Origin of the sequence: Spirosoma utsteinense, assembly GCF_014282275.1 — a bacterium.
Lineage (GTDB): Bacteria > Bacteroidota > Bacteroidia > Cytophagales > Spirosomataceae > Spirosoma > Spirosoma utsteinense.
The window spans coordinates 1-57,671 of the sequence record NZ_VFIA01000008.1; the positions used below are offsets into that span (position 1 = coordinate 1).

Annotated in this window: 51 protein-coding genes; 33 read left to right on the forward strand and 18 right to left on the reverse strand. The window is 51.7% G+C overall.

Translation table 11 applies throughout. From position 1 onward, the window contains the following. The first annotated feature begins 277 nt into the window (after nt 1-277). Nucleotides 278-1,456 carry an acetyl-CoA C-acyltransferase gene (locus FH603_RS07885; RefSeq protein ID WP_186736926.1) on the forward strand — a complete coding sequence of 393 codons (1,179 nt, stop codon included), beginning with the start codon at nt 278-280 and terminating at the stop codon, nt 1,454-1,456. Nucleotides 1,457-1,547: 91 nt separating this feature from the next. Here the strand turns inward: FH603_RS07885 and FH603_RS07890 are convergent, their stop codons facing one another. Beyond that, nucleotides 1,548-3,497 carry a LysM peptidoglycan-binding domain-containing protein gene (locus FH603_RS07890; protein ID WP_186736927.1) on the reverse strand — a complete coding sequence of 650 codons (1,950 nt, stop codon included), beginning with the start codon at nt 3,495-3,497 and terminating at the stop codon, nt 1,548-1,550. A 299-nt stretch (nt 3,498-3,796) separates the two neighbouring features. Here FH603_RS07890 and FH603_RS07895 point away from each other — a divergent pair, with 299 nt between their 5' ends. Further along, complete coding sequence (locus FH603_RS07895) at nt 3,797-5,608, forward strand: acyl-CoA dehydrogenase family protein (protein ID WP_186736928.1); 1,812 nt, start codon at nt 3,797-3,799, stop codon at nt 5,606-5,608. 72 nt (nt 5,609-5,680) lie between these two features. On the opposite strand, the gene FH603_RS07900 is transcribed toward FH603_RS07895, so the two are convergent. Beyond that, nucleotides 5,681-5,953 carry an acylphosphatase gene (locus tag FH603_RS07900; RefSeq protein ID WP_186736929.1) on the reverse strand — a complete coding sequence of 91 codons (273 nt, stop codon included), beginning with the start codon at nt 5,951-5,953 and terminating at the stop codon, nt 5,681-5,683. A 122-nt stretch (nt 5,954-6,075) separates the two neighbouring features. Between FH603_RS07900 and FH603_RS07905 the strand changes: the two genes are divergently transcribed. Both FH603_RS07905 and FH603_RS07910 read left to right on the forward strand, forming a co-directional pair. After that, nucleotides 6,076-6,570, forward strand: a complete 495-nt coding sequence (locus FH603_RS07905) for a GyrI-like domain-containing protein (protein WP_186736930.1) — start codon at nt 6,076-6,078, stop codon at nt 6,568-6,570. Between the two features lie 98 nt (nt 6,571-6,668). Then, a complete protein-coding gene (locus FH603_RS07910; protein ID WP_186736931.1) occupies nt 6,669-7,796 on the forward strand; it encodes a Gfo/Idh/MocA family protein in 1,128 nt (375 codons plus the stop codon). Between the two features lie 147 nt (nt 7,797-7,943). Here FH603_RS07910 and FH603_RS07915 read toward each other — a convergent pair whose 3' ends face one another. The 4 genes from FH603_RS07915 to FH603_RS07930 form a co-directional block, all read right to left on the reverse strand. Further along, a complete protein-coding gene (locus tag FH603_RS07915) occupies nt 7,944-8,666 on the reverse strand; it encodes an ABC transporter ATP-binding protein (RefSeq protein ID WP_186736932.1) in 723 nt (240 codons plus the stop codon). 11 nt (nt 8,667-8,677) lie between these two features. Beyond that, nucleotides 8,678-9,202: a hypothetical protein gene (locus FH603_RS07920; RefSeq protein ID WP_186736933.1), complete on the reverse strand. Its 525-nt coding sequence runs from the start codon at nt 9,200-9,202 to the stop codon at nt 8,678-8,680. A gap of 33 nt (nt 9,203-9,235) precedes the next feature. Continuing rightward, nucleotides 9,236-12,256 carry a tetratricopeptide repeat protein gene (locus FH603_RS07925; RefSeq protein ID WP_186736934.1) on the reverse strand — a complete coding sequence of 1,007 codons (3,021 nt, stop codon included), beginning with the start codon at nt 12,254-12,256 and terminating at the stop codon, nt 9,236-9,238. 106 nt (nt 12,257-12,362) lie between these two features. Beyond that, a complete protein-coding gene (locus FH603_RS07930; protein WP_186736935.1) occupies nt 12,363-13,751 on the reverse strand; it encodes an outer membrane protein assembly factor BamB family protein in 1,389 nt (462 codons plus the stop codon). Nucleotides 13,752-14,100: 349 nt separating this feature from the next. Between FH603_RS07930 and ggt the strand changes: the two genes are divergently transcribed. After that, a complete protein-coding gene (gene ggt, locus FH603_RS07935; protein ID WP_186736936.1) occupies nt 14,101-15,798 on the forward strand; it encodes a gamma-glutamyltransferase in 1,698 nt (565 codons plus the stop codon). 103 nt (nt 15,799-15,901) lie between these two features. Here ggt and malQ read toward each other — a convergent pair whose 3' ends face one another. Continuing rightward, nucleotides 15,902-17,476 carry a 4-alpha-glucanotransferase gene (gene malQ / locus FH603_RS07940; protein WP_186736937.1) on the reverse strand — a complete coding sequence of 525 codons (1,575 nt, stop codon included), beginning with the start codon at nt 17,474-17,476 and terminating at the stop codon, nt 15,902-15,904. A gap of 282 nt (nt 17,477-17,758) precedes the next feature. On the opposite strand from malQ, the gene atpD reads away from it, so the two are divergent. The 4 genes from atpD (at nt 17,759) to udk (ending at nt 21,211) form a co-directional block, all read left to right on the forward strand. After that, on the forward strand, nt 17,759-19,285 hold the full coding sequence (atpD, locus tag FH603_RS07945; protein ID WP_186736938.1) for a F0F1 ATP synthase subunit beta: 1,527 nt from the start codon (nt 17,759-17,761) through the stop codon (nt 19,283-19,285). A gap of 100 nt (nt 19,286-19,385) precedes the next feature. Next, entirely contained in the window at nt 19,386-20,114 is a 729-nt protein-coding gene (locus FH603_RS07950; RefSeq protein ID WP_186736939.1) for a hypothetical protein, read from the forward strand. Between the two features lie 76 nt (nt 20,115-20,190). Next, nucleotides 20,191-20,436, forward strand: coding sequence for an ATP synthase F1 subunit epsilon (gene atpC, locus FH603_RS07955; RefSeq protein WP_186736940.1), 246 nt, complete (start codon nt 20,191-20,193; stop codon nt 20,434-20,436). A 154-nt stretch (nt 20,437-20,590) separates the two neighbouring features. Next, on the forward strand, nt 20,591-21,211 hold the full coding sequence (gene udk, locus FH603_RS07960) for a uridine kinase (RefSeq protein WP_186736941.1): 621 nt from the start codon (nt 20,591-20,593) through the stop codon (nt 21,209-21,211). Between the two features lie 103 nt (nt 21,212-21,314). On the opposite strand, the gene FH603_RS07965 is transcribed toward udk, so the two are convergent. Then, a complete protein-coding gene (locus FH603_RS07965) occupies nt 21,315-22,412 on the reverse strand; it encodes a ferredoxin--NADP reductase (RefSeq protein ID WP_186736942.1) in 1,098 nt (365 codons plus the stop codon). A 172-nt stretch (nt 22,413-22,584) separates the two neighbouring features. On the opposite strand from FH603_RS07965, the gene nadA reads away from it, so the two are divergent. The 4 genes from nadA to nadB are packed head-to-tail and all read left to right on the forward strand — an operon-like array spanning nt 22,585 to nt 25,766. Beyond that, entirely contained in the window at nt 22,585-23,574 is a 990-nt protein-coding gene (gene nadA / locus FH603_RS07970) for a quinolinate synthase NadA (protein WP_186736943.1), read from the forward strand. 11 nt (nt 23,575-23,585) lie between these two features. Further along, on the forward strand, nt 23,586-23,816 hold the full coding sequence (locus FH603_RS07975) for a DUF433 domain-containing protein (RefSeq protein ID WP_186736944.1): 231 nt from the start codon (nt 23,586-23,588) through the stop codon (nt 23,814-23,816). Beyond that, entirely contained in the window at nt 23,800-24,171 is a 372-nt protein-coding gene (locus FH603_RS29225) for a DUF5615 family PIN-like protein (protein ID WP_186736945.1), read from the forward strand. The genes FH603_RS07975 and FH603_RS29225 overlap by 17 nt, the downstream gene beginning before the upstream one ends. Nucleotides 24,172-24,179: 8 nt before the next feature. Further along, complete coding sequence (gene nadB / locus FH603_RS07985; protein WP_186736946.1) at nt 24,180-25,766, forward strand: L-aspartate oxidase; 1,587 nt, start codon at nt 24,180-24,182, stop codon at nt 25,764-25,766. Between the two features lie 19 nt (nt 25,767-25,785). On the opposite strand, the gene kdsA is transcribed toward nadB, so the two are convergent. Then, nucleotides 25,786-26,601: a 3-deoxy-8-phosphooctulonate synthase gene (kdsA, locus tag FH603_RS07990; RefSeq protein ID WP_186736947.1), complete on the reverse strand. Its 816-nt coding sequence runs from the start codon at nt 26,599-26,601 to the stop codon at nt 25,786-25,788. 231 nt (nt 26,602-26,832) lie between these two features. Here kdsA and FH603_RS07995 point away from each other — a divergent pair, with 231 nt between their 5' ends. The 5 genes from FH603_RS07995 to FH603_RS08015 all read left to right on the forward strand — a co-directional run bounded on the left by FH603_RS07995 (nt 26,833) and on the right by FH603_RS08015 (nt 31,716). Then, the gene (locus FH603_RS07995) at nt 26,833-27,072 is read left to right on the forward strand and encodes an acyl carrier protein (RefSeq protein WP_080237456.1); all 240 of its coding nucleotides are present in this window, start codon (nt 26,833-26,835) and stop codon (nt 27,070-27,072) included. 144 nt (nt 27,073-27,216) lie between these two features. After that, nucleotides 27,217-28,467, forward strand: coding sequence for a beta-ketoacyl-ACP synthase II (gene fabF / locus FH603_RS08000; RefSeq protein ID WP_186736948.1), 1,251 nt, complete (start codon nt 27,217-27,219; stop codon nt 28,465-28,467). 3 nt (nt 28,468-28,470) lie between these two features. Further along, entirely contained in the window at nt 28,471-29,232 is a 762-nt protein-coding gene (gene rnc, locus FH603_RS08005; protein ID WP_186736949.1) for a ribonuclease III, read from the forward strand. Between the two features lie 239 nt (nt 29,233-29,471). Beyond that, nucleotides 29,472-29,933, forward strand: a complete 462-nt coding sequence (locus FH603_RS08010) for an Hsp20/alpha crystallin family protein (RefSeq protein ID WP_186736950.1) — start codon at nt 29,472-29,474, stop codon at nt 29,931-29,933. Between the two features lie 238 nt (nt 29,934-30,171). Beyond that, the gene (locus FH603_RS08015) at nt 30,172-31,716 is read left to right on the forward strand and encodes a Do family serine endopeptidase (RefSeq protein WP_186736951.1); all 1,545 of its coding nucleotides are present in this window, start codon (nt 30,172-30,174) and stop codon (nt 31,714-31,716) included. 85 nt (nt 31,717-31,801) lie between these two features. On the opposite strand, the gene gmd is transcribed toward FH603_RS08015, so the two are convergent. Both gmd and FH603_RS08025 read right to left on the reverse strand, forming a co-directional pair. Then, complete coding sequence (gene gmd, locus FH603_RS08020; protein ID WP_186736952.1) at nt 31,802-32,914, reverse strand: GDP-mannose 4,6-dehydratase; 1,113 nt, start codon at nt 32,912-32,914, stop codon at nt 31,802-31,804. 81 nt (nt 32,915-32,995) lie between these two features. Continuing rightward, nucleotides 32,996-33,592, reverse strand: a complete 597-nt coding sequence (locus FH603_RS08025; RefSeq protein WP_186736953.1) for an SPOR domain-containing protein — start codon at nt 33,590-33,592, stop codon at nt 32,996-32,998. 121 nt (nt 33,593-33,713) lie between these two features. Here FH603_RS08025 and murB point away from each other — a divergent pair, with 121 nt between their 5' ends. Next, a complete protein-coding gene (gene murB / locus FH603_RS08030) occupies nt 33,714-34,739 on the forward strand; it encodes a UDP-N-acetylmuramate dehydrogenase (RefSeq protein ID WP_186736954.1) in 1,026 nt (341 codons plus the stop codon). A 110-nt stretch (nt 34,740-34,849) separates the two neighbouring features. On the opposite strand, the gene FH603_RS08035 is transcribed toward murB, so the two are convergent. Next, nucleotides 34,850-35,764, reverse strand: coding sequence for an ROK family protein (locus tag FH603_RS08035; RefSeq protein WP_186736955.1), 915 nt, complete (start codon nt 35,762-35,764; stop codon nt 34,850-34,852). Between the two features lie 177 nt (nt 35,765-35,941). Further along, a complete protein-coding gene (locus FH603_RS08040) occupies nt 35,942-36,616 on the reverse strand; it encodes an SDR family oxidoreductase (protein WP_186736956.1) in 675 nt (224 codons plus the stop codon). Between the two features lie 165 nt (nt 36,617-36,781). Between FH603_RS08040 and FH603_RS08045 the strand changes: the two genes are divergently transcribed. After that, a complete protein-coding gene (locus FH603_RS08045; protein ID WP_186736957.1) occupies nt 36,782-37,513 on the forward strand; it encodes an MlaE family ABC transporter permease in 732 nt (243 codons plus the stop codon). Between the two features lie 90 nt (nt 37,514-37,603). After that, nucleotides 37,604-38,350 carry an ABC transporter ATP-binding protein gene (locus tag FH603_RS08050; protein WP_186736958.1) on the forward strand — a complete coding sequence of 249 codons (747 nt, stop codon included), beginning with the start codon at nt 37,604-37,606 and terminating at the stop codon, nt 38,348-38,350. Between the two features lie 132 nt (nt 38,351-38,482). Here the strand turns inward: FH603_RS08050 and FH603_RS08055 are convergent, their stop codons facing one another. Then, nucleotides 38,483-40,879, reverse strand: a complete 2,397-nt coding sequence (locus tag FH603_RS08055) for a TonB-dependent receptor (RefSeq protein ID WP_186736959.1) — start codon at nt 40,877-40,879, stop codon at nt 38,483-38,485. A 235-nt stretch (nt 40,880-41,114) separates the two neighbouring features. Between FH603_RS08055 and FH603_RS08060 the strand changes: the two genes are divergently transcribed. From FH603_RS08060 to FH603_RS08105, 10 genes are all read left to right on the forward strand, one after another. Continuing rightward, the gene (locus FH603_RS08060; RefSeq protein ID WP_186736960.1) at nt 41,115-41,357 is read left to right on the forward strand and encodes a DUF4926 domain-containing protein; all 243 of its coding nucleotides are present in this window, start codon (nt 41,115-41,117) and stop codon (nt 41,355-41,357) included. A gap of 67 nt (nt 41,358-41,424) precedes the next feature. Further along, on the forward strand, nt 41,425-42,120 hold the full coding sequence (locus tag FH603_RS08065; RefSeq protein ID WP_186736961.1) for a tetratricopeptide repeat protein: 696 nt from the start codon (nt 41,425-41,427) through the stop codon (nt 42,118-42,120). A 96-nt stretch (nt 42,121-42,216) separates the two neighbouring features. After that, nucleotides 42,217-42,717 carry a 6,7-dimethyl-8-ribityllumazine synthase gene (gene ribH / locus FH603_RS08070; protein ID WP_186736962.1) on the forward strand — a complete coding sequence of 167 codons (501 nt, stop codon included), beginning with the start codon at nt 42,217-42,219 and terminating at the stop codon, nt 42,715-42,717. An 88-nt stretch (nt 42,718-42,805) separates the two neighbouring features. Further along, complete coding sequence (locus FH603_RS08075; RefSeq protein ID WP_186736963.1) at nt 42,806-44,146, forward strand: aspartate kinase; 1,341 nt, start codon at nt 42,806-42,808, stop codon at nt 44,144-44,146. 55 nt (nt 44,147-44,201) lie between these two features. Then, nucleotides 44,202-44,513, forward strand: a complete 312-nt coding sequence (locus FH603_RS08080; RefSeq protein ID WP_186736964.1) for a nucleotidyltransferase domain-containing protein — start codon at nt 44,202-44,204, stop codon at nt 44,511-44,513. Beyond that, nucleotides 44,510-44,899: a HEPN domain-containing protein gene (locus FH603_RS08085; protein WP_186736965.1), complete on the forward strand. Its 390-nt coding sequence runs from the start codon at nt 44,510-44,512 to the stop codon at nt 44,897-44,899. Before FH603_RS08080 ends, FH603_RS08085 begins: the two co-directional genes overlap by 4 nt. A gap of 5 nt (nt 44,900-44,904) precedes the next feature. Further along, nucleotides 44,905-46,191 carry a serine--tRNA ligase gene (gene serS / locus FH603_RS08090; protein ID WP_186736966.1) on the forward strand — a complete coding sequence of 429 codons (1,287 nt, stop codon included), beginning with the start codon at nt 44,905-44,907 and terminating at the stop codon, nt 46,189-46,191. A 230-nt stretch (nt 46,192-46,421) separates the two neighbouring features. Continuing rightward, nucleotides 46,422-49,958, forward strand: a complete 3,537-nt coding sequence (locus FH603_RS08095; RefSeq protein WP_186736967.1) for a DEAD/DEAH box helicase — start codon at nt 46,422-46,424, stop codon at nt 49,956-49,958. An 18-nt stretch (nt 49,959-49,976) separates the two neighbouring features. Beyond that, nucleotides 49,977-50,309: a DUF433 domain-containing protein gene (locus FH603_RS08100; protein WP_186736968.1), complete on the forward strand. Its 333-nt coding sequence runs from the start codon at nt 49,977-49,979 to the stop codon at nt 50,307-50,309. After that, nucleotides 50,309-50,650: a DUF5615 family PIN-like protein gene (locus FH603_RS08105; protein WP_186736969.1), complete on the forward strand. Its 342-nt coding sequence runs from the start codon at nt 50,309-50,311 to the stop codon at nt 50,648-50,650. Before FH603_RS08100 ends, FH603_RS08105 begins: the two co-directional genes overlap by 1 nt. Nucleotides 50,651-50,710: 60 nt before the next feature. Here FH603_RS08105 and FH603_RS08110 read toward each other — a convergent pair whose 3' ends face one another. The 4 genes from FH603_RS08110 to FH603_RS08125 form a co-directional block, all read right to left on the reverse strand. Beyond that, nucleotides 50,711-51,880 (reverse strand): alpha/beta hydrolase family protein, encoded by a 1,170-nt coding sequence (locus FH603_RS08110; protein ID WP_186736970.1) that lies wholly within the window; start codon nt 51,878-51,880, stop codon nt 50,711-50,713. 53 nt (nt 51,881-51,933) lie between these two features. Next, entirely contained in the window at nt 51,934-52,863 is a 930-nt protein-coding gene (locus FH603_RS08115; RefSeq protein ID WP_186736971.1) for a CPBP family intramembrane glutamic endopeptidase, read from the reverse strand. 124 nt (nt 52,864-52,987) lie between these two features. Then, a complete protein-coding gene (locus FH603_RS08120) occupies nt 52,988-53,248 on the reverse strand; it encodes a hypothetical protein (protein ID WP_244967995.1) in 261 nt (86 codons plus the stop codon). A 91-nt stretch (nt 53,249-53,339) separates the two neighbouring features. Continuing rightward, a complete protein-coding gene (locus tag FH603_RS08125) occupies nt 53,340-54,617 on the reverse strand; it encodes a DUF349 domain-containing protein (protein WP_186736973.1) in 1,278 nt (425 codons plus the stop codon). Nucleotides 54,618-54,690: 73 nt separating this feature from the next. Between FH603_RS08125 and ettA the strand changes: the two genes are divergently transcribed. After that, a complete protein-coding gene (gene ettA, locus FH603_RS08130) occupies nt 54,691-56,358 on the forward strand; it encodes an energy-dependent translational throttle protein EttA (protein WP_186736974.1) in 1,668 nt (555 codons plus the stop codon). A 158-nt stretch (nt 56,359-56,516) separates the two neighbouring features. Next, nucleotides 56,517-57,560 carry an NAD(P)-dependent alcohol dehydrogenase gene (locus tag FH603_RS08135; RefSeq protein WP_186736975.1) on the forward strand — a complete coding sequence of 348 codons (1,044 nt, stop codon included), beginning with the start codon at nt 56,517-56,519 and terminating at the stop codon, nt 57,558-57,560. Nucleotides 57,561-57,671: the final 111 nt, after the last annotated feature.

A 57,671-nucleotide genomic window follows, 5' to 3' on the forward strand; every position in this document is an offset into this window, starting at 1 on the left:
TTGATCAAGTGTTGTCTGATCGGCTTCTGACAAGACGAATGGAGTAGCGATTTGGCCCATACTACAAAGCTACTCTATTTTACTTCAACTATTAATTTGGAAGAGCACTAGAGTACCTATAAAATTTTGATCAGGATGGTTCGCTCAGCTACAGAAGCAGAGACGATTAAAAACAGTATGCACGCATAATAATTTGCAGCCTTTGTTGTAATTTTTCCCGCAAAAAATAAGTTATTGCAGTGTAATTCTGATTAATCATCGATTCAATAGTCTAGTTATGGACGCATACATTGTAGCCGGATACCGTACCGCCGTTGGCAAAGCCCCACGCGGAGGTCTCCGTTTGACCCGCCCTGACGACATGGCGGCCGACGTTATTAAACATTTGTTGAGTCAGGTACCTAGTCTTGACCCGGCTCGGGTTGAAGATCTGATCGTTGGTAATGCCGTACCCGAAGCAGAGCAGGGTATGCAGATTGCCCGTTACATTGCGCTACTGTCGCTACCCAACAGTGTACCGGGTTTTACCATTAACCGCTACTGCGGCTCTGGTCTGGAAGCCATTGCTATTGCCTCAGCCAAGATTCACGCTGGTATGGCCGACTGCATCATTGCGGGCGGGACAGAGTCGATGTCACTGGTGCCGGTAATGGGCTGGAAAACGGCGTTGAACTACGAGATTGCCAAAACGCACCCTGATTATTACATCGGTATGGGGCTAACGGCCGAGCAGGTAGCTCAACAGTTTAACATTAGCCGTGACGCGCAGGATGAATTTGCTTATGAATCACATCAGAAAGCGCTGGCGGCTCAGGTAGCCGGTAAATTCGCCGATGAGATCGTCCCAATCAAGGTCAGCGAAACTTACTTCGACGCCGAAAGTGGCAAAAAGAAAACCCGCGAGTGGACAGTAGCACAGGACGAAGGGCCCCGTAAGGATACCAGCGCTGAAGGATTGGCCAGACTGAAACCGGTCTTTACGGCGGGGGGCTCCGTCACGGCCGGGAATTCATCACAAACATCGGATGGCGCGGCTTTCGTCGTCGTTATGTCAGAGCGGTTAGTCAATGAACTTAACCTGAAACCCGTTGCCCGGATGATGTCCTATGCATCGGCTGGCGTCGAGCCCAAAATCATGGGTATCGGTCCCGTAGCGGCTATTCCTATTGCGCTGAAAAAGGCAGGGATGAAGCAGGACGACATTGAGCAGATTGAACTTAATGAAGCCTTTGCCGCTCAGTCGCTGGCCGTCATTCAGGAACTGGGCCTCGACCGGAGCCGGATCAATCCCAATGGTGGTGCTATTGCGTTGGGCCACGCACTCGGCTCTACCGGGGCCCGGCTATCGGTGCAACTGTTGAACGAAATGCGCCGTCAGAACCAAAAATACGGTATGGTGTCGGCCTGCGTGGGTGGCGGGCAAGGTGTTGCCGGTATCTTCGAACGACTGAATTAACCGGCAGTTTACATAGAAACACAACAGCGGTGGGTGATCGACTCCTTTAAAGAAGTCGATCACCCACCGCTGTTGTGTGCAATCAATATTTTTATTGCGGTTTTCGGATTACCAGTTTCTGCCCAACTTCAATGGTATAATTCTTAAGGCTGTTCCAGCGCATTAGATCGGGTACGCTCACTTTGTTGATCAACGCCACGCGGTATACGGTTTGCCCCCGCCGGACAATATGGTAATAGACCCGCCCCGCAGGCTCTGCACCGCGAACAGTCGATGGTCCCGCTTTGGTCACTGGAGCAGGTGTTGATGTTGGGGCCACCCTGGTAACTACGCGGGGTTTAGGCGCCAGAGCAGGTCGCCTTTTAACCGGACCTACAATCAGCTTCTGGCCTATTTCCAGTGGAATTCGCTCTGCCAGATCATTCCAGGTATATAGCTGCTTAAGCGTAATCTTGTACAATTGCGAGATGCTGTAATAGGTTTGTCCACGCTTGACAATATGTAGCTTTTGGGCTTCTTTAACTTCATTAGGCCGGTTCTTAGCTATTTCGGGCGCGTTTACCAGCGGCCTGACAATTGGCTCTGATTGCGCTGTCCGGGTCGGTTTGGTACTAACCGAATCGACTTTCTGACGGGCCAGTGAATCGGTTAGCCGCGATTGGGCGGCCAGTTCAACGGTGGGCGTATTAGCCATTGGCCGGGCAATGAGTGTATCGTCGATCATTGGCTTCAGCTCTTCAATTGGCAACTGCCGGTATTCTACCGGTTGCTTACGGGGCCGTTTGCTTCGAAGCCATAAGATCCGGCCTGTTTGTACGCGCTGGATGAGCTGGATGCGGTTGTACTTCAGAAGTGATTTCAGCCGAACCCCATACAGGTTGGAGACTTCACGCAATGTCTGGTTCTTTTGGACAACATGAAAAGGAATTTTAGCCCGTTTGGCTTTACGTTCGAGGTAATAAATCTGCCCTGGCAGCACCACATCCCGATCCGACAGTTCGTTGTATTCCAGCAATGTGCTGATATCGATTTTGCCGTAGTGCGCCAGCGTTATAACATTATCGCAGGGCTGTGCCTGTACACCCAGCCGGTCGTTGATGGTATAAAACACGGCGTCCTGAAATGTACTGACAGTCGATCTCGGTAGCTTCGTCAGCGTAGGAAAGCCTATATCTACGGGCCCTACTACGCTGGGTGTCAGTCGTAATTCGTCTCGGCCTTTTACAGTCGGAAACTCGTCGTTAGTTACCCGAATCAGCACGGGATATGCTTTTTCATCGGGAATTAATGTTGCCCGTAACCAGTCGTTAAACGGTTTGAAGCGCTCTTCATCAATTTGCAGTTGCCGCGAGATCGTGCGTAGTGAGGCACCCCCACTGTTACGGTATTCATAGAGCAGGTAAGTCTGGGCAGGGCGCAGCAAGGGCTCCTCACGCTCGAAAGCCAGTTTGCGGGCCATGATCGTCCAGATAAGCGCCGGACTTTGGGCATCGAGCAGCAGATAGTTTGCTTTTACGTTATTGGCAAGGCGGTCGGCCAGCGTATCGCCTTGCACGTAGCGCAACAGGGTCAGGAAATAATTGTCGGAGGTAGCTTGTAAGCGGTTCAAGTCGGCAGCCACCGTTTGCGTAGCCAGAATGGGATGATATCGCTCATCAACAGCACTGTTCACCAGCATTTTCAGCGCCAGTGCCCGGTCGGGGGTAAGGCCCCAGTACCCAACCGACCCATCACTGGAAAACGGCAATACAGCATACCGGTAATCCACGGGTAGACGCTCGGCCTTTAGTAACGGTTCCAGTAACGGGGTTAATTGACGCAGCGACTCTATATCCTGATAAAGCCTGGCGCGGTTGGCATACAAGCGTCCAACTTCGCGCTGCAATTGTTCTCTACCCTGCTCATTTAAATGAACGGTTACGCCACCGAAATCAATGTCGAACGGTATTTCAGGTAAGGCTTGTGCATTGAGTCGGCCAGGAGCTGCCAGTAAACTAATACCCGCAACAATAACCCAAATTAATACCTTCTTAACGTTCATGAGCGGTGGCGTTACTAAATAAGCGAAGGCGAAATAAGAGCCTTATCGGTAGGTAGCCGCACAAGCATGAAAAAATGAAAGTAAACCTACCAGCCAAATATACAATTCTTGCCTACAGAGTAAGTAATTATACACCCTAAATTTATCGACACTCCCTGATCAGTTAGGTATTGGGCAACGACTTGCACCTTATTGGACTATTTTGGCAAAATTTTTGTTATTAGTATGCTTGCATACTATTTATCAACGTCCTTACTTTGTAGAACGATAGTATGCGTGCATAACAAACTCCTTACGACATGATTGCTACAGAGCCCAAAGCTTCCATCAAGGGGGGCGAATTTCTGATTAAAGAAACCAACGCTGCACAAGTATTCATTCCTGAAGAATTTACCGAAGAGCAGCAGATGATTGCGGCTACCTGCCGCGAGTTTCTGGAGCGCGAAATATGGCCGCGTCTGGATGAGATCGACGCAGCCAAGTCGCCCGAGTTGATGTCGTCACTAATGGACAAAGCAGGCGAACTGGGTTTGCTGGGAACCTCTGTACCTGAAGAGTACGGCGGCTTCGGTACTAATTTCAATACATCCATGCTTGTAGCCGAAGCAACCGGGGGCGGTCACTCCTTCTCGGTAGCCCTTTCGGCCCATACGGGTATTGGTACGTTGCCTATTGTTTATTATGGCAACAATGAACAGAAAGCCAACTATCTCCCTAAGCTGGCGTCGGGCGAGTGGAAAGCCGCTTATTGCCTTACCGAACCAGATTCAGGTTCCGATGCCAACTCAGGGAAGACTAAAGCCGTTTTATCGGATGATGGTAGCCATTATGTGCTGAACGGGCAAAAGATGTGGATTACCAACGGCGGTTTTGCCGATCTGTACATCGTTTTCGCCAAAGTGGACGAAAACGGACAAACGGATAAAAACCTGTCGGCCTTCATTGTCGAGCGTTCGTACGAAGGCATCACCATGAACGAACCGGAGCACAAGATGGGAATCAAAGGTTCAGATACGCGGCAGATATTCTTCAATGACACGAAAGTGCCCGTCGAAAACATGCTCTCCGATCGGGGAAACGGTTTTAAAATTGCCGTAAACATCCTCAATATTGGCCGGATCAAGTTGGGCGCAGCTACTATTGGCGGCTCAAAAGAAGTGATCAATCATGCTATCCGGTACGCCAACGAACGCAAACAGTTTAAAACGCCTATCGCTCAGTTTGGTGCCATTAAACACAAGCTTGGCGAAATGGCGCTGAAAGTATACGCGTCGGAAACGGCCTCGTACCGGGCTGGTCAGAATATTGACGATCTGATCGAAGACCTGAAGAGCCAGGGGATGGGCGACGCCGAAGCGAAGCTTAAAGCACTGGAGCAATTTGCGATCGAGTGTGCGATCATGAAAGTACACGGCTCGGAAGTGCTCGACTACGTGACTGACGAAGGCGTTCAGGTATACGGCGGGATGGGCTATTCGGCCGATGCGCCCATGGACCGATCTTACCGCGATTCCCGCATAAACCGACTTTTCGAAGGGACAAACGAAATCAACCGGATGCTGGTCGTCGATATGCTGCTGAAGCGGGCAATGAAGGGAGAACTGAACCTGATGGGCCCAGCCATGGCGGTAGCCAAAGAGATCATGTCGATCCCGGATTTCAACACCGACGAGGAAGAAGGCTTATTCATAGCGGAGAAAAAGGTACTTCGTAACCTTAAAAAGACCGCGCTCATGGTGGCAGGTGCTGCTGTTCAAAAGTTCACCATGAACTTGTCAAGCGAACAGGAAATTCTGATGAACATTGCCGACATGGCTATCGAAATCTACGTAGCTGAATCTGTCTTGCTCCGCGTAGAGAAGCTGATCGGTATCAAAGGAGAAGAAGCCGTAGCGCTGCAAAAGCAGATGGCCTTGGTGTACCTGCATGAAGCCGTTGAGAAAGTCAACAATGCGGGCCGTGCAGCGATCACCTCTTTTGCCGAAGGCGATGAGCTACGCGGTATGCTGATGGGATTAAAGCGGTTTACCAAAATCGAGCCGATCAACCTCAAAAATGCCCGTCGTGAAATTGCCGACGCCATGATCGCCGAGAACAAATATATTTTTTAACGGGTGATGGCACACCGCCATCAACTTATTACACATAGAAAAGCCAGCCTTTCTCAGGGCTGGCTTTTTCTTTTAGCGTACTTCCATAAACCGATCAAATCCCTGAACCTCCCCGTCTGTAACACGAACGCTTTGCACATCGGTACCTTCAGGACCCGTTCTACACCAGTCGACAAATGTATCGAGTACGTCGGGCTCCCCTTCGGCATCGATGCGCAGATCACCATTTGGCTCGATCTGCGCATGGCCCATCAAGCCCAGTTTCTCTCCTTTCTGGCGGGCTTCCTGCCGAAACAGCGTACCGCCCAACTGGCCATTTACACGAATAATCCGGTTTTCTTTCATCAGTACTGTTTTTTCAACGTAACTGATCGAACACAGAAGAGTTTTCCAAAACCCTGCTGACATAGGGCTGTCACTAGTCAGTACGATCTTTGTTTTGTTTATTCACAAAGCCCTGAAATACAATGACAACACAACTAATGATCCCTGAAAATGCCCTGACTATCAATGAAACGGAAGCCTTCCAGGCGCTTACATTTGTCACAAACGCCAGCCTGAAAACAATATCCGAACACAGCCATGTCCCAGAGAATTTGTATGACGAAGCCAGTCGGCTTGGCCTCATTCCCAGCGGCCCGGTTCAGTATATCTACAACGGCGTCGATGGCAACGAGGACAATGTCTTTCGGCTGGCAATCGCCTTACCCATTGAGCAGCCCGGCGAGAGGCCCTTTGCGTTCGTCTATCGGAAGTTTCCCGTCTTTCGCCATGTATCCTACGCATATACCGGCCCCTGGAGCGATCTTCTGGTTGTATATGATGCGTTGTTTAGTCAGTTGTATCGGAATGGTTATACGAACGATGGCCGGGTGCGTGAGGTTTACAGGCTTGTCGATCTTGAGAATCAGGCAAACAACATTACCGATATCCAGATTGGTCTTGCCCCCACCACCCACTAGCCGGTAAACGAATAAAATCTGCTTAAAAAGCGCTGGAGCAACGGGTAAAGCCGCTGTAACCGGCGCTTTTTCGGTTTCAACCTCTTCATTGCTGTATCATGACAAATCAACACCCCCTGTCACGTCGCCATTTTCTGGCGGGTATGGGCGCATCGGCTCTGGCAATTCCTACGCTAACCAATGCTTTTGGTCAACCCATCCAGTCAGAAGCCGGACAGCCGGGCCGCAAACTGGGTGTCGCGCTTGTGGGCCTGGGCAGCTACAGTAAAAACCAACTGGCCCCCGCCCTGCAACAAACGAAGAACTGCCGACTGGCCGGTATCGTAACGGGCACACCTAGCAAAGCCGAGGAGTGGATGAAAAAATATGACATCCCTAAGGCGAACGTCTACGATTATAAAAACTTCGAACAAATCGCCGACAACAAAGACATCGACGTGATCTACGTCGTGCTGCCAAACTCGATGCACGAAGAATTCGTGGTTCGGGCCGCTCAGGCGGGTAAGCATGTCATTTGTGAGAAGCCCATGGCTATCACGCCCAAAGCCTGCCAGAACATGATCGATGCCTGCAAGAAAGCAGGCAAACAGCTGGCCATTGGTTACCGGCTGCACTATGAACCATTTACGCAGGAAGTAATGCGTCTGGGACAGCAGAAGGTATTTGGACCGATCAAATTTATGGAGAGCAGCGATGGTTTCCGGATTGGTGACCCAACGCAGTGGCGGATGAAAAAATCCATGGCCGGGGGCGGTCCTCTCATGGATGTAGGTATTTATGCCATTCAGGGGGCTCGCTACGTAACGGGCGAAGAGCCTCTTTCCGTTACGGCCCAGTTTTCGCCCAAAACAGAGCCGCAGAAATTTAAAGACGTAGAAGAGACGCTCTTCTGGCAGTTTCAGTTTCCGAGTGGTGCTGTCTGCAACTCCTCTACCAGTTACACAGCCGGTGTCGAACGGCTATATGCGTCCTGCCAGGATGGGTGGTTTGAGCTATCGCCAGCCTTCGGTTACGGCCCGCTCAAGGGTAGGACCAGCAAAGGGCCCATCGAAAAACCTATTGTGAACCATCAGGCTAGTCATATGGATGGCGTTTGCAAAGATCTGCTCGATGGGAAACAATTGCCTGCTCATATCACGGGTGAAGAAGGTATCCGTGATGTCAGACTTCTACAGGCTATTTACCGGGCCGCCGAAACCGGCCGTAAGATTGATCTGAAAGCATAGTCGTTTTTGCTGCTGCGCACCAGTACAAAGCCGAACACGGGCAGGGTCAAGGACCTACCCGTGTTCGGCTTTGTACAACCGCACTCCTGTGCATGAAGGCGGTTTGAGAAACCCAACAACCGTCGGACCCGATGGCCCATAACCCGGTTAGCTCGCGGCCTGCATTAATGCCTTTGCCTTGCGGATATTGGCATTGGCGCGGTCCGTTTCGACGAGGCCGTCGCGGAGCCGAACGATCCGGTGGGCGTACTCGGCAATATCTTCTTCGTGTGTTACCATGATAACTGTATTACCCTTGCTATGGATCTGGTCGAAAAGGTCCATGATCTCGTAAGACGTCTTGGTATCGAGGTTACCGGTTGGCTCATCGGCCAGCAGGATACTGGGGTCGTTGACCAGAGCCCGCGCTACAGCTACCCGTTGCCGCTGACCACCCGATAGTTCGTTGGGCCGGTGGCCTGCCCGATTTTCCAGGCCAACATTCCGAAGTGCGAGCATGGCCTTCTCCGTACGATCGGCTTTGTTAAAACCCGCGTATATCAGGGGCAATGCCACATTTTCCAGTGATGTCTGACGAGGCAGCAAATTGAAGGTCTGGAAAACGAACCCGATTTCTTTGTTCCGTACCTCGGCCAGTTCGTTTTCGCCCATACCGCTTACGTCCTGCCCATTCAGGACATACGTGCCCGACGTAGGCGTATCCAGGCAGCCAACAATGTTCATAAGCGTTGACTTGCCAGATCCCGATGGACCCATAAAAGCTACGTACTCGCCTTTCTGAATCGATATCGTGACCGACTTAAGGGCTTCGATGACTTCGCTGCCCATTATGTAGCGCTTGGCAATGTCGCGGGTTTCAATAATATTCATGTAGCTTGTCGTTACGCACCAGCGGCCAGGGCGCCACCAGCAGCCGCCACTCGCCGACGGCGTTGAAAATAATTTCGTATAAAAAGACCCGTCAATACTACGATCGACGCGTTTGAACTATCATCCTCAACGCTGATATCGCCATGTTCGGCAAAGAACGAGCGAGTGAGCGAATAATTGATTGTTTCCTTATCATCGGCATCGGAAACGCCCTCCCGGATCATATCCCACTCCCGCATAAGCATATTATGGCGTTTCCAGGTATAGGTCTCCCCCGACTCCAGCGCCAGTTCAGCACGCTTACCGAAACGGAGCGTGATCGTACCGACAATCCGGTCATCTGCCTTTGTATCATGGATGGAAACACTATGAATGAGAAAACCCGTCACGTCGAATCGAAGCCGAACATCATACAGATACGCATCGACATCGGCAGAGAATGCCCGTCCCTGCATGCCGCCAACCGGCTGGCCAGCCTCAACAAGCACAACTTCCCGGCTGAAAGCTTCTTTGGTCCAGCTAAGTTCTTTTTTCATAGTGTCCTGATTGAGAAGAGAACCAAAACTAACCTATTCCATAAACTTTTGCCGATCCTTTTCTATTGACGCTACTTTTTCCTGATAAGTCGTTGCAAACGCCTGATAGTCGGCAGGCGGAGCAATGGCTCGTAGTTTTGTCAGGCCATCTTCGGCATAGTCCCGCAGGCGCAGGTCGAGGCAAAGAGTGACATACGTTTTGAGCAGACCGGGATTGTCTTCGTTGAACGGCAAGGCCGTAAGGACCAGTTCATAAGCCCGCTTTGATTGTTTCTGCTGCTGCTCAAGTTGCGCAGCCGCTGTTACGATCCGGGCGCTCAGGGGAGCCAGCCCTAACGCCTGTCGGTAGGCTGACTGTGCCTGTCCCAGCCGCCGGGTTCGTTCGTAAGTCTGTCCCAGCCAATAGTACCGTTCAGCCTGATGCTGGGGTAAGATGGGTTCTTTGGCCACGGTTTCGGCCGAGCCAACGCTCCGCCGGAAAGCCGACAGCCGTATAGCAGCTATGGTACGCATTGAAACGGCAACTGGACTGACCGGACTGGCACCTGGTAATCCTGAAAGCACCAGTTGCGCATTTCGCCACTGCAACTGGTCCAGGTAGTCATTTGCCAAAGCCACGCCCGCCACAGTTTTCAGATCAGCATTCTGGATAGACTCCCAATAGCGGCCCCGATTTGGGTCATCGGTCCGGTAGGTCACATAAACCGCTTTCTCTACATCTGACGCCGGTTGGCGCTCATCATACAGCACTTGCTTCAATGCTCCAACGGCCGGGTCGTTGGCGGAGGCCACTTCCCAAAGTGACTGTGCCAGCACAGGGTCATTGGCTTTGGTCAATGCCACAGCCCGGTAATAAATCGATGTCGTATCGGTGTTCCCGGCGAATGTTTCGGCAGCTTTGCGGTACAGTCCCTGCTCAATTAACCATAGTCCTGCAATAGACCGGTAGGCAGGTCCGTTGCGCTGATCGCCCTCCGCCAACTGGCTCATCAGGCTGAAAGCCGTGGAATAATGATGACGATGGTACTCTGTTACAGCTCGTGCGAGCAGCAAATCATCGATAAAATCCTGATTAACGGGGTCGACAGACTGGCGTTGTAGGGTAGCAGCCAGTGTAGTATCTGGTCGCTGGTTGGCCAGTGCGTAATTGTACAAACTGGCAAACCGGCCGACACTCAACCCCTCGTTAGGGGAAATGTTCGTTAACCAGCCGGGTTGTTTGGGCGATAACGTGTCGTTACCAACTACCAGCCGAATGGCCAGCGCGTTGGCCTGGTACGACTCATACGACAAGTCAGCCAGATCGGTAGCCAGGGTCGAATCGGCGGCCAGCACTTTCGGATTACGAGCATAAAAAGCCAGCAGATTCGCCATCGGTACCTCATTGCGGCTGGCATTGCTGGTCGCTGACTTCAGGTAGTAATAGGCGGAGTCAGCCACACTCGTACGGGCATAAAGAAATCCAAGGTTATTTTTCAGTTCTCCACTTTGGGGAAACGCCCGAATACCCTGCTGCAACGTTTTAACGGCTTCAAAAAACAGATCTGTCTGCAGGTAGATCTGGCTCAGCCCAGCATAATCCTGGGGGTTAGCCTGTTTCAGCAGTGCCTGCCGAAAAAAGAAAGCAGCCGCGGTCTGGTTGTTCTGCGCCAGCGCCAGCGACGCCATGGCGTAATTGGATTTGTGATTCTGGAACTCCTCTTCCAAGGCCAGCTGATAAAACGCATTGGCAGAATTTGATTCCCCACTGGCTACATACAGATCGCCAAGGCCATTGTAGTAACCGGCAAAGCCCTGGCGCAGGGTGATCAGACCACCTGAGGCTAGTAACGCCAGCACACCAAACACGCCTGCTATCCGAAATAAACTCAGTTCCAGCCGCTTGGGCTTATACAGTACTTTATAAATAGGGAGGTGTTGCCGATATAAAGCCGAGAAGTTAATATATACATAGGCGATAAAGAAAACGCCCATGGCCAGGTGCGTATAGACAATCACATCTTCGAAAGCTTCTACCAACGGGTCATTGGCTGTAGCGAACGCATAAGCAATGGTAAGAGTCGTAAGCAGGGCAAACCCCGCATACAAATAAGCACCCCCATCGCGAAACGACAGGGTGTTCTGCTGCTCAACCAGCCGCCGAAAGCCCCAGATACCAATCGTTATCGAGATCAGATAGATGAAGAAAGGGCTGATGGCCAACACGTCCCAATCGAGCAATTTCGTGTTTTTGAGCCAGATCAGGATCAGGTTGACCAAGTACAACAAGCTGATGAACAGGAAATTATTCATGCCCAATGTCCGACGTGTGCCAGCCGACGAACCATCCCCCTCCGGACGTCCCGCCGAGGTAAGCCAGACTAACCCGGCCATTATTTCGGTAGAGACGAAAAAGATAAAGCCTACGCTGAATACCAGCAAGACCGGCATTCCGTAACTAACCACGACCAAAGCTGGCAGCAGGACCGGCGATAAAGCACGGATCGCCATCCACACAAGCGCCGTTAGCAGCCCGAAAGCCGCAAGCCGAACGGGAATGGAAAAGTCGGAGCGGAACGCATGGAAATAATAGCTCAGGGAGCCGAACAGAAACGTGAGTAGCAGGAACAGATATCGACCACCCAGACCTGGTACTTCGAGCATCTCCCAACGGAAGAAGGCAAGCCCCAGAATTATTACACCCATACTGACCAGGTACCGAACCCGATCGAACCGGGTTACGGCACTTAGCAACAGTACAAAGGCAAAGCTGATACCAACCAGAAAAGCCGTAGCTATGCCTGGTTGCACCGTCATAGCCGAAGCGACAAACTGCTCCGATACAGCGTAAGCTTTCCCGCTCACGGCATAATCGAGCAGGCCATCGGTAAAGGCATGCAGCGTGATGGGTAGTTCATTCAGTTCGCTCAACACATCCCACCGGACTACGTTGCCGAGACCCCGTGCCCAGGCAATTCCGAACAGAGCCAGACTGATGATGAACGAAATGAAACTTAGTAAGTACGTAAACCGGTAAGTACGGTTCCACGAATTCCAGAACAACAGGGATGACATGAAAGAGAAACGTAGTTAAAGGCCCGTTAGTGCCTGCTCCCTTAGCCTGAACAGCTAACGAATCAGGTTACGACGGGTACGTTCGTCAAAATCAGGCGTCGATCGCTTATTGCTGTCCGCCACTGATGCCTGCCGGGAAAGGAACCAGATTCGTATTGGCCAAGCAGGGGCTTGCCAGTAACCTGGCGTCCATTGGCAGACGCCACCGGACCGCTCCATTGGTAGCGTTCAGGCAGTATAAACTTGTATCCTGGCCACCAAAGTAAACAAATCCGTTGTATACCACGGGGCTCGAACTTATGATACCACCCGTTCCAAACTTCCATTTGAGGGCACCCGTAACGGCATCGAGCGCATATAAGGTTTTATCTTCACTGCCAATATAAACCACCCCGTTGGCGATAGCTGCGCTGGAACTGATCTGTCCACCCGTACTGACTTTCCATTTGAGGGCACCTGTGGCAGCATCGAGCGCATATACGTTTTTGTCTCCGCTTCCAACGTAAACCAGGCCGTTAGCAACAGCCGGGCTCGAACTAATGATGCCTCCCGTTCCAAATTTCCACTTTATAGTACCTGTAACTGCATTGAGGGCATACAGGTTGTAATCGTTGGTACCACTATACACCAACCCGCCCACTACGGCCGGACTGGATGTAATTATTCCCCCCGCGCCAAACTTCCATCGCTGATTTCCGGTCAGGACATCGAGTGCATACAGCGTTTGATCTTTGCTCCCTACGTAGACTACCTTATCAGCAACGACTGGGCTTGATGTCAAGCCACCCGCTGTGCCAAACTTCCAGCGCAGATTGCCTGTCAGCACATCGAGCGCATACAGGGTTTGATCTTCACTGCCTGCCAGAACCAGTCTGTCTGAGACGATCGGGCTGGACAACATACTTTTCCCTGTGCTGAATTTCCATCGCTCTTTACCCAACTCAGCATCGAACGCATAGATATTGCCGTTTTCACTACCTGTAAAGGCCATACCGGCTGCTACAAAAGCGCTGGACGTAATCGATGCCCCGGTAGATGCCCGCCACTTGACAGCACCCGTACCAGCATCGATGGCAAAAAAGTTGCCCGAACCGGTACCCATATAAACAAGTGAACCACCGTTGGCAATGGTGCTGGCTACGCTGACCGAAACAACATAAGCCTGCGTCTTATTATCCATTGCTGTGACGGTATAGGAAACCGGTTTGGTGAAATTTTGAGCAACAGCCGTACTTGGCGACACCGTTGCGTTAGACGATACGGTAATGTTGGGAATCAGCCTGGTCAGATCCGTACCGACTGGTACTGTAGCCCGAACGGTGTAGATTAATGAGTCGACAACGCCCGCAACGGGCGGAGCCAGCTTGTCGAAGGTGAATGACTCAATAGCCTTACCCGTACTGATTGGTAAGGTATCGACCGAATTTTTACAGGCTACCACCAGCAAAACAAGACTGATCAGTCGCAATAGGGAAGTCGCTACATTTCGGAACATCGACACTTGATAATTAGATATGAGACAGGATTACGGTCAAAGCCAGTATTGACAAACTTTTGCCTGGCCATACAAAGGCTCCGCTCTGCAAATCGGCCCATAGCGCGTTGGCGAATGAGCAGCAGACTGGAACCAGTGTAGCAGTCAAGCATTTATAGTGCCAAAGTGACAAATTGTGTTTACAAGAATGCTACCCCCTGGTAAGTATCCGGCACTCGTTCAGCAGGTTGTCTGTTGGTAAGGCTTGGTGCTTGTGATGTGGCAACTATCTGGAGCATTTCGTTTATCTTGTGCGACGGCCTGAGCGGCCTCCTGCCAGTCTCTGTTAAGCCTCCCACATACCCTGTTTATGAATCGATCGCTACTTACTTTCTGTCTCTGGAGTACACTGGTCTCTTTTACTACGGCTCAGGATCGACTCAGTGGTAAATCATTTGCCACACGCGCGGTTGTCATGGCCCGCCACGGAATGGTCTGTACGTCTCACCCCCTATCGACTCAGGCAGCGCTCGATGTGTTGCGGTCGGGCGGAAATGCTATCGATGCAGCCATAGCCGCTAACGCAATGGAGGGTCTGGTCGAACCGCACGTCAACGGCATTGGTGGAGATCTGTTTGCGATTGTCTGGGATGCCAAAACCAAGAAGCTGTATGGCCTGAACGCATCAGGGCGGTCCCCGTATTCGCTCACCCTGGCCGAACTCCAGAAACGGGGACTCAAGCATATCCCGTCCGATGGTCCCTTACCTGTTTCAGTACCCGGCTGCGTGGATGGCTGGTTTACAATGCATAAGCGATTCGGCAAAACGCCCATGCCCAAAATTTTGTCGCACGCCATTCGCTATGCCCGCGAAGGTTACCCCGTTCATGACGAAGCTGCTTTTTACTGGCCATCCATGATCGCCCGGTTTAGCAAATACCCGAACGTAAAAGAAACCTATGCGCCCAACGGAGCAGCCCCTAAACGGGGTGAGCTTTTCCGCAATCCGGATTTGGCCAATACGCTGGAGAAAATCGCGACCGGCGGCCGCGATGCGTTTTACAAAGGCGACATTGCAAAGAGTATCGATGCCTTTATGAAAAAAATGGGCGGCTACCTGAGTGCAAAAGATTTAGCCGACCATACATCGGAATGGGTTGAACCGGTTTCCACCAACTACCGCGGTTATGATGTTTGGGAGTTGCCGCCCAACAGCCAGGGTATTGCCGCGTTGCAGATGCTGAATTTGCTGGAAGGCTACGACTTTTCGCAGACACCCTGGGGCAGCGCTGAACATATCCATCGATTTATTGAAGCCAAGAAGCTGGCCTTTGAAGACCGGGCCAAATACTACGCCGATCCTGACTTCGCCAAAATTCCTGTTCGGGAACTTGTCAGCAAAGCGTACGCCACCGAACGGCGTAAACTCATCGACCTTAACCGGGCGGCCAGCCGGGTTGAAGCAGGCAATCCTGCCCTCAAGCAAGGCGACACCATCTACCTGACCGTGGCCGATGAAGAAGGCAATATGGTATCGTTGATCCAGAGTAACTACCGCGGCTTTGGGTCGGGTATGGTACCGGACGGACTGGGGTTCATGCTTCAGGACCGGGGTGAACTGTATAGCCTGATCGACGGACAGAATAATACATTCGCTCCCCACAAACGCCCTTTTCAGACGATCATACCGGCATTTATAACCAAAGATGGACAGCCTTTTATGAGTTTCGGGGTAATGGGCGGCAGCTTTCAACCGCTGGGTCATGTCCAGATTGTGATGAACATGATCGATTTCGGGATGAACCCGCAGGAAGCGGGCGACGCCCCCCGTATCGATCACCAGGGCTCGTCGGAGCCGACGGGCGAGAAGATGATCGATGCCGGTCAGATTACGCTGGAGTCGGGTTATCCCTACGAGACCGTCCGGGATCTGATGCGCAGAGGACATAAGGTCGGCTACGGGCTGGGTGGGTATGGTGGGTATCAGGCCATTATGTACGACGCAAAAAACAAAGTCTACCACGGCGCTACAGAATCCCGAAAAGACGGGCAGGCTGCAGGATTTTAAACAACACGTATTCCCGTTTTCAATACAAAGCCCACATCGTCAGTACCCAGTTAACGGTGCTGACGATGTGGGCTTCGTACTGAAAACGAGTCACGTCAATTACTTAAACGCGCCCCGTCATTTTCGTTAGTTTCAATAATTTCGCAGCTGCTTCGGCGGTCAATTGTCCCAGTTCCAGCCGCCATTGCCAGCTCCGTCCACCCAAACCCGGCGTGTTCATTCGATGGCTTTCGTTAAGATTGAGCACATCCTGAACCGGCATAATGGCTAGCCGGGCTACCGACTGCATCGTCAAGCGACAAATCTGATCGACTACGTTCTCTTCCGTAATCGGAAAGCCAAAATAATCATCCATTCGCTGGCGATGTACCGCATCGGATTCCCGGAACCAGCCGAGTGTGGTGTTGTTATCGTGCGTTCCGGAGTACACGACAAAGTTTTCGGTATGGTTGTGTACGGCGTAAGACGATGTGGGAAGGTCCTCCCCAAACCCGAACTGAATCACGCGCATACCCGGAATGCCATAGTGGCGTAAATAAGGCTGTATGTCAGCCGCTTTAGCGCCCAGATCTTCGGCAATGATAGGCAGCTGCACAAACTGGCGGTACATCGCCTGCATGAAGGCTTCAATGGGTGCCTTAACCCATGTACCTACCTGGGCAGTTGGCTCACTGGCCGGAATCTCCCAGTACTCGGCAAAGCCAAGAAAATGGTCCAGCCGGGTCAGGCTGTAAAGCGACATCTGGTGCCGCATCCGCTGCATCCACCAGCTAAATCCGGTACGCTCGTGTTCAGCCCAGTCATAAATAGGGTTACCCCAACGTTGTCCATACTCACTGAAATAATCGGGGGGCGCACCGGCTACAAACAGGGGCTCGAAGTTGGTGTCGAGTTTAAACAGACCCGGGTTCGCCCAAACGTCGGCACTGTTTAGCTGAACGTAAATAGGAATATCGCCGACCAGATGAATTCTTCGGTCGTAGCAATACGCCAGCAGCTCATTCCACTGCTTGAAGAAAAAGTACTGCAATACACTGATTACCCCGATACGGTCCTGAAGCCGCTCGGTCTGGTAGGCCAGCGCCGTTGGGTTACGCCGAACCAGGTCTTCGGGCCAGCGTAGCCAGAAGGGTTCTCCGGTTTCTTCCTGTAGCGCCGAAAAAAGGGCGTAATCGGTGAGCCAGCCACTATGCTGGGTACAGAACCGGTCGTAGTCGCTACGCTGCGCCGGGGTAGCATTACGCAGGAACGTTTCGGCAGCCTGATGAAGCAATGGTTTTTTTTTGATCCAGGCGGCATGAAGCACAGACTGATTCATTACCAGCGGCCCAGCCTGTACCGTCGATGCTGAAGTGGTTGATACGTTGGTTATCGTTAGGTCCTGAATGGGCTGGTCGTTGAACACGTCAAGATCCTGCTCAGTCAGCCAGTTATCTTCAGCCAGTTTCTCCAGGCTGATCATAAGGATATTTCCGGCAAATGCCGACGGGCTGCTATAGGGCGAAAACCCGGCCCCCGGGTCAACGGGCGTAAGTGGCAGAATTTGCCAGTAGGTTTGACCGGCTGAGGCCAGAAAATCGGCAAACCGGTAGGCTTCGGGGCCTATATCGCCAACGCCATGTGCGGATGGCAACGAGGTAATATGGAGCAGCAAGCCGCTCGAACGTTGTTGAAGCATTCGTTGAGTAGTAAAATAGGGGAATGTAGGTTGTTGGGATTCTGGCGAAAGCGGCCGATACCTCCTGATCAACACACCACAGTTGACCATTCCTTGTTTTTGTACAAATCTGCTCCAGCCTCCTTTTGTTCATTCTAAAACCTAAAAACCTTACTGCCAAACGTATTCAGTAGGTAAGCTGCCTAAAAATGAGTAACTGGCGTCTTGACCTTACGCGGTTTTTCTCCTACTTTTGCAGTCCCAAACAATGGGCAATATTTCAATAAGCTACATCACATACAAATGATTACGGCAACGGCAGTCAATACGGGTAAGATTACGCAGATAATCGGGCCAGTGGTGGACGTGAGTTTCGAGGGCGAAGGCTCCCGGATTCCCGCCATTCTGGACGCCCTCAAAGTAACCAAAGCCAATGGGCAGCAGGTGATTCTGGAGTGCCAGCAACACCTTGGCGAAGATCGCGTTCGGACCATCGCTATGGACTCTACCGACGGGCTGTATCGCGGTATGGTGGTCACTGACCTGGGTCACCAGATCACGATGCCAACCGGTGACGGTATCAAAGGACGGCTGTTCAACGTTGTTGGCGACGCTATCGATGGTATTCCTCAACCAAAAACGACGGGCACTGGCCTCCCTATTCACCGGTCAGCTCCCCGTTTTGAAGACCTGGCTACCTCGACGGAGGTTCTTTTCACAGGTATCAAAGTAATCGACCTGCTTGAGCCTTACGCGAAAGGTGGTAAAATTGGTCTCTTCGGTGGTGCCGGTGTCGGTAAGACCGTACTGATCCAGGAACTGATCAACAATATTGCTAAGGCATATGCCGGTCTTTCGGTATTTGCTGGTGTGGGTGAGCGTACCCGCGAAGGAAATGACCTGCTCCGTGAAATGATCGAAGCCGGTATCATTCGCTACGGCGATGCCTTCAAACACTCGATGGAAGAAGGTGGCTGGGATCTGACCAAAGTCGACATGGAAGAGATGACCAAAAGTCAGGCTACGTTCGTGTTCGGTCAGATGAACGAGCCTCCGGGAGCCCGTGCCCGGGTTGCCCTCTCAGGTCTGACCATTGCCGAACACTTCCGCGATGGCGACGGTGAAGGTGCCGGGCGTGATATTCTGTTCTTCGTCGACAACATCTTCCGGTTCACTCAGGCAGGTTCTGAGGTATCAGCGCTGCTGGGCCGTATGCCGTCGGCCGTGGGTTACCAGCCTACGCTGGCTACCGAAATGGGTATCATGCAGGAGCGTATCACGTCGACCAAGCGGGGTTCGATCACATCGGTACAGGCCGTTTACGTACCTGCCGATGACTTGACCGACCCAGCCCCGGCTACGACGTTTGCTCACTTGGATGCCACAACCGTACTGAGCCGGAAAATTGCGGAGTTAGGTATCTATCCCGCCGTTGACCCGCTTGACTCTACCTCGCGGATTCTGACCGCCGAAATCCTTGGCGACGAGCATTACAACACGGCCCAGCGTGTGAAGGAGATTCTGCAACGCTACAAAGAATTGCAGGACATTATCGCCATCCTGGGTCTGGAAGAACTTTCGGAAGACGACAAACTGGTCGTAAGCCGCGCCCGCCGGGTACAGCGTTTCCTGTCGCAGCCCTTCTTCGTGGCTGAGCAGTTCACGGGTCTGAAAGGCGTTCTGGTTCCTATCGAAGATACCATCAAAGGCTTCAACGAAATCATCGACGGCAAGTATGACCACCTGCCCGAAGCTGCTTTCAACCTTGTCGGCACTATTGAAGATGCGGTCGTGAAAGGCGAGCGGATGCTCAAAGAAGCTGGTCAATAAGCTACGGGTTTGTCATTCCCAAAAGGAATTATATTTCTTTTGGGAATGACAAACCGCACTCAATTCAGTCTCATACGTCACAAACAAGATCGATGCAAGTATGAATATGATTCGAATTGAGTGGAAAACGGCTTTAGTTCCTTTAGCCCTGCTGGTCTCAACACTGACGCTGGCTCAGGTGCCATCCGTTCCGGCGGGTGCTACGATCCCACCGGTGAAATCTCCCGCTTCAGGGGCTATCAACGATCCGTCGCAGACACCACCGGGCCAACTCAAAGACACTCTCTTCACTGCTGGAACAGCATCCACTGATTCAGCCAGTGCGTTGCCCGAAGCCCAGTTGGACAAAGCCGTTGACGCCCTCAACAAGGGCGACAAAGCTGCGTCGGCTCAGGCTCTGCAGGCCGGCATTGCTGGTATAGAAGCCGAAGTGCAACAGAAACCAACCTCCTTCAAGGATAAGGTACTTGCGCAGGTTGGCAAGCTTAAAACCTTGCTGCCTCTTATTGCGGGTGGCGGTTTAAGTGGTAACGTTCTTCAGAAAGCCGTAGGACTTGCCAAACTGGCTTCCGGCGCTAATCGTCTGGAAGGGTTACTATCGGCGGGATCGCTGATCGGTAACGCCAGTAAATTAACGAGCGGGTTGTCGGGTCTTGGTAGCGCCATGTCGGTACTGGGTGGGAAGCAATCAGCCGGACAGTCGCTGATTTCGACAGCGATGGCGGGCGTAAGCAAGTTGTCTGGTGGCGGGGCGCTGGCGAAAGCTGCCGAACCAGCCGTAAAAAGCCAGCTTGGCAGTGTACTTAATTTTGTAAAAGGAGCTTTATAACGAATGACGAATTATAAATGGTGAATGCATTTAAGGCAACTCATAATTTATCGTTCATCATTCATCATTCAATCACATGACGTTAGACATCATTACTCCTGACTGTAAGGTCTACTCTGGCGAGGCTACCGCCGTTACGTTTCCGGGCAGCGAAGGTCAGTTTCAGGTGCTGAACGATCACGCACCGCTGGTTAGTACACTGGGTCAGGGACCAATCGTAATTCAAACAGCTTCCGGGCAGCAGACCTTCACTGTCGATGGCGGTGTCGTTGAAGTTCTCCAGAACAAAGTGCTGGTTCTGGCCGAAGCGGTAGTTGTTTAACGAAACGGTGTAGGTAAGACTATTGAAAAGCGGGCTGCTCTGTTGGAGTAGCCCGCTTTGTTCGTAAGTGGCTTTTAAACGGACTTATGCCAGATTCATACCCACAGGCTGCGGTAAAGGAACCCGGCATTTTCCTCGTATTTTCGCTTTTACTATGATCAACAAACCGTTTATCGTCGGCATTACCGGCGGGAGTGCTTCCGGCAAAACCTCGTTCTTAAAAGGTGTATTGAACGCCTTCCCCGACGACCAGATCTGCCTGATCTCGCAGGATAATTATTACCGCACCCTCGACGAAATTTTAAAAGATGATCAGGGTATTCATAACTTCGATCTGCCCGAAACCATCGACCACCACCTTTACGCCCAGCATATAGGGCAGCTCCGGATGGGGCAAATAGTGTATCAGAAAGAATACGTTTTCAACAACGCCAACGTAGTACCGCGGATGCTTACCTTCCGGCCTGCCCCGATCATTGTGGTCGAAGGTATTTTCGTGTTTCACTTCCGCGAACTGGCCGATCAGATGGATTTAAAAATCTTTATTGACGCCAAGAACAGCATCAAACTCGAACGGCGCGTCAAGCGCGACGCCGAAGAGCGTGGTTACGACCTCGACGATGTCATGTACCGCTGGAAATATCATGTAAAACCGACCTATAAGCAGTTTATCAAACCCTACCGGGCCGAAGCAGATATCGTCATACCTAACAATGTCCACTACCAGAAGGGCCTGGACGTAGTAATATCATTCCTCAAAACGAAGGTAGGTTAAGAGGGAGAATGGAGGAAAGGGAGGAGGGGGGAAAGGGATTGCTGACGCCAGCACTCCCTTTCCTCCCTTTCCTCTTTCCTCCTTCCTCCCTCTCTTCCCCTTCTCATATCTCGATCACCACCCCATCGCTTTCGGGGTAACCGGTGCAGGTGAGTATCCAGCCTTCGGTCAGGTCGCGCTCCGTGAGCACATCGTTGATGGTCATGTGGACGCTGCCCGCCGTACAACGGGCTATACAAGTCGAGCAGCGCCCGCCCCGACAACTGTAGGGTAAGGTAAGGCCTTGGTCCAAAGCCGCCTGTAGAATGGACTTGTAAGCAGGCACCTGAATAGCAATTTCCTGCTCTCGTAATCGTAACAACAGCGTCCTGTCCTGTGCCAATGCGGGCGGTGGTGCCAGCGCAATAGGCTCAATAACGAAGTTTTCCCGCCGGATCTGCTCCGGTTTAATGCCGCTGAACACGAGCGTGAACTGCACCATCCGCATATAATCGACCGGGCCGCACACGTAAAAGCGAAGTGTCGGCTGGTCAGACGACCCGATCAGTTCAGGCAGCATCGTTTCAAGCATGACGTTATTCAGGCGACCCCGCCGAATAGTCCCCCGCCCCCCAAACCAATCGTCCGAAGGATTGCTCAGTAAATAGACCAACTTGAACCGGTTGGGGTACCGCTTGTGCAGGTCATCTAGTTCATCCCGGAAAATAATGGTGTGTTCACTAGTACTGCTATACAGCAACACAACACGCCGGGATGAATCGGACTGTAAGGCAGCTTTGAGCAGGCCAAACAAGGGCGTAATGCCACTCCCTGCCCCAATCAGTATCAGGTCTCCCGTTTGATGAGGATCGAGCGTAAACCGACCGGCGGGATAAAGGCTGGTGAGTACATCACCTTCGTGTATCGTATCGAGCAGGTACCGCGACATTTCACCGTTCTGAACCCGTTTGATGGTAAGCCGCAACGGCTCGCCCGGCACCGAGCTAAGCGAGTAAGATCGGCGTACTTCGTGGTCATTCGTTGAAGACAGGCCCGCTTCGCCGGGGCGGTGATTGAGAATAAGCGTTAGAAACTGCCCGGCCTGATACGGAACGGGCGACCCGTCTACAGACTCCAGAAAATAGCTGTTGGCTTCGGGTTGGCCGGGCGTTCCAATCTCCTGCTTTATGCGAGCAACCCGAAGTTGAAGAAAATTGGTCATACGATGTGTCCTTTACGTAGTTAAACCAGACAAACACCTACCCTTGTTTGAAAGCCCGAAACGTTTGCAGATATTCGCCCGGCCAGTCGACCAGACGCGTAATTGGGATACGGTGCTGTGACATTTACGGTGCTTTTATTGTTTATCCTACAAATTGCCAAGCAAACAGTACATGGAAGCTTTACTCGAAGAAGTACAACGCGTGGGTTATGTGAACAAACCCGTTGACGATTCTATAGATTTAGTAGCCGAAATAAAACGGCTCAAGAAAGAGAAGAACGCCGTTATTCTCGCCCACTACTACGTCGACGGGGCTATCCAGGATCTGGCCGATTACATTGGCGACAGCCTGGGTTTGTCGCAACAGGCAGCCAGTACAGAGGCAGATATGATCGTATTCTGTGGGGTGCACTTCATGGGCGAAACGGCCAAGGTGCTGTCGCCCCATAAAAAAGTAGTCATTCCGGACCTGAACGCTGGTTGCTCCCTCGCCGACTCGGCCCCTGCCGATAAGTTTGCCGAGTTCAAAGCCCGTTATCCCGACCATATTGTACTATCCTATATCAACTGCTCGGCCGAGATCAAAGCCCTGTCTGACATTATTGTGACGTCGTCCAACGCGCTGAAGATCGTTGAAAGCCTGCCGAAAGATCAGAAAATCATCTTCGCGCCGGACGCCAACCTCGGCCGGTTCGTGTCGAAGAAAACGGGGCGTGAAATGGTGCTATGGGACGGTGCCTGTATCGTTCACATCGACATCTCACTGGAAAAGCTCAACAAGCTTCGCATCGACTATCCCGAAGCGAAGTTCATTGCCCATCCCGAGTGTCAGGAACATATTCTCAGCGAAGCCGATTTTGTTGGCTCAACTACGGCACTGCTGAAATACGTTGTCGACAGCCCTGACCAAACATTCATTGTGGGAACCGAAGCGGGCATTCTTCATAAGATGCGTCAGGCTGTGCCGCATAAGAAGATCATACCAGCTCCAGCCACGGCCAACAACACCTGTGCCTGTTCGGAGTGCCCATACATGAAGATGAATACGCTTGAGAAGCTGTACAACTGCATGTTGTTCGAGCAGCCGGAGATTATCGTACCGGAAGACGTTCGCGTGAAGGCCGAGGCTTCTGTATTACGGATGCTGGAATTAAGCAAGTAACCTGAAGACGTATGAACTGGAGAGACTATATCACATCAGATCCGACTATCATGTTCGGGAAGCCAGTCATTAAAGGCACACGCATTCCGGTTGACCTGATTCTGGAGAAGCTGGGGAATGGCGAAACAATAGCCCAATTGTTAGAATCATACCCGCGCGCCACAGAAACAGGACTGTACGCCTGTTTGTTGTTTGCATCCGAAACCGTAAAGAACGAGGTGGTGTATGCCCAGGCAGGCTGACCTCTCGTTTGTAGCTGATGAAAATTTCGATTTCGCTATCGTCAGGCAACTACGCGCAAAAGGATTCACTGTTCTTTCTATAGCAGAGTCATTTTCCAGCATACCCGACACGCAGGTGCTTCAGATTGCCGTCGACAGAAATGCAGTTCTGCTTACTGAAGATAAAGATTTCGGTGAACTGGTTCATCGACTGCGTATGCCTCATTGTGGTATATTACTAGTCAGGCTATTAAAGATGACTAGTTACGAAAAAACGGAACGCGTTTTTGACGTCATTACTCATCAGGGAACCGAGCTTATAAATAGTTTTTCTGTACTGAGCAGCGACTTGCTCCGTATCAGACCCGCCAAATAAAGACACGAATGCCCCATCAATTCGACTTCCTTGTCATCGGCTCCGGTATTGCGGGCCTTAGTTACGCTACCAAACTGGGTATGCACTTCGAACGGCTAAACCAGCCTGTGCGCATTGGTGTCATCACGAAGGTTCAGGCCGATGAAACCAACACTAAATACGCCCAGGGAGGCATTGCTGCCGTGTGGGCCGAAGACGACACCTTCGCCAAACACATCGAAGACACGATGGTGGCCGGTGACTTTCTGAGCGACCGCCATATTGTGGAGATCGTTGTGAACGAAGGACCCGGCCGGATTCAGGAACTGATCGATTACGGCACCCGGTTCGATAAGGAACACGACAGCCCCGATTATGATCTGGCTAAAGAAGGCGGTCACTCAGATTACCGAATCCTGCACTTCAAAGACATCACAGGGGCTGAAATTGAACGGGCGTTGCTGGAGAAGACCCAGTCGCTCCCATCGATTGAGGTATTTACCCATTACTACGCCGTTGAGCTCATCACACGGCATCAACTCGGCGAAACGGTTCATCGCTATGATACCGACAACAAATGCTTTGGTGCCTATGTATTGAACACACAAACCGGGCAGGTCGAACGGTTCCTGGCCAAAACTACCCTGCTCGCTACCGGCGGTATCGGCAATATTTACCAGAATACGACCAACCCCAGTATTGCTACCGGCGACGGTATCGCAATGGCGTATCGGGCTAAAGGCATCGGTAAGGATATGGAGTTCATCCAGTTCCACCCAACGGCATTGTATGAACCGGGCAAGAAGCCCAACTTCCTGATCTCGGAAGCAGTGCGTGGTTTTGGCGGTATTCTCCGGAATGTTAAAGGCGAGACGTTCATGGAAAACTACGATTCACGCCTGTCTTTGGCTCCGCGCGATATTGTAGCACGGGCCATCGACTCGGAAATGAAAAAGGCCGGCGATCCGCATGTATACCTCGATGTGACGCACTGCGATTACGAGAAGTTCATTGAGCATTTCCCCAACATCACCGCCTACTGCCGCGATAATCTGGGCCTGGATTTGCGGAAAGATTACATACCGGTCGTTCCGGCGCAGCATTACCTCTGCGGAGGTATTCGGGTTAACGAATGGGGTCAGACGAATATTCAGTTTCTGTACGCCGTTGGTGAATGCGCTTGTACAGGCCTGCATGGTGCCAACCGGTTGGCCAGTAACTCGCTGCTCGAAGCCGTCGTATTTGGCCACCGGGCTTACCAGAAAACCGTTGAGTTGCTGGACCAGGCTACCGTTCCTTCGTCAATTCCTGCCTGGAACGACGCAGGGACGACCCACCCCGAAGAGTTGGTCCTGGTAACAGAAATGAAAAAGGAGCTGGAGTCGATCATGTCGAACTACGTGGGTATCGTCCGGTCGAACCGGCGACTCAAACGGGCTATGGATCGACTCGAACTGATTTACCTCGAACACGAGGAATTGTACCGGCAGTCGAAAGTGTCGGTTCCCATTTGCGAGTTGCGTAACATGATCGAGGTTGCCTATCTGGTTATCCGGATGGCGATGGCTCGCCGGGAGAATACGGGACTACATTACAGCCTGGACAACCTGAAGTAGCCCCGTACCACGAGTTAAATCACAAAATACTTTCCCGAACCCGCACGAGCCGTTCCAGCAGCGCTTCCAGCTGATCGAGCGGCAGCATATTGGCACCATCTGATTTGGCTACGGCCGGGTTCATGTGAGTTTCAATGAACAGCCCATCGGCCCCAACGGCAATGGCGGCTTTGGCAATGGTTGCAATCAGGGCTGGCTTACCGCCCGTTACGCCCGATGCCTGATTCGGCTGCTGTAATGAGTGTGTACAGTCCATAACCACCGGAACGCCGTGGGCCTGCATAGCGGGCAGATTGCGGTAATCGACCACCAGATCGCCATAGCCGAACGAATTGCCACGGTCGGTCAGAAACACAATAGCGTCCGGGTCAGCCGTTTTCACTTTCTCGACCGCAAAGCCCATACTTTCGCCAGAGAGGAATTGTCCTTTCTTCACGTTGACGGCCCGGCCGGTTTTGGCAGCGGCTTCGATAAGTTCGGTTTGGCGGCACAGGAAAGCCGGAATTTGAAGCACGTCGACGTATGGGGCGGCCATAGCCGCTTCGTCTGACTCATGAATATCTGTTACGGTTGGAATATCGAAGGTGTCGCCAACCTCTTTTAAAATTGACAAAGCCAGTTCATCACCAATTCCGGTAAATGAGTTGGCTTTTGTCCGGTTAGCTTTCCGGTAAGAACCTTTGAAAATATACGGGATTCCGAGTTTATCGGTAATCGTTACAATCTGTTCCGCAATCCGGAGCGCCATGTCACGGCCCTCAATAGCACAGGGTCCCGCCATCAAAAAAAAGCGGTTTGTATCGGTATGTTTCAGTTTTGGGAGTTGCATGGGCATACAGGTGATTTTAAGCTACAAAGGTGCGTAAAACTGGCGAACGACTCGTCTACGAAGGAGGATAGCACAGCCGTAAAGTGCCTGAACAATGAGCAACAACTTATTAACTATCAGCTTTTTAATCATAAATAAGGGCACCAAATAAAGGCGACATGACTCAAAAAATTGTTTGATAATACGGTAGTTAATCTGTTTATTTGCGCAGTTTTTTAACTCCAATGGACTACTAAAATGTCAGAAATTGCACAGAAAGTAAAGAATATCATCGTTGAGAAACTGGGTGTTGAGGAGTCAGAGGTAACGCCTGAGGCCAGCTTCACGAACGACCTCGGTGCAGACTCGCTCGACACCGTTGAGTTGATCATGGAATTTGAGAAAGAGTTTAATCTTCCTATCCCTGACGATGAGGCCGAAAAGATCGCTACAGTTGGCTTAGCGATTGAGTACTTGGAAAAGCACATCGGTAAGTAAGCCCGGCAAAGGCGTAAAGGCTTCTGCTATCAGCAAGCCTGATAATCGATTGTCGTTAGCCAAGCTATCATTTACCCGAAGACAAACGCTGTACGTAACCGTCCGGTATCGTCTTCTCTTTCCCTCATCACGCAGTATAACTGTATGACATTTAAACGAGTAGTAGTGACCGGCCTCGGTGCCTTAACACCGATTGGTAATGATGTACCCACTTATTGGAGCAACTTAGCCGCTGGTGTCAGCGGGGCCGGTCCCATTACGAAGTTTGACGCAAGCAAGTTTCGGACACAGTTCGCCTGTGAAATTAAAGGACTTGATGTAACGCAGCACATTCCGCGTCAGGATGCCCGCAAAATGGATGCGTTCACTCATTATGCACTGATCGCCACGGATGAGGCTATTCGTGACGCCGGTGTTGACGTGGAAACGCTCGATCGCAACAAAGTAGGGGTCATCTGGGGCTCTGGCATTGGTGGTCTCAAATCCTTCGAGGATGAGATGATCGATTATGCCAGGGGAGATGGTACGCCACGTATCAATCCGTTCTTCATCGTCCGAATGATTGCTGACAGCGCATCGGGGCAAATCTCCATGCGTTACGGTTTTCGGGGTACCAACTACGTTACCGTATCGGCCTGTGCTTCTACCAACAACGCTATTATTGACGCCCTGAACTACATCAGGCTGGGTCGGCTTAAAATGTGTGTTGTAGGCGGTTCGGAAGCAGCAGTTACCCGTGCTGGTATTGGCGGTTTCAATGCCAATCGGGCCCTTTCTGAACGCAATGACTCGCCCGAGACAGCTTCACGTCCTTATGATAAGGGCCGTGATGGTTTTGTATTGGGCGAAGGTGCCGGAGCGCTTATTCTCGAAGAATACGAACATGCCCAGGCGCGCGGTGCTAAAATCTATGCCGAACTGATTGGTGGCGGTATGTCCTCCGACGCCTATCACATCACGGCTCCTCACCCCGAAGGGCTGGGTGCTTTTCTGGCAATGCAGGATGCGCTGGAAGATGCGGGTATTGAACCGTCTTCGATTGACTACATCAATACTCACGGTACCTCAACGCCTATCGGTGATCCGCAGGAGTTGAAAGCAATTTATCAACTGTTCGGGGACCATTCGTTCAAGCTCAATATCAGTTCGACCAAGTCTATGACCGGGCACTTACTGGGCGCAGCGGGCGCGGTTGAAGCCATTGCAGCTATTAAAGCAATCGAACACCAGCTTGTTCCACCAACGATCAACTACGTCACTCCCGACGAAGAAATTGATTCTCGTTTCAACCTGACAGCCAACACGGCTCAGGCTCGTTCAATAACTACCGTTATGAGCAACGCGTTTGGGTTTGGCGGCCATAATGCCATCGTCATTTTTCGTAAACTTAGCTGAGCCGTGCAACTTGCTCTGCCTCGTAGTTTGTTCAATCCTCTCGACTGGTTCCGGTCGGGCGATGCCGATGCCCGCAGAAATCTGCGTCGGTCGATTGCGCACATTATTGGCGAACGACCATCGAACCTGGGCCTGTATCAGTTAGCCCTCAGACACACGTCGGCCTCGAAAGCTACGGCTATAGAGGGGTTTCGTGAATCCAACGAACGGCTGGAATACCTGGGTGATGCCGTGCTTGGTATGGTGATTGCCGAGTTTCTGTTCAAAAAGTACCCTTACAAAGACGAAGGATTTCTTACCGAAATTCGCTCCCGGATCGTAAATCGGGAAACACTCAACGGCATTGCCCGCAAGATTGGTCTTGATAGCCTGATCGAGTACGACGGTAGCCGCACCCGTAGCCTTCCCACGAGAACCTCCATGTACGGTGACGCGCTCGAAGCGCTTGTTGGGGCTGTTTATCTGGATAAAGGGTTCCGGTTTTCCCGTCAGTTCATCCTCAAAGAGCTATTGTCGCACTATGATATCGAATCGGTCGTGCAGAATAATGTCAACTTCAAAAGCCGCCTGATCGAATGGGCGCAGCGTGCCGGCAAAGACATTCGCTTCGAAATTCTGTCGGAGAAAGGCAACAGTCACTTCCGTGAATTTATTGCTCAGGTAATGATTGCCGACGAGCCCTTTGCTACCGGCTCCGGCTACTCCAAGAAAAAAGCAGAACAGGCTGCGGCTGAGAAAGCCCTAAGCTTACTGGACGAAAAATAAGCCGTATCCTTACTGCTTACCCCTTCAATAAAAAATCGATCCCACCCCTCCTTTCAGGTAGTATTTTTGGCATGATTGACTAAAAAAGTTCGTCCAACTTGTCATAAACAGGAGCTGGATATGGCTGCGAAAATGACAAATTGTCGCGTCCAATAACTCTTTAGCAATTGGTACGGGATTTGAAAAAGGTTAGTTGTTATCAGTTAATTAGTCTGTTTAACCAAAACCAACTAACTGTTATGAATCCGCTAATGCGCACGAACAACAACGTACCGTCGTTGATCGAGACATCCGCGTCGGCAATCCGATTCGGTCGCGACATGAACGATCTCTTCAACACAAACGCGCCTTCGATGCATAGTCTTCCTGCCGTAAATGTGGTGGAGCATCAGGATGGGTTTCGTATTGACGTAGCTGCTCCCGGCCTGAAGAAAGAAGACTTCAAGCTAAACCTGAACCATAATAATCTCACGATTTCGGCTTACCAGGAGTCGCAGAAAGAAGATAAGGGGCCAAATACCGAGAAATATACCCGTCGGGAGTTTAGCTACTCGTCTTTTCAACGGACTTTTACCTTACCAACTTCGGTTGATGCCGACAATATTCAGGCGTCTTATGCAGACGGCGTTCTGAAAATTGATGTACCGAAGCGGGACGAAGCCAAAGTAAAACCACCACGCCAAATTGAAATTGGTGGCTGATATGCCCTTGAGTACCAGAAAAGGCTCGTAAGAAACGTATCTGCGAGCCTTTTTTTTCACTCTAGATCCAGCCCTAACAAAGACCTGTTAAAATTTGTTAAGGACAAGTAATATCAGGATTTTTAGCTCACGATTTCCGTTATATCGACAAGTAGACAACCGTGGTAGCATAAGGTTAAGGATACGGTCTGATACCTGTCTTACACAAGCATAATAACTAGATTTCCCTATTTAAAACATGAAAAGCAACTGGAAACTCTTAGCGTTGATGGCACTCCTGTCGAGTGTGGTTACGCTGGCCGCTTATAACTTTCTGGGTTTTAACAACCGGGATGTTATTTTCAACGAATCGTCGCCAACACCGACGATTACGGGCCGCCTGGCGGCTCTGACGGGAAATGGCCCCATGGCCGCACCCAATGATTTCTCAACGGCCGCCGAATCTGTTACGCCTACCGTAGTACACATCCGGACAACCATTACCCGAACTGTGCGCCAGCAACAGATGCCCGACATTTTCCGGGAGTTTTTTGGTGATGAGTTTGGTCAGGGACAGAACCAAGGCCAGAGTCGGCCACGCCGGCAACAGGGTCAGGCATCTGGGTCGGGCGTAATCATAAGCAAAGACGGATACATAGTTACGAACAACCACGTAGTGCAGGATGCCGACGAGGTTGAGGTGATCATGACCGACAAACGTAGCTTTAAAGCAAAAGTGATCGGTACTGATCCGTTGACCGACCTGGCTGTTATCAAAGTAGAAGCGAACAACCTGCCTGCCATCGTACTTGGTGACTCCGACGCGCTTCGTTTGGGCGAGTGGGTACTGGCAGTTGGTTACCCACTTGATCTCGAATCAACAGTTACGGCTGGTATTGTCAGTGCTAAAGGACGTGGTATTGGCATTCTGCAACGCGAAAACGCCCGCCAGCAGCCAACGGATCCAAAAGCTGACACCCCTATTGAAGCATTCATCCAGACAGATGCTGCTATCAATCCTGGTAACTCGGGTGGGGCACTCGTAAACCTGCGTGGTGAACTGATTGGTATCAACTCAGCCATTGCGTCGGCTACCGGCTATTACAGTGGCTACGGCTTCGCTGTTCCTGTATCGCTGGTTAAGAAAGTATCGGCTGACTTACTGAAATACGGTAATGTTCAGCGTGGCTACCTGGGTATCCTGCCTATCGAACTCAACAGCACGATTGCTAAGGAGAAAGGGGCTAAAGTAGGTCGTGGTATTTACGTGGACAGTGTTGTCGAGAACGGTGCTGCTTCTGCTGCTGGTCTGAAGAAAGGAGATGTGATCGTGAAGATGGAAGGTCAACCCCTGGATTCAGATGCGCAGATGCGTGAGATCATCGGTCGTCGTCGTCCAGGTGATGCTGTAACTGTTACGATCAACCGCGATGGTTCAGAACGCGATGTTAAACTTGAACTGCGCAACCGCAACGGTGGGCGTGACGTTATCAAGAAAACGGAGGTAGCTACTGTCAATGCATCGTTGAAAAGCCTGGGAGCCGACTTTGAGGAACTGAGCGCTCAGGATGCCAAACAACTAGGCATTACTGGTGGTGTTCGCGTCAAAAAGATCGTCGATGGCAAACTGGCTGAAACCGATATTGAAGAAGGATTCATCATCGTTAAGGCCAATGGTAAGAACGTGAAGACAACGAAAGATCTGCAAACGATCATGTCGGCGGTGAAAGAAGGCGAAGGATTGATGCTGATTGGCATGTACCCCAACAGTTCCCGCATGTATTACTACGCTGTTCCGGTCTAAGATCAATCATAGACTACCCATAACAAGAAGGGGACGCTCATAATTGAGCGTCCCCTTCTTGTTATGGGTAGTCTATGATTGACGACTATTCGTAGTAGTTCAAAATCTGGTGACCGCTTTTGGCCAGTAGTTGGTCACGACGGAAGAGCGCGATATCAGCATTCATCATGTCGTTAACAAGAGCTGGCAGATCGTACTTAGGCTTCCAGCCAAGTTGCGACATGGCTTTTGCAGGATCGCCAAGCAAGAGATCAACCTCAGTTGGGCGGAAGTAGCGGGGATCGACGCAAACAACTTCTTTGCCAACCTCAACCGGGAAATCTGGATTCGATGCGCTAACGACCGTACCTACTTCACTGGCTCCTTCTCCTTTGAACTCAAGTTGAACGCCGATTTCGGCGAACGACATCCTGACAAAATCCCGAATACGGGTAGTAATACCGGTTGCAATAACGAAGTCTTCAGGCTTCTCCTGTTGCAGGATCAGGTACATAGCCTCCACGTAATCTTTAGCATGACCCCAATCGCGTTGCGAGTCAAGATTACCCAGATAAACTTTATCCTGTAGACCCAAGCCAATACGAGCGACGGCGCGGGTAATTTTCCGGGTTACGAATGTTTCGCCCCGTAGCGGTGATTCGTGGTTGAACAGAATACCATTACACGCATACATATTGTAAGCTTCACGGTAGTTTACCGTTATCCAGTAACCATATAGCTTAGCAACGGCATAAGGCGAGCGCGGGTAGAATGGAGTCGTCTCCGACTGGGCATGGCCCTGTACGCCACCATACAACTCCGAAGTGGATGCCTGATAGATCCGGGTTTTTTCGGTCAGACCCAATAGCCGAACGGCTTCCAGAATACGCAGGGTACCGATGCCATCTACCTGAGCGGTATATTCGGGCTCCTCGAAACTAACCTGCACGTGCGACATAGCACCAAGGTTATAAATTTCGTCGGGCTGCACTTCCTGAATGATACGGATAATGTTGGTTGAGTCTGACAGATCGCCGTAATGCAGTTTCAGTCGTATGTTACGCTCATGCGGATCTTCATACATGTGATCGATCCGCTGGGTATTAAACAACGAACTACGACGCTTGATGCCATGCACTTCATATCCCTTGTCTAATAATAACTCGGCCAGATAGGCTCCGTCCTGTCCGGTCACACCGGTTATCAACGCTTTTTTCATGGTACAATTACTGAAGAAGGCTGCTGCCTGACTTGTACAAAATACACTTCAAAGTTAGGGCACATGCCCTTAATTTCTGATTTATTTTATTAACAGGCTTCGCCGAACATCCACTTTGTCGGGCTGTAGCTGAGCCGATGCAATTAGCTGTCTGATAGATGAGTAATACCGCTCTGCATCCAGTCGACGCATGAAGTCCCCCACTTTAAGTTTATATGTTGGTTGGCTGTAACTCAGGTATGCGCTAAGTTCGGGAAAATTCTGATATATCAGTAACTTTACGGACTCAACTTCCTGACGCTGGTTACCAACATATACTTGTACACGAAACCCCGGCGCATACCGAACGGTCCGGTTTTTAGTCGCAATCGTATCCAGTACGGCATCCAGCCGACGGTTAACATGTAGGGCTTCAGCCGGGCCAGTGGGCTTGCGCGTATCGCTCCGGCGGGGCGCTGTTGCCGTGGGCGGTAGCGTTGTCGCGGGAGCCGCAGACCGGCTGGACGGCGCAGTAGTCACACTCGGGGGCGCTTTATAGGTGGGTCGTACAGATGCCAAATCCTCACTATACCCATTATAATCAACGGTTGTACGCCCTGAACTCGTTGACCGGCTGCTGGCACAACCCGCCAGTCCTAAAACCACTGCTATCAGCAACCCACTGTATTCGAAACGCATAACTATCATTGTATGAGACAGCAAAAATAACCATTTTGACTGTCTTCGTGTCACATGACCTTCCAGCTCACTATCGCCTACAGGATTTTGGTTAATTTTGTGCATCTATTTATGACGAAAGATGCTTAACATACAAAGCCACGTGTCGCTCAAACCTTACAATACGTTTAGGATTGATGCCCACGCCCGGTACTTGGTGGAAATTAATCATGCTGATGATATTAATACTCTTCTGCAATTAACTGATTTCGTGGGATTGCCTAAGTTAATATTGGGGGGAGGCAGCAATGTGTTACTTTGTCATGACTTCGATGGTCTGGTTATTAAAATGAATATCCAGGGTATTGATGTTATTCGGGAAGACGACGACCATATCTATCTGGTGGCCGGCGCTGGTGTCAACTGGCATGAACTCGTCCAATTCTGTGTTCAGCAGGGCTACGCTGGCATGGAGAACCTGGCGCTTATTCCCGGCACTGTTGGAGCAGCGCCACTGCAAAACATTGGTGCCTATGGCGTGGAACTGGAACAGGTCTTCGAATCCCTGACGGCTGTTCATACACAGACCGGGGAACGTCGAACATTTTCTCACGCCGATTGCCAGTTTGGCTACCGCGAGAGCGTATTTAAACGCGAACTGAAGAGCCATTACATTATTACCAGCGTTACCTTCCAGCTAAACAAACGACCAACGTTCCATACCCGCTACGGAGCTATTCAGGAGACGCTGACCGAAATGGGCGTGTCGGAAGACAAGCTATCGATAAAAGCCATTAGCGACGCCGTCATCCGGATACGGCGCAGCAAACTTCCCGACCCGGCACAGATTGGCAATGCAGGCAGTTTTTTCAAGAATCCTGAAATCCCAAAAACTCAGTTCGATACCCTGAAGGAGCAATTTGCTGAATTACCAGGCTATCCCATTGGCGATGAAGCCGTTAAAGTTCCGGCTGGCTGGCTCATTGAACAGGCTGGCTGGAAAGGTCACCGCGTTGGCGATGCCGGCGTTCATAGTAAACAGGCGCTGGTGCTGGTCAATTATGGCAATGCTACCGGCCAGGAACTGCTAAACCTGGCCAGACAGGTGCGGGATTCGGTACAGGAAAAATTTGGCATAGCCATTACGCCGGAGGTAAATGTGGTTTGAAAAGAGTCGTAGAAGTCGTAAGAGTCGTAAGTGGCTGACGCGAAAGCAACAAGCCTGCGTCAGCCACTTACGACTTCTACGACTTACGACTTCTACGACTCTTACGACTTCTACTCAAAGCATAACGAAGCGGCACCGAGCAGACCCGCGTCGTTTCCAAGCGTAGCCCGCCGGATGAGCAGGCCGTTCTTATAGTAGTCGTTAAGCCAGTAATCCAGCGTTTTATTAACAGCAGGCAGGATATAATCGAACGATGCCGACAGACCGCCCCCGATCAACACTTGCTTGATATCCAGTATTTTAATAAGCGTTGCCAGCCCTTCGCCCAGCATTTCGCCTACTTCATTCCAGATCTGTAAGGCCAGTTCGTCGTTCTCGGCTGCTGCTGCGACAAGACCCGTGGTGGAAATATCACCCTCGGCTGACAGTTGCGTTTCGCCGTTGAACTCGCTCCGGCGAAGATTGGCCAGATCGAGCAGTTCTTTTTTACCAATATTCCGTTCCAGCACCCGGCCATTACGCGACGGGATATGGCCAGGCTCCATGGCATTACCATCGCCCCCGGTAAAAATCTTTTTGTTGATAATTGCAGCGCCACCAACACCCGTTCCGAGCGTAATGAAAATGTAATTTTCCTTGATTTTTTCTTCAGCGAAGTAATATTCGCCTAAGGCAGCGGCATTGGCGTCGTTGGCCAGAAAAAACTGGACCCCCGCAAACCGTTTGGTGAGCATATCGACCATCGGCATACCATCGATCTCCGGAATAGCCGTAATTTCCAAAGGCACGGTCCGGTCGGTGTTGAGCATGCCGGGCAAGCCAATGCCTACTTTCTTAACCTCTTTGTTAGCCAGTAATTGCAGCGCTACGGCATCGCCAAACCGTTCAACAAAGTGGCCCGACTGCCGCCAACTCATGGTATCGTGGCTGTAGAAGTTGGAAATTTTGCCGGTGTCGGCTTCAACAATACCCATTTTGACGTTCGTGCCGCCAACGTCGATACCCAGATATTCAACAGAAGACATTCTTAAATTCTCGGTTTATAGTTTTGGTTGCTGGTTCTCGGACCGATGAAGTGGGCCGCAAGATACGAAAGAGTCGTAGAAGTCGTAAGGCCGAAACGCTATACGTCAACAAGTCACAGACAGTTGAGACAAAGCTGCCAACTTCGCGTCGGCCATGGCAGATGCCATACACCCCGCTCAAATGTCGCCTAACTGTGGCCGGATCAGGATTTCCTCAACGACAGCGCTTTTCGATAACGAGTAGGCCATCCAGGTGCTTTCCGCTACGTCTTCAGGTTTCATGAAGCGATCCTCGGGCAGGTCAGTACCGGTCCAGCTGGCCGTGAGCGTAGCCCCCGGCAAAATAGCCGTGACCTTCACATCATGCGGTTTAAGCTCTTCGCGCAGAACCCGGCTCATACCCAGCAAAGCGAATTTAGAGATGCAGTAAGAACCGCCGTTGATATAAGGCGTAATGCTGGCCGTAGAGCACATCATAAAAATATGTCCCTTCCGCTGAATCATCATGTCGCGCACCAAACCCCGCGTCAGGTGATAGGCGCTACCCACGTTCGTTGTCATGAGCTGCTCAAATGTACCTTCGGCTTCGTTATGAATCTGGCCGGGCTGAAACACACCCGTATTATTGACCAGCACGTCGACGGGCCGGTTCAGCGACTCGACGTAAGCGACCAGCGCATCGACCCCGCTACGGCTCGATAAATCGGCAGAGAAGGGCAACAGACCTGGACCGCTGATCCCGTCGATCGAGCGGGCGCAGACAATGGCATCAAATCCTTCGGCAACAAACCGGTCAACGATAGCGCGACCAATGCCTTTGGTTCCGCCCGTAACAACAATTAATGGCTTCATATAAAGTATATTGCTCCCGTTCATACCCCACTTGCCTTAAAGACCAGCAAGGTTTGTAAACGACCGCAAGTTACGGCAGAAACCATTCTACCTTTGCTTAGGTTGTTCCCAATGTATTCCAGTAGCCCGATAGTGGGCACGGATAGTTGTTCCTTAGCTGCTTGTATGTCACGGATAGGCCGGTATTTTATTTTCTTAGGGTCACTTTTTCGCAACCGCGAGAAGCTGGGTGTCTACTTAAAACTTATTCTGGGCGAGTGTAACTCCATTGGGGTTGGTTCAGTATTTATCGTCGCGCTGGTAGCGTCGTTTATCGGGGCCGTTACCTGCGTTCAGACAGCCTATAATCTCTCGAACCCGTTCGTTCCGAAAAATATCATCGCTCTCATCGTTCGCGATAGTACAATCCTGGAACTGGCTCCCACCATTACCTGCATCGTACTGGCCGGTAAAGTAGGGTCTAACATTGCCGGCGAACTGGGCACGATGCGTATTACCGAGCAAATCGATGCGCTGGAAGTAATGGGCATCAATTCGAGCTCATACCTGATCTTGCCCAAAGTAATTGCTTCGATGCTGATGTTCCCGCTGCTGGTCATTCTGGCCGGGTTTCTGTCGATCCTGGGTGGCTACATTGCCGGGGTACTGGCCGGTGTTATCTCACCTGAAGAGTACGTTTCGGGATTGCGGTACGATTACAAACCCTTCGGTGTGGCCTTTGCGCTTATCAAAACAACCGCATTTGCCTTCCTGGTATCGACAATCTCGGCCTTCCAGGGCTATAACGTTAGCGGTGGCGCCCTCGAAGTGGGTAGTGCGTCTACCTCAGCCGTCACAAACAGTTGTATCGCCATTGTAGCTGCCGATTTTATCCTCACGCAACTGCTGTTAACCTGATAAGCGAATGGGTGAATGAGCGAGTGAGCGACTCTAAGTTTGCCTTCATTCACTCATTCGCTCACTCGCTCATTCACTCCTTAGACGAGAATGATCGATATTAAACACATAGCAAAAACGTTCGGCGACCGGCAGGTATTAGCGGGTATCGACGGTTCGTTTCAACCGGGCCAGACAAGCCTGATTATCGGTGGTAGCGGTACAGGGAAAAGCGTACTGCTGAAGTGCATGATTGGCCTGATCAAACCAGATGAGGGCGAAGTTCTTTACGACGGCCGTAATTTTCTGACCGTTAATGAAGACGATCAGAAAGTGATCCGGCGCGAAATGGGGGTTCTCTTTCAGGGGTCGGCTTTGTTCGACTCAAAAACGGTACTGGAAAATGTTCGTTTCCCACTCGATATGCTCACCGATCACGCAGAAAATGACAAACTGGACCGGGCGCGGGAATGCCTGCAACGGGTTGGACTGGAAGAGGCCGCCGACCGGATGCCGTCAGAGATCAGTGGTGGTATGAAAAAGCGGGTAGGTATTGCCCGGGCAATCGTGCTGAACCCCAAATACCTGTTCTGCGACGAACCTAACTCCGGGCTCGATCCGCTGACATCCATAAAGATCGATCAGCTCATCAAAGAAATTACCGACGAGTACAAAATCACTACAGTCGTTATTACCCACGACATGAACTCGATGATGGAAATTGGCGATAAAATTATGTTTCTCTACGAAGGCAAAAAACTGTGGGAGGGCAACAGCGCTACCCTCACACAGTCTAATGTCAGCGAATTGAACGAGTTTATCTTCGCCAGTAAGCTTATTCGCGATATGCAACATTAATCGTATTACCCTGTATCCTGGACGGCCACGTCCGGGTGATTGGCTGTCTTCACTCCCGGACGTAGCGGGCCAGGATACAGTTCAGTACAAAGTCAGATAAACTCAGGCGAACATAAAACCCTTGAATAAATTCTAAAACCGCAGCCGAACGCCAGCCAGGAAGTTTCGCCCTGCCTGTGGGTAATAGCCATTATCGGCAGTGACTTTTCCTTCCGAGATATAAGCATACGTATAGCCGTTCGACTCATACAACTCATTCAGGACGTTATTGAACAGTAGCGTAAACGTAATTTCCTGAGCAAACCTGGGCTTGATGGCGTAAATGATCCGGATGTCGTTTGTAAAGTAAGCATCCAGGCTCCGGCTTTCATTGGAGGTGTTATCCAGGTACTGTTTGCTTACATACTTAGACAACAGACCAAGCTCCAGACCTTTGGCCGGTGTAAACAGCAACTGCGACCCACCAATCACGTTGGGAGAAAACGAAATATCGGTTTCGCGGTAGTCACGGCTCTCCTGGCTTCCATTGTCGAAGTTGTCCAGATACTCGGTAAAATTCCTGACTTTGTTCTGACTAAAGGTCGCATTGACGTTCCAGCGCAGCTTTTTAGCCAGCCGTGCGCCCGCTTCCAGTTCGACACCAGCGCGGTAACTGATAGGAATATTAACGCGGTTAGCCGCACCTACGTCGTTTAGTCGGCCCGATAATACCAGCTGATTCCGGTAGTTCATGTAGTAAGCGTTTGCCGTGAAGGCCAGTCGGCTCGACTGAATTTTATACCCCGCTTCGTAATCGATCAGTCGTTCCGCTCTGGGGCGACTTTGTGGTGTCGACTGGGTATAATCGTCCCGGTTCGGCTCGCGGTTCCCTACCCCCACCGATGCATAGACCGTACTACGGTCATTGAGAACATACGTCAGACCTGCTTTAGGGTTGAAAAACGTTAGATCGGCCGACTGCTGAACATTTTGCAGTTGACTGTTGAAACCCAGAAACGAGTAGTTGACCGTTCGGACCTGCATATCGGCAAACCCGTTAAGTTTGGCATTGAACTGATAGAACGCCTTTGCATACAGGTTGAAATCATTTTTTGTGGCGTTGTCGTCGTAATACCGATCCCGGATCGTGGTGTTACCCGCAACCCGCGCCCAGATGATCTCGCCAAAGTGACCACCTTTATACTGGTTCCAGCCGCCACCGATGTTAGCCGTCAACTTACCGAAGCTATTGTAATCGAGGGAGAAAACGGTTCCGTAATAATCGTTATCCAGCCAGCGACGCCGAACGATATCGGTCCGTTCGATGGTCGAATCACCAATAACGACGTTGGGCAAGCCGTAGTTGCTGAATCGGTCGTTATCCCGGTACTGCTCATAATAACCCCGTCCTTTTGTGTAGAAGAACGACGTATTGAGCCGCCAGTTCCGGCTTAGTTCGTGCGACGCTATCAACTGATAGTTATCCTGCTGATAATTATCGGTCTCGTTGTCATAGGTGTAGACGTTGTACGTTCGATTGGTTCGAAGCAAACTTTCTGGTACCCCACCCCACGACTGGTAAGTCTGCTCCTGCCCCGAAAACACGTTGAGCCGGATAAAACTTTTATCGGTGTAATACCCGCCGGATAAGTAAAATGACTTCAGATCCGAAAACGCCCGGTCGACATAACCATCGGAATTTATTTTCGAAAGCCGGGCATCCAGCACAAAGTGATTATTGAGCAACCCTGTCCCGGCCATCACGTTCACTTTGCGCGTGCCGAAGGAACCAGCCGACAAGTTCACTTCAGCGTAGGGCTTGGCTTCCAGCTTGTTCGTCTGAATGTTGACCGACGCCCCAAACGCCCCGGCCCCGTTGGTTGAGGTGCCCACACCCCGCTGAATCTGGATGCTGCTCACCGATGAGGCAAAGTCAGGCATGTTGACAAAGAATGTCCCCTGCGATTCGGCGTCGTTATAAGGAATACCGTTCAACGTCACGTTCACACGCGTAGCGTCGGACCCCCGGATCCGGATACCGGTATAACCAACGCCCGCGCCCGCATCGGAGGTAGTCACGATAGACGGCGTAAAGTTGAGTAGCTGCGGGATATCCTGACCCAGGTTGAGCTTGTCCAGATCCCGGCGCGATACATCTGTATACGCTATAGCTGATTTTTGATTGGCCCGGGTGGCACTGACCACCACCTCATCGACCGCAATGGCCGACTTTTTCAACAGCACGGGTAAGGTGGCATTTTGGGTCAGGTCCAGTGTTTGCGTTTGCGATTCATAGCCCAGCAGCGAAACACGCACCACAATCGACCCAGGCTTAAGATTTGTAAGGCGGAAGGCTCCGCTGGCATCGGTGAACGTACCGATGTAGGTACCCTCAATGGTAATAGCTGCGCCGGGCAGCGCACTGCCGGACGTAGCGGGCTCATCGACATCACGAACCGTTCCGGATAGTGAGAATTGGGCCTGTACAGGCGTGGCTGATAGCCATAATGCGGCAATCAGAAGGAAAAAGCAGGTCGTCGCTTTTTTCATAATGAAAAAGTTTGACGATAGGCAAGGGGCCAATCCTACCTTTGGTTAGATGGTAAATAAGTGTGTATTGAACTCCAGTTCCCTTCCCGGCATTACCCGGGCAGGTTCAATGGGTATAATCTCAGCCCGTTGTATTAGGGCACCCCTTTAAAAGATTAGCGGCACAAATGTACGCTTTTCTGTAAAACAACCAGAAATGTCACTCGTTTACTCTTTAAAAACAGTGTAGTAAAGTATGGACGAGTTTGATTTAGTGGTTTTGCAGGACAATACAGCCAATGAACGCCTGAGAGCGGGCGATGTAGGTACAATTTTAACAGTATACAATGAGGGAAAGGCCTTTGAGGTTGAGTTTGTGACGCTCACCGGCGAATCGGTCGCTGTTGAGACGCTACTACCCCACCAAATCAGAATGGTTCGTTCCTCTGAAGTGATGGCAGTTCGGGATATGATCTTAAAAGAAGAAACCAATTCGTAAAGTTTTGACCGTTATGCTTTTCCACTCGGACAAATAGTTCTAATTTTGCAATCCAAATTGCAAAAACATGAGCAAAAAGAACACCGGCTTGGATTTTTTAGAAGACCCGGACGCATTAGAAAATAAGCTGGAAGATGTTGGCGATTTTTTTGATCAAAATCGGAACATTGTTTTAGGTGTAGTTGGCGGTATCGTACTGCTGCTTGTTGCCTTCTTTGGCTACCGTGCCTATGTAGGGAGCCAGGACGAAACAGCCCAGGTAGAACTATTTCCGTCCATTTATAAAGTTGAATCCGACTCGCTCAAGCAGGCCCTTAACGGGGACGGCAGAACCCCCGGTTTGCTGGCCGTTGCTGACAACTACGGTTCCACAGACGCCGGAAACCTGGCCAACTTCTATGCTGGTCTGGGTTTGTTAAAGCAGGGGAAGTATGATGAAGCCATCGATCACCTGAAAAATTTCAGCTCGTCGGATCTGCTGGTGCAGGCTCGTGCGTATGCATTGATTGGGGACGCTTACATGGAAAAGAAGAGTTTCGACGAAGCAGCCGACCAGTACCGGAAAGCAGCCGACTATAAGTCGAACAAGTTCTTTACGCCCGGCTACCTCATGAAGCTGGCCATTGCTTATGAGCAGGCCAAGCAAAACGATAAAGCCGTTAGTGCTTATAACGAGATCATCGAAAAGTACGCTCAGTCTGCCGAGGCCGTTAGTGCCAGGAAGTATAAATCCGTGCTCGAAGCAGCGGTCGGCGAGTCATAAGCGTATCTGAACTAATCAATACAGCAAGGGACAAAGCCAAACCGGGTTTTGTCCCTTTTTTTATAACCTGTAGCCCGGACGCCCACGTCCTCAACTATGTCTTCAGCCGATAAGAACCTCAGCGTCTTCTCTACAGACGAATTACCCGATATCAGTCACCGCCGATTCGTCATTCTGGTGTCGGAGTGGAACACCGACGTTACCGAAGCGTTGTTCGATGGTGCCTACCAAACCCTCATCCAGCATGGATCGAAGCCAGAGAATATTATTCGTGGTAACGTGCCGGGCAGTTATGAGTTGAGCCTGGGAGCGCTCTGGTTTGCTCAGCGCGACGATATCGATGCGGTTATTGCACTCGGTTGCGTTATTCAGGGCGAAACCAAACACAATGACTACATCAACCATGCGGTAGCTCAGGGCCTGACCAACGTCAGCCTGAAAACCGGCAAGCCTGTCATTTTCGGCGTCCTGACCCCTAATGATCAGCAGCAGGCTCTCGACCGGGCGGGCGGCAAACATGGTAACAAAGGCGACGAAGCGGCTATTACGGCTATTAAAATGCTGGGGCTGCAAAAACAGGTGTATAGTAAGTTCTAATTTCAACTACGTGAATAATAGGATGTGCGCATGATATAGCACACAAACTGTTTATCCAATCACTCATTCCCTAATTCACTCATTAAAAATGCACGTCTGGAAATTCGGCGGCACGTCGGTCGGGAAGCCCGAGCGCATGCAGTCCATCCGCACCCTCATTACGGGCGATAATACCCGTAAAATTGTTGTTCTGTCGGCGCTTTCGGGCACGACCAATGGTTTGCTGGCCATCGGCGAATCGCTCAAGGCGAACGACGATGATGGTGCTAACGCAAAAATCGACGCGCTTAAGGCGCATTACGACCAGTTCATCGGTGAACTTTACGCAACCGACGCAGGCAAAACCGCCGGCCAGCAGGCCGTGGACAACGAGTTTTCGTTTATCCGGTCGCTGACGCGGATCAAGCCGTTTACGCTCAAACAGGAGAAAGAACTGGTGGCTGAAGGTGAGCTACTGAGTACGCAGCTATTTCAGGCCTACCTGACCGAGGAGGGCGTCGCGTCGACCTTGCTGCCTGCGCTGGAGTTTATGCGGATCGACGCCGACAACGAACCGGAGATCCAGTTTACGGAGCAGCGGCTGGCCGAGATGTTGCCCCAGCATACCGATAAACAGATCATCGTTACCCAGGGATTCATTTGCCGTAATCCCCGTGGCGAGGTCGACAACCTGAAGCGGGGTGGTTCCGATTATACCGCATCGCTGATTGGCGGGGCCATCCGGGCCGACGAAATCCAGATCTGGACCGACATCGACGGCATGCACAATAACGATCCGCGTATTGTAAAGAATACGTTTCCCGTTCGTGAGCTGACCTTCGACGAAGCGGCAGAGCTGGCCTATTTCGGGGCTAAGATCCTGCACCCGTCGACAATCACCCCCGCCCGCATGTTTGGCGTACCCGTCCGGCTGAAGAACACCATGGACCCGGCAGCTCCGGGCACGCTTATCGCCGAACGGACAGACGCACCAGCAGCCAGCGATCAGGTGTTTAAAGCGGTGGCGGCAAAGGATGGTATCACAGCGCTTTATATTCACTCCAGCCGTATGCTGAACGCCTACGGATTCCTGCGTCGTATTTTCGAGATTTTCGAGAAATACAAGACACCCGTCGATATGCTGGCTACGTCGGAGGTATCGGTGTCGGTTACGATCGATAATACCGAGCGTATTGACGAGATAACAGCCGAGCTGAGCACGTTCTGTAGCCTGGAAGAACCGGATTACGACCAGACCATTATCTGCATCGTGGGTAACTTCAGCGCCGACAACGAAGGGGTAGCCGTACGGGTGTTCGATGCGATGAAGAACATTCCAATTCGGATGATTTCGTACGGCGGCACCGAAAGCAACCTGTCGATGCTGGTACACGGAACCTACAAAGCGCAGGCACTCAACGCGCTCAACGAAGGGCTATTTTCGGTATAACGTAGTCGTGGTTGAGTAATGCGGCATTACTCAACCAGTAAATGCCTTATCATGCATGACAGACGCTCAGTTCTTACAGGAAATTAAGCGGTACGTTCACCGGGTCGATCCGCAAGCCGAAGTGTGGCTGTTTGGGTCGCGGGCGCGGGGCGACGCGCGGGAGGACTCTGACTGGGATTTTCTGGTCTTGACAGAGGGGCCAGCGGACAAACATCTTAAAAATCAACTGCGTGACTATCTGTTCGAAATAGAACTATCCAGCGCAAAGGTTATTGGGTCCATTATCCATTCTAAACAGGAATGGGAGGAAGATTATGGCGTCACTCCGCTATACCGTAATATCAAACGCGATAGTAAGCTGGTATGAGTCGGACAAAAGATGACCTGATAGCCTATCGCATCGAACGGGCTAACAAAACCCTTGATGCCGCCAGAACATTAGCGGCATCGGGCAATTGGAATGGCGTGGCCAACAGGCTTTACTACGCTTGCTTTTACGCCGTATTAGCACTGCTAGCCAAAAATGATATGGATACCTATACCCACAAAGGTGTTAAAATCATGCTCAGCCAGCACTTTATTAAATCAGGGCTAGTGGATATAGTATGGGGTAAACTCTATCAAAAACTTTTCGATACGCGAAACGAAGCCGATTATGAGGATTTCATCGATTTCGACGAGGAAAAACTAGGCGCATTTATCGACGATGCGCAACACTTTGTCACTGTAATTACCTCCCTTGCTAAACAGTAATCTGAATGCTTCAACTTTCCTTCATCCGCGAAAATAAAGAAACGACGCTGGCCGGACTGCGCAAAAAACACTTCGCCAACGCCGAGACTGTTGTGGATCAACTGATCACGCTCGACCAGCAACGGCGCGATACCCAGAGCGAACTCGATAATGTACTGGCCCAGTCTAACATCAGGGCAGGCCAGATCGGTGCACTTATGAAAGCGGGCGACAAAACCGCAGCCGACGCAGCCAAAGCCGAAACCGCCGAACTGAAAGCCCGCTCGAAAGAACTCGGTGATGCTCTTCGCCAAATCGAAACCGACTTGCAGGCATTACTGGTGACGCTTCCGAACCTGCCCCACAGCAGCGTTCCTGAAGGCCGCGCAGCTGACGACAATGAGGTTATCGCTGAACATGGTACCATCCCAACGCTACACACCAACGCGCAGCCACACTGGGAGTTGATCGAGAAATACGATATCATCGATTTCAAACTAGGCGTAAAAATTTCGGGAGCGGGCTTCCCGGTCTACAAAGGCAAGGGTGCCCGAATTCAACGGGCCATGATCAACTTCTTCCTCGACGAAGCGCTGAAAGCCGGATTCATGGAGGTGCAGCCGCCAATCCTGATCAATGAAGAGTCGGGCTTCGGAACGGGACAACTTCCCGACAAAGAAGGGCAGATGTACTTCGCAACTGAAGATAAGCTGTACCTGATTCCAACGGCCGAGGTACCCATTACCAATATTTACCGCGACGTTATCCTGCCCGAAAACCAGCTTCCCATCAAAAACGTCGGCTACACGCCCTGTTTCCGGCGCGAAGCCGGTTCATGGGGTGCGCACGTTCGGGGGTTGAATCGCCTGCACCAGTTCGATAAAGTTGAGATCGTACGTATCGAGAAGCCGGAAAACTCGTATGCTGCGCTCGAGGAAATGAGCCAGTATGTTCAATCATTGCTGCAAAAACTGGAACTGCCTTACCGGGTTCTGCGGCTTTGCGGGGGCGACATGGGATTCACCTCGGCCCTGACTTACGACATGGAAGTGTGGTCGGCGGCCCAGGAGCGCTGGCTGGAGGTTAGCTCGGTGTCAAACTTTGAGACCTATCAGGCTAACCGGCTTAAGCTACGCAGCAAACTGGACCGGGGTGATGGGCCGGCAAAGATGCAGCTGCTGCATACCCTGAACGGGTCGGCACTGGCACTGCCCCGGATCCTGGCGTCTATCCTCGAAAACAACCAGACACCCGACGGAATCAACATTCCAGCCGTTTTGGTCCCTTACTGCGGTTTCGACAGGATCGATTAAATAGCTTATCTAAACGATAGGCAGTACCTGGTTTTGTTACGAATACCCTGTTATGGCTTGCTATAAGAAGCCGCAGCAGGGTATTTTTCATACTGCCCGGAGTCAATAGACCAACTAATAGTCACGTTTATGGGTTGTGTGAAGGCCAGAAAGCTGAGTTTATGGAGATATGACTAAGCTTGGTCGAATACCTTATTTTTGTACTTGAATCATTACCCAAATCAACAAGCATGGCGGAACGCATCACCTACGGCAAAACGTGGTGGGGACAACAGTGGCTTAATGCGCTGACCAGCATCGACATGGCTAACCGCCTGCCGCGCGGAAAAACCTACGCCAACAAAGGAGCCGTACAGGGGCTGAAAATTGACGGGAACCAGATCAGTGCCTCTATCAAAGGGTCAGCCCCCCGGCCGTACCGGTCCAAACTATCCGTACCGCTGTTTTCTGATCAGGAGAACGAACTGCTGCTTACCGAAATACAGGAAAACCCCGTTATTCTGGCACAGCTGTTAAACCGCCAGTTGCCAGGCGAACTAACAGAATTTGCTCAGGAAAAAGGTATCCAACTGTTCCCCCATACGTTCGACGATCTGACGATGGGTTGCTCCTGCCCCGACTATGCTATTCCCTGCAAGCACCTCGCAGCGGTCGTCTATGTTATCGCCAACGAGATCGATCGGAACCCGTTTCTGGTTTTCCAGCTGAAAGGGCTGGATATTCTTACCGAATTGCAGAAGTTAAAGGTCGACGCCCCCGGTAGGGGTATTGAAGCGGTGCTCTCCTTCAAAGAGCTGTGTACCGAAGATATTCCTGAAGAAGACGAAGACTGGAAACCAGATGACACCATCCGGGCGGGCCTCGATTTTGCGACCATCCCCCCGCTTACCGATCAACTGCTCGACCTCCTGGCCCCTGAAGTGACCTTTGCCAAGAGCGACTTCCATAAATCGCTTTCAAAAGCCTATAGGTTATTCAGTAAGGCTGAAGTTAAACCAGCCATTGCCAAACCCAACGAAGCGAAAGACGTTCCTGACCCCAGCGATAGTATTGAGGTGCAGATCGATGAGCTTATGTCGCTGCGAAAGATCAACATCTTCAGTGAGCACGGCGAACCCCGACCGCTGAAAGACTTTAGTATGAATGATCTGACAGGCTGGCTCGACACCCTTACCGAGGCCGACTGGCCTGAAATGAGCGATTCGGTACGGGGGCTTTACCTCACACAGCAGTTTGCAGCTGTACTGCTGCGTCGGGGAGCGGTTGTGCCGCAACTCCTGCGCGTGGGACCAACCGAAGAGCAGTACCGGGTACGGTGGCTCCCCGCAACACTCAATGAATCGGTGCGGGATTTGGCAAGCCAGCTCACATCCCAGCTATCGCCAACGTTACTGACGGTACGCTGGCAAAAAGATATTCTGGCACTGCCCAACGAGCAGCAGGTGCTGATGCTGTGCTCGTTGCTGATGCGCCGGACAATCAGGCAGACGACCATTGAACTTTGGGAACGCTGGCCGCTTGAAGATGCCGACCGGTTGTTTTTTGGCATTGAAACATTGCGGTTCGAGGGCTTCGGCAAACGGGAAATGCCGCTGGCCATGCAGCTCTGGCTGAATGACTTTTTCCTGAGCCACAAACGCTTTGTGCCCATCATGATGGTGGAGGACAATGAACTCGGCGATGAATTTCGACTCAGCCTGCTTATCCGTGACCGGGAAGCGCCCGAGACGACGGCCCCCATCCCACTAGCCGAACTGCTCACCGACAAACAACACGCCCCCATCCGAATGGCTGTTTTACAGGATCTGCTGGTCCTCTCGCGGCACTTCCCGGATCTGGCCAGGCTAACCCAGAAAGACGCACCGGCACACCTGTTCTATAAACCGCAGGATTTTGTGAAGGTGCTGCTGGATACGTTGCCCCGTATGCAACTACTCGGTATCAGTCTCCTCCTACCCCGGTCGCTCAAGCATTGGGTTCGGCCACAGGTAGGCGGACGGCTCAAAGCCAACGTTGCCGTCAAGAACGACTCATTCATGCGGCTGGATGATATGCTTACCTTCGACTGGCAGATAGCGCTGGGAGACGAAATGGTGGATATTCGTGATTTTCAGAAACTGGTCAATAACTCATCGGGGCTGGTCAAGATCAAGGACCAGTACGTCCTGCTCGACCCTACCGAACTCACCAGGCTCTACAAACAGCTCGAAAGCCCGCCGGAATTAACCGGTCCTGAACTGTTGCGGGCAGCCCTGACCGAAGAATACAAGGGGGGGCGGTTGGGCATCTCGTCGGATGTGCGGGCGCTCATCAAGTCGTTCATCGATAGCCCTGAACAACCCCTGCCCGCTACGCTCAACGCCACCCTGCGGCCATACCAGCACCGCGGCTACGACTGGCTCGTCAAGAATACCGCCCTCGGTATGGGCAGCCTGCTGGCCGACGACATGGGTCTGGGTAAAACACTGCAGATCATTGCCCTGCTGCTCAGGTTTAAACAGGAAGGTCGTTTCAAAAAGCAGAAAGGACTGATTGTGCTGCCCACCACACTGCTTACAAACTGGCAAAAAGAAATTGCCCGCTTTGCACCAGACCTGCAGGCACGCGTATACCACGGCTCTAACCGAAAGCTGCCGGCATCATCGGATGCCTACGACCTGTTGCTGACAACCTACGGGGTAGTCCGCTCAGACCTCGATACAATCAAGAAAACGACTTGGGCAGTGGTCATCATCGATGAAGCACAAAACATCAAGAATGCGGATACAGAGCAAACGAAGGCCGTAAAAGCGCTGAAATCACCTATCCGGATTGCACTCAGCGGTACGCCTGTCGAAAATCGGCTGTCGGAGTTCTGGAGCATCATGGATTTCGTGAATAAAGGGTACCTGGGCGGGCTTAGCAAGTTCAACGAAGAGTTTGGCAAGCCAATTCAGCAGGAGCGCGACCACCAGAAACTCGATCAGTTCCGGCGGGTGACGAGTCCCTTTCTGCTCCGGCGTATCAAAACCGACAAGACTATCATCAGCGACCTGCCTGACAAAATTGAGAACAATCAGTTCTGCGCCCTCACCCCCGAACAGGCAGCCCTGTATCAAAACGTGGTGCAGGAAAGTTTACAGGCGATCGAAGACAAGGATGGTATTGCCCGGCGCGGTCTGGTGCTCAAACTGATGACGGCGCTCAAACAGATCGGAAACCACCCGCATCAGTACCTGAAAAAAGGAAATGCGGCCCCCTCGCTTTCCGGCAAGGCAACGTTATTGCTCAACCTGCTCGAGACGATTTACGCCAACCATGAAAAGGTACTGATCTTTACCCAGTATCGGGAAATGGGCGAGTTACTGCAACAGTTTATTCAGCAGACGTTTGGGCAGCAGCCGCTGTTTTTGCACGGCGGCACCTCGCGGGCCGATCGTGATGAGATGGTGGAGCAGTTCCAGCGCAACCGCTCCGACCACACCTTCATCCTGTCGCTCAAAGCAGGCGGCACCGGGCTGAACCTGACCCAGGCCAACCACGTCATCCACTATGATTTGTGGTGGAACCCCGCCGTGGAGAGCCAGGCCACAGACCGCGCCTTCCGCATAGGCCAGACAAAAAACGTACTGGTTTACCGGCTCATGAATCAGGGAACGCTGGAAGAGAAGATCGATGCCATGATCCGCTCCAAACGCGAACTCGCCGACCTCAGCGTCAAAACCGGCGAAACCTGGCTCGGCGACCTCAGCGATGAGGAACTGACAGAGCTGGTGAGTTTGGGGTAAAACCTGTAACTTTAACGTATGAGCACGGCCGTTTTAGAAACCGAAAAAATGCTGAGTCGCTTGTCGCGAGCCGAGAAAGCCCAGATTCTGCAATGGATCGTGCAGGATTTAGGTGATGTCTTCCCGGGTATCGAGCGCCAGGAAAGCCCCGCAGGTGGTGTAGCCTGTGTTGTTCGTACACGTATCCCGGTATGGCTCCTTGAGCAAACCCGTCGACTAGGCGCTACCGATGCCGATTTGCTGGTCGCCTATCCGTCGCTCCGAGCTGCCGACTTAGCGAATGCCTGGGCTTATGTGCGTACTTACTCATCAGAAATTGATGAAGCCATCAGCGAAAACGAAGCTGACTAATGGCTTTTCTGTTCGCTGATGAAAATTTTCCCATGCCTGCCGTGAAAGTATTACGGCAAATGGGCCATGATGTACAAACATTACTGCAAATTGGGCAAGCAGGTCTAGCCATTCCCGATGACGAACTATTGCGACTAACAACATCGCTGGGTCGATGCCTGATAACCCTAAACCGTAAAGACTTTATCAAACTGCACGGTCAGGAGCCAAATCATGCTGGCATTATAATTTGTAAGGCAGATTCTGATTTCGATGCGCTTGCCCGCCGAGTTGATAGTTGCCTTAAAAGCCAGCATGACCTCACCGAAGGTCAGCTACTGCGTGTACAACGTACTGCCTGAACCATGGCTCGGCGACCTCAGCGACGAGGAACTGACAGAGCTGGTGAGTTTGGGGTGATCCTACCTGAGCAACGCCATAACGGCTTCGTCACCCATTACGGCATGGGCCGGGCGCGGATGTTCGGCGTTGAAGACTTGCAGGGCAGTCGGGTCGAGGAGCGTGTTCGGCGTCTCGTCGATCTGGCCATTTTTCAGTACTCGATTTATATCCAGGTTCAGGTGTCTGGCCAGAAACCGGTAAGCAGCCGCCCGTTTGCTGGGCCCGTAATCGTGGCCTTCGGTGGGCAGATGCACGTTCTCCACCTGGCTGCTGGCTTTGTAATACGCGTAAACGGTCTGGATATACGGAAACTCCACATCGGGTGTATTCTTTGTCCAGTCCTTTCCATCCGAGATTAGCAAGAGCGGTCGGGGCGCGGCCAGCGCGGCAATTTCAACGTTGCTTGTCTGGTGGGTAGGTCGTTTGTGGATCGGCATACCGCTTTCGCAGACACAGCCGCCGAAAAAGTGGGCCGACACCATTACCACCGGTACCGAAACCTTGACGCGGGAGTCCAGCGCCGTTAACAGGAACGTTTGCGTGCCCCCGCCCGATTCGCCCGATACGGCAATACGGTTCGCATCCACATCGGGAAGGCTGGTCAGGAAGTCAAGTGCCCGTATTCCATTCAGGATCTGAAGTTTCAGCGCTTCAGGTATTTTATGCGAACACTGCTTTGAATCGCCATAGCCGAGCATGTCATAAACGAATACGACGGCTCCCATACGGGCCATGGTTGCGCAGCGCTGCTGGGTCTGCTCCTGAAAGCGGGCATCTTCCTTAGGGGCATGCCCGTGCGGACAGAGCACTGCGGCCTGTTTCCCCGACGAACGGAGGGGGCGGTACAGATTCCCCGTTACATAAAAGCCCGGTAAACTCTCGAACGTTACGTTTTCAACGGTATACCCATTCAGCCTTCGTAAACCGTGCCGAATTGGTTGAAGCGGGGCAAATCGAGGGGTTTCGGGTAAGTTCATTCCATCGCGAATGCCCTGCCGGATCTGAGCAGCCCGGGTTTCCCAGGATGCCCGGTCGTGATGGGTTCCGGAAGCGGCACGCAGGGCCTCAGCTCCCTGAGCTTCGGTATAGAAAGCACCTTGGCACAGATCGGGCCGGGCGGGATTAGGTTGAGCCACGCCAACGGCAATTCCCAGGGCGTAACACATAACGAGGGCGACTCCAGCGTTCATAGGCGGTAAGATGAGACGCTGTCAAAAGCGGAATGAGCCGGTAAGTTTACTGTCTAACGCTGCTGAAGAAAGGCGGCAATCTCCATTCCCCAGGCAATACCGATGTGGATCAGCAAACCACCCCATATGCTGCGCGTACTCAGCGCCAGCACGCCCAGCAGGTACCCGCCAAACACCGACGAAACGGCTTCGCCAAGCGGTCGTCCGAAATGGATGGCACAGTACCAGACCACCATGGGCAACACGGCTCCCGGCCCCAGTAGCCGACTCATACCAAGAACCAGAAATCCCCGAAACAGCAACTCAGTCGGGACAAAGTCCCAGCCGTAACAGAGTTCGTATACAAAGGCAGTTACCCATTCAGGTACCTTGAAAAACTCGTTGGCGTTGGTGTCTTCATAAGTTGGATACGATTCCAGAAAGTCCGGCTGATACGACGCCAGGGTAATGAGCGGAATCATCAGCGCCAGCATAACGGCATACAGCGCCAGCCCCTTCCGCCTGGGAGCCATCCCGTAAAAATTCATCGGCTGCCGGTCAATAAGCGTGTAGAACAGATAGAGCGGCAACACAATCGTTAACACCGACTGCAGATTTCGGAAGCAGTAATACAGAAAAACGAATACCTCTCCCCCAAACAGTTGCTGGCTCCAGGTATTGTGGGCGTAGAAACCGGCATAGATCGAGTAGCAAACCAGGGCAGTACCACTCCGCAGCCAGAATTCACGGGTACGCCATACGTCGGCCCGACGGTGGAAGTGCGTCCAGATCCAGACACTGCCGTAATAGGCCGTAGCGTAAAGCCCGAAGTAAAGTCCTGGCCAGCGCGGATCGTTCTGGAACGCGTCGATGTACGAATCCTCAACATCGAAATAGTAATTGATCGACAGAAGTAACGCCAGCCACAGCCCCGTAGCCATATAAAGATCAGGCCGAAAGTCAGCGCGGAGGTGGTGACGGAGGTCACGCCAGAGGGCTTTCACAGAAGTACCAGTCGGGTAGATTGCACAGAAATAGCTGACCGGGCCGGGAGTTTTCTCCAGCCAGCAGTCAGCTAATGCAAATCTATTGAGATTTCGGGGTTAACCTGTCGGTACCGACGTAGTACTAACAAGCGCAGGAGTAATCATCGTAGCCGGGATACCGTGGCGACATATGGCCATCAACCCGAATTACCCGATCCAGCGGAATTTGTTCGCCCGTAGCCAGCTCAAGGTGGTCGACACCGTCGATAGTGACAATAGCTTTCGTAAGCCCATCGGTCTTGATGAACTCGCGCAGGTCGGTGAAGTAATGAAGCCGGACAAACTTGTTGATGGGGATCGACGCCATAAAGTCGGCGTCGGTTAAAGGGGCGGATGTGGTCATGTTCGTTTCCATACCGATAGAACAAAGCCTTAAAACGAAACGTGCCCCGGTTCATCACCGGGGCACGTTGTCACTATGTATCTGCTTTTACTCAATAGCCCACCGTTTCCAGTTGTTTCTGGAACTCGCGCAGGATCGTTTCTTTCATCGCGATCTTCCGCTTCTGGGTATTGATTTTGTTCAGGATCTGCTTGTCTTCGTCTTTATTCGGGTCGAGTCCGTCGGCATCCTGAAGTGCAAACTGCAGGTCGCTTTTCTCGCGTTTAACGAGGTATTCCATCTCCCGAATCTTGGTACGGATTTGCTCTGACTGGCTTTTGAGTTCAAAAGCCGGGTACTTGCGGGTCAGTACGCGACCCAGGTAGCTAAGTTCAAAGATCTTGTCGCAGGCCGCCCGGAAGCGCTCGTTGACGGCTTTATCCTGTAACTTGAACGGTACCCGAATCTCTTTCCAGCTATTGAGCAGCACTTTGGCCCGTTCGGCAGCCGCGAAGATATCGTCCTGTTTGGACAGCTTTTCCGCTTCGTCGGCCATTTTCATCTGCTGCTCGATACGCGGGTCGATCTTCGGTACGATAACAATGCCTTTGACATCGTTGTATTTCGCATAGAAAGCCGTCGTTGCTTTCTTGAATGACTTATACAGTTTACCGCTCTTCTTGATAGGCACTTCGCCTACCTGTTTCCAGGCATTGTTAAGCCGCCTGACTTCCAGAAAAGCAGCATCCAGATCGCCAAGCCGGTTGGCCCGAAACGCCAGCCGGATCAGTTCGTCATACTTATCCAGTCGTTCCTGAATAACCTTGTTCTGCTCGTTGAAGAACTCACGCCGGCGGGTAAAGAACCCATCCAGCAACTCCTGAAACCGACCTTCTATCTCCGCTTCGACCGATTTATCGACAGGACCGGTTTTGATCCATTTCATCTTGATCTCCTGAAGCGCATCGGCGGTTTCGCGCCATTCGGTGCTGTCGATGATGGCTTCGGCTTCGCCGATGAGGGCGCGTTTGATCTCAAGATTTTTAAGCTGGTTAACCGAAATCAAACCGGAGAGGATGTCCTCCTGGGCGTCCAGACGGTCGAGCAGGGGCGGGAAATCGCCGAGGGCGTCGAAGCCAAGCAACTTCTTGCGAAGCTGAACTAATTTTGTCAAATAAGACCCTTTGTTTTGGGCTTCTTCGATGTCTTTTTCTAACTGGGCTACTTTGTTTTCGGCGATGATGAAGCGGTTCTTGAAATAATCGAGCGCTTCCTGCTCAGTGCGTTTGACCTCGCCAATCTGGCGGTCTTCAAAATTCAGGTAGCCTTTCAAAAATACCTTTCCGTCTTTGACGTAACCGTATTCATCTACCAGTGAAGCGTTTTCCATTACTGTTCTTGGTTAAGGCTGCGCTGTGGGTTAATTTTGGGTTTATTGCCAACCACAAATCTATCAGATTTTAATGAGTCAGGAAACCATAATTTTCTCCATGGCCGGCGTGAGTAAAAATATTCCGCCTAACCGACAAATCCTAAAGAACATATACCTTTCCTTCTTTTACGGCGCTAAAATTGGCGTTTTGGGTCTGAACGGTTCCGGCAAATCGACACTCATGCGCATCATCGCCGGTATCGACAAGAACTATACGGGGGAAGTGGTTTTCTCACCCGGCTATTCCGTTGGCATGCTCGAACAGGAGCCGCAGTTTACACTGGGCCGTAGTGTTCGGGAGATCGTTGAAGAGGGGGCTCAGGAAGTGGTAAACCTGCTGAAAGAATTTGAAGAAATCAATGAAGCGTTCGGCGATCCCGATGCTGACTTCGATAAACTGATTGCCCGCCAGGGTGAGGTACAGGAAAAAATCGACCACTTCAACGGGTGGGAACTCGACCAGAAACTCGAACGGGCCATGGATGCCCTGCGCTGCCCACCGCCCGAAACCCTGATCGATAATCTCTCCGGGGGCGAAAAACGGCGGGTGGCCCTGTGTCGTCTGCTGCTGCAGCAACCCGACGTGCTCCTGCTCGACGAACCAACCAACCACCTCGACGCCGAATCGGTCCTGTGGCTCGAAGAACACCTGCGTCAGTATGTAGGAACAGTCATTGCCGTAACCCACGATCGTTACTTCCTGGACAACGTAGCAGGCTGGATTCTGGAGCTTGACCGGGGCGAGGGCATTCCCTGGAAAGGCAATTACTCGTCGTGGCTGGAACAGAAACACACGCGCCTGGCCAAAGAAGAAAAGACCGAATCGAAGCGCCAGAAAACCCTCCAGCGCGAGCTGGAATGGGTCCGGATGGCCCCCAAAGCCCGGCAGGCCAAGTCCAAAGCCCGTTTGGGTGCCTACGAAAAACTGCTGGATGAAGATACACGCCAGAAAGACGAGCGACTGGAAATATTCATTCCCTCTGGCCCGCGACTGGGGGCCAAAGTGATCGAGGCCGACGACGTGGCCAAGGCTTTTGGCGACCGGCTGCTGTTCGAGCACCTGGGTTTCCGGCTTCCTCAGGGCGGCATCGTGGGTATCATTGGCCCGAACGGTGCCGGTAAAACGACGTTGTTCAAACTCATCACCGGCCGCGACAAACCCGACTCCGGCACCTTCGACGTGGGCGAAACCGTGAAAGTGGCCTACGTAGATCAGGAACATGATGGACTGGACCCGAACAAAACCGTCTACGAAACCATTGCTGGTGGCAACGACTGGATCATGCTGGGGGGTAAACAAGCCAACGCCCGAGCCTACGTTAGCCGGTTCAATTTCGCCGGTGCCGATCAGGAAAAGAAAGTCGGAACCCTCTCGGGCGGGGAGCGCAACCGGGTTCACCTGGCCATGACGCTCAAAGAAGGCGCGAACCTGCTGCTGCTCGATGAGCCAACCAACGACCTCGACGTGAACACACTGCGGGCATTGGAAGAGGGGCTGGAGAACTTTGCGGGTTGTGCTGTCGTCATCAGCCACGATCGCTGGTTCCTGGACCGTATTGCTACCCACATTCTGGCTTTTGAAGGCGACTCACAGGTATACTGGTTTGAAGGTAACTTCTCCGAATACGAAGAAAACCGGCGCAAGCGCCTGGGTACCGACGCTATACCTACCCGGATCAAATACAGGAAGATGGCATAATGTAAGATATTTTCAGGGGCCAGTAGCAGCACGATTCCATGTCATGCTGTTACTGGCCCCTGCTCGTTTAAAGGCTGGCAAACAATACGCTCCACTACCTTGTAGTAAATAGAGTGTTCTGCCCAATCAGCACACCTTACACAAAAAGAAAATAAATTATGACTCCAGTAAAAGGATACGCGGCTAAAGAAGTTGGTGCGGATCTGGTTCCGTTCGATTTTGAACGGCGCGAAGTCGGTCCCCACGACGTAGCTATTGACATTTTATATTGTGGCGTTTGCCACTCCGATGTTCACCAGGTACGCGACGAGTGGGGCGGTTCCATGTTTCCAATGGTTCCCGGCCACGAAATTGTTGGCCGCGTGACCCAGGTTGGCGACCAGGTAACCAGCTTCAAAGCGGGCGACCTCGCGGGCGTTGGCTGTATGGTCGACTCCTGCCAGAAATGCTCCAGCTGCGTAGAAGATCAGGAACAGTACTGCGACCTGGGCAATGCAGGCACCTATAACAGCACGGAGATGGATCGGAAGACGCCTACCTACGGCGGCTATTCCAAAAATGTTGTCGTCACCGATAATTTTGTGCTTCACATTTCGGAGAAGCTGGATCTGGCCCGCGTTGCTCCATTACTTTGCGCTGGGATCACTACCTATTCACCGTTACGGCAGTGGAACATTGGGCAGGGCCACAAGGTCGCTGTTGTTGGACTGGGGGGCCTGGGCCACATGGCGGTTAAGTTAGCAGCCTCTATGGGTGCCGAAGTGACGGTGTTGAGCACATCGCCTAAGAAAGAAGCCGATGCTAAGGAATTAGGAGCCCACAAATTTGTGGTAACCAAAGATCCGGAAGCGATGAACGATATCCAGAACTACTTCGACTTCATCATCAATACCGTTTCGGCACCGCTGGACCTGAACGCATATCTGGCACTACTGCGCCTGGATGGAACGATGGTGTTGCTGGGTGTTCCACCCGAAGCGCCCCAGGTCCATGCCTTCAACCTGATTGCAAAACGGCGTCGGCTGGCGGGGTCGCTCATCGGCGGCATCAAGGAAACCCAGGAGATGCTGGACTACTGCGCCGAGCACAACATCATGTCCGACGTTGAAGTGATTCCAATGGCCGATATTAATACGGCTTATGACCGCATGGTCAAGGGCGACGTTCACTACCGGTTTGTGATCGATCTGGCCACCTTGTAAGCAGTTGTTAATCAGATAATTAGTATACAGAGATGCGCAGCGTAAAAGGAGATACACAGAGGAGTTAATAATTCTCTGTGTGCCTCTTCTTACGCTGCGCATCCCTATGTA

What these genes read in the sequence shown, in the direction of transcription:
- FH603_RS07885 (WP_186736926.1), top strand. Translation starts at nt 278, where the DNA reads ATGGACGCATACATTGTAGCCGGATACCGTACCGCCGTTGGCAAAGCC.
- FH603_RS07890 (WP_186736927.1), bottom strand. Translation starts at nt 3,497, where the DNA reads ATGAACGTTAAGAAGGTATTAATTTGGGTTATTGTTGCGGGTATTAGT.
- FH603_RS07895 (WP_186736928.1), top strand. Translation starts at nt 3,797, where the DNA reads ATGATTGCTACAGAGCCCAAAGCTTCCATCAAGGGGGGCGAATTTCTG.
- FH603_RS07900 (WP_186736929.1), bottom strand. Translation starts at nt 5,953, where the DNA reads ATGAAAGAAAACCGGATTATTCGTGTAAATGGCCAGTTGGGCGGTACG.
- FH603_RS07905 (WP_186736930.1), top strand. Translation starts at nt 6,076, where the DNA reads ATGACAACACAACTAATGATCCCTGAAAATGCCCTGACTATCAATGAA.
- FH603_RS07910 (WP_186736931.1), top strand. Translation starts at nt 6,669, where the DNA reads ATGACAAATCAACACCCCCTGTCACGTCGCCATTTTCTGGCGGGTATG.
- FH603_RS07915 (WP_186736932.1), bottom strand. Translation starts at nt 8,666, where the DNA reads ATGAATATTATTGAAACCCGCGACATTGCCAAGCGCTACATAATGGGC.
- FH603_RS07920 (WP_186736933.1), bottom strand. Translation starts at nt 9,202, where the DNA reads ATGAAAAAAGAACTTAGCTGGACCAAAGAAGCTTTCAGCCGGGAAGTT.
- FH603_RS07925 (WP_186736934.1), bottom strand. Translation starts at nt 12,256, where the DNA reads ATGTCATCCCTGTTGTTCTGGAATTCGTGGAACCGTACTTACCGGTTT.
- FH603_RS07930 (WP_186736935.1), bottom strand. Translation starts at nt 13,751, where the DNA reads ATGTTCCGAAATGTAGCGACTTCCCTATTGCGACTGATCAGTCTTGTT.
- ggt (WP_186736936.1), top strand. Translation starts at nt 14,101, where the DNA reads ATGAATCGATCGCTACTTACTTTCTGTCTCTGGAGTACACTGGTCTCT.
- malQ (WP_186736937.1), bottom strand. Translation starts at nt 17,476, where the DNA reads ATGCTTCAACAACGTTCGAGCGGCTTGCTGCTCCATATTACCTCGTTG.
- atpD (WP_186736938.1), top strand. Translation starts at nt 17,759, where the DNA reads ATGATTACGGCAACGGCAGTCAATACGGGTAAGATTACGCAGATAATC.
- FH603_RS07950 (WP_186736939.1), top strand. Translation starts at nt 19,386, where the DNA reads ATGAATATGATTCGAATTGAGTGGAAAACGGCTTTAGTTCCTTTAGCC.
- atpC (WP_186736940.1), top strand. Translation starts at nt 20,191, where the DNA reads ATGACGTTAGACATCATTACTCCTGACTGTAAGGTCTACTCTGGCGAG.
- udk (WP_186736941.1), top strand. Translation starts at nt 20,591, where the DNA reads ATGATCAACAAACCGTTTATCGTCGGCATTACCGGCGGGAGTGCTTCC.
- FH603_RS07965 (WP_186736942.1), bottom strand. Translation starts at nt 22,412, where the DNA reads ATGACCAATTTTCTTCAACTTCGGGTTGCTCGCATAAAGCAGGAGATT.
- nadA (WP_186736943.1), top strand. Translation starts at nt 22,585, where the DNA reads ATGGAAGCTTTACTCGAAGAAGTACAACGCGTGGGTTATGTGAACAAA.
- FH603_RS07975 (WP_186736944.1), top strand. Translation starts at nt 23,586, where the DNA reads ATGAACTGGAGAGACTATATCACATCAGATCCGACTATCATGTTCGGG.
- FH603_RS29225 (WP_186736945.1), top strand. Translation starts at nt 23,800, where the DNA reads ATGCCCAGGCAGGCTGACCTCTCGTTTGTAGCTGATGAAAATTTCGAT.
- nadB (WP_186736946.1), top strand. Translation starts at nt 24,180, where the DNA reads ATGCCCCATCAATTCGACTTCCTTGTCATCGGCTCCGGTATTGCGGGC.
- kdsA (WP_186736947.1), bottom strand. Translation starts at nt 26,601, where the DNA reads ATGCCCATGCAACTCCCAAAACTGAAACATACCGATACAAACCGCTTT.
- FH603_RS07995 (WP_080237456.1), top strand. Translation starts at nt 26,833, where the DNA reads ATGTCAGAAATTGCACAGAAAGTAAAGAATATCATCGTTGAGAAACTG.
- fabF (WP_186736948.1), top strand. Translation starts at nt 27,217, where the DNA reads ATGACATTTAAACGAGTAGTAGTGACCGGCCTCGGTGCCTTAACACCG.
- FH603_RS08010 (WP_186736950.1), top strand. Translation starts at nt 29,472, where the DNA reads ATGAATCCGCTAATGCGCACGAACAACAACGTACCGTCGTTGATCGAG.
- FH603_RS08015 (WP_186736951.1), top strand. Translation starts at nt 30,172, where the DNA reads ATGAAAAGCAACTGGAAACTCTTAGCGTTGATGGCACTCCTGTCGAGT.
- gmd (WP_186736952.1), bottom strand. Translation starts at nt 32,914, where the DNA reads ATGAAAAAAGCGTTGATAACCGGTGTGACCGGACAGGACGGAGCCTAT.
- FH603_RS08025 (WP_186736953.1), bottom strand. Translation starts at nt 33,592, where the DNA reads ATGCGTTTCGAATACAGTGGGTTGCTGATAGCAGTGGTTTTAGGACTG.
- murB (WP_186736954.1), top strand. Translation starts at nt 33,714, where the DNA reads ATGCTTAACATACAAAGCCACGTGTCGCTCAAACCTTACAATACGTTT.
- FH603_RS08035 (WP_186736955.1), bottom strand. Translation starts at nt 35,764, where the DNA reads ATGTCTTCTGTTGAATATCTGGGTATCGACGTTGGCGGCACGAACGTC.
- FH603_RS08040 (WP_186736956.1), bottom strand. Translation starts at nt 36,616, where the DNA reads ATGAAGCCATTAATTGTTGTTACGGGCGGAACCAAAGGCATTGGTCGC.
- FH603_RS08045 (WP_186736957.1), top strand. Translation starts at nt 36,782, where the DNA reads ATGTCACGGATAGGCCGGTATTTTATTTTCTTAGGGTCACTTTTTCGC.
- FH603_RS08050 (WP_186736958.1), top strand. Translation starts at nt 37,604, where the DNA reads ATGATCGATATTAAACACATAGCAAAAACGTTCGGCGACCGGCAGGTA.
- FH603_RS08055 (WP_186736959.1), bottom strand. Translation starts at nt 40,879, where the DNA reads ATGAAAAAAGCGACGACCTGCTTTTTCCTTCTGATTGCCGCATTATGG.
- FH603_RS08060 (WP_186736960.1), top strand. Translation starts at nt 41,115, where the DNA reads ATGGACGAGTTTGATTTAGTGGTTTTGCAGGACAATACAGCCAATGAA.
- FH603_RS08065 (WP_186736961.1), top strand. Translation starts at nt 41,425, where the DNA reads ATGAGCAAAAAGAACACCGGCTTGGATTTTTTAGAAGACCCGGACGCA.
- ribH (WP_186736962.1), top strand. Translation starts at nt 42,217, where the DNA reads ATGTCTTCAGCCGATAAGAACCTCAGCGTCTTCTCTACAGACGAATTA.
- FH603_RS08075 (WP_186736963.1), top strand. Translation starts at nt 42,806, where the DNA reads ATGCACGTCTGGAAATTCGGCGGCACGTCGGTCGGGAAGCCCGAGCGC.
- FH603_RS08080 (WP_186736964.1), top strand. Translation starts at nt 44,202, where the DNA reads ATGACAGACGCTCAGTTCTTACAGGAAATTAAGCGGTACGTTCACCGG.
- FH603_RS08085 (WP_186736965.1), top strand. Translation starts at nt 44,510, where the DNA reads ATGAGTCGGACAAAAGATGACCTGATAGCCTATCGCATCGAACGGGCT.
- serS (WP_186736966.1), top strand. Translation starts at nt 44,905, where the DNA reads ATGCTTCAACTTTCCTTCATCCGCGAAAATAAAGAAACGACGCTGGCC.
- FH603_RS08095 (WP_186736967.1), top strand. Translation starts at nt 46,422, where the DNA reads ATGGCGGAACGCATCACCTACGGCAAAACGTGGTGGGGACAACAGTGG.
- FH603_RS08100 (WP_186736968.1), top strand. Translation starts at nt 49,977, where the DNA reads ATGAGCACGGCCGTTTTAGAAACCGAAAAAATGCTGAGTCGCTTGTCG.
- FH603_RS08105 (WP_186736969.1), top strand. Translation starts at nt 50,309, where the DNA reads ATGGCTTTTCTGTTCGCTGATGAAAATTTTCCCATGCCTGCCGTGAAA.
- FH603_RS08110 (WP_186736970.1), bottom strand. Translation starts at nt 51,880, where the DNA reads ATGAACGCTGGAGTCGCCCTCGTTATGTGTTACGCCCTGGGAATTGCC.
- FH603_RS08120 (WP_244967995.1), bottom strand. Translation starts at nt 53,248, where the DNA reads ATGACCACATCCGCCCCTTTAACCGACGCCGACTTTATGGCGTCGATC.
- FH603_RS08125 (WP_186736973.1), bottom strand. Translation starts at nt 54,617, where the DNA reads ATGGAAAACGCTTCACTGGTAGATGAATACGGTTACGTCAAAGACGGA.
- ettA (WP_186736974.1), top strand. Translation starts at nt 54,691, where the DNA reads ATGAGTCAGGAAACCATAATTTTCTCCATGGCCGGCGTGAGTAAAAAT.
- FH603_RS08135 (WP_186736975.1), top strand. Translation starts at nt 56,517, where the DNA reads ATGACTCCAGTAAAAGGATACGCGGCTAAAGAAGTTGGTGCGGATCTG.